Source organism: Streptomyces sp. WZ.A104 (genome assembly GCF_002382885.1).
Classification (GTDB): Bacteria; Actinomycetota; Actinomycetes; order Streptomycetales; family Streptomycetaceae; genus Streptomyces.
Genome location: NZ_NWVL01000011.1, coordinates 1 through 56582, shown reverse-complemented (window position 1 = coordinate 56582; position 56582 = coordinate 1). Strand labels below are relative to the sequence as shown.

Annotated in this window: 48 protein-coding genes, 3 tRNA genes and 2 pseudogenes (1 of these 53 running past the window's edge); 35 read left to right on the top strand and 18 right to left on the bottom strand. The window is 71.9% G+C overall.

Annotated features, from left to right (window positions below; translation table 11 throughout):
- From CIB93_RS08345 to glmS, 14 genes and pseudogenes are all read left to right on the top strand, one after another.
- A protein-coding gene (locus tag CIB93_RS08345) for a carboxyl transferase domain-containing protein (RefSeq protein ID WP_096625622.1) crosses the window boundary here: on the top strand, positions 1–1313 show its 3' portion. Its footprint begins 310 nt before the window's first position; 1313 of the gene's 1623 nt are visible here — the last part of the coding sequence; the start codon falls outside the window, past its left edge; the stop codon is at positions 1311–1313.
- Positions 1314–1320: 7 nt separating this feature from the next.
- Positions 1321–3273 carry an acetyl/propionyl/methylcrotonyl-CoA carboxylase subunit alpha gene (locus CIB93_RS08340; protein WP_096625620.1) on the top strand — a complete coding sequence of 651 codons (1953 nt, stop codon included), beginning with the start codon at positions 1321–1323 and terminating at the stop codon, positions 3271–3273.
- A gap of 20 nt (positions 3274–3293) precedes the next feature.
- Positions 3294–4259, top strand: a complete 966-nt coding sequence (locus CIB93_RS08335; RefSeq protein ID WP_373558724.1) for a hydroxymethylglutaryl-CoA lyase — start codon at positions 3294–3296, stop codon at positions 4257–4259.
- A gap of 7 nt (positions 4260–4266) precedes the next feature.
- A complete protein-coding gene (locus CIB93_RS08330) occupies positions 4267–5433 on the top strand; it encodes an acyl-CoA dehydrogenase family protein (RefSeq protein WP_096625616.1) in 1167 nt (388 codons plus the stop codon).
- 133 nt (positions 5434–5566) lie between these two features.
- Positions 5567–5884 (top strand): annotated as a pseudogene (locus CIB93_RS08325) (UTRA domain-containing protein); the annotation flags it as partial.
- Positions 5881–6219 (top strand): annotated as a pseudogene (locus tag CIB93_RS08320) (YdcF family protein); the annotation flags it as partial. The pseudogenes CIB93_RS08325 and CIB93_RS08320, both read left to right, overlap by 4 nt.
- 189 nt (positions 6220–6408) lie before the next feature.
- Entirely contained in the window at positions 6409–7269 is an 861-nt protein-coding gene (locus CIB93_RS08315; protein WP_096625734.1) for a siderophore-interacting protein, read from the top strand.
- 223 nt (positions 7270–7492) lie between these two features.
- Positions 7493–8941 (top strand): aspartate aminotransferase family protein, encoded by a 1449-nt coding sequence (locus tag CIB93_RS08310; RefSeq protein ID WP_096625612.1) that lies wholly within the window; start codon positions 7493–7495, stop codon positions 8939–8941.
- On the top strand, positions 8925–10202 hold the full coding sequence (locus CIB93_RS08305) for a lysine N(6)-hydroxylase/L-ornithine N(5)-oxygenase family protein (RefSeq protein WP_096625610.1): 1278 nt from the start codon (positions 8925–8927) through the stop codon (positions 10200–10202). Before CIB93_RS08310 ends, CIB93_RS08305 begins: the two co-directional genes overlap by 17 nt.
- Positions 10199–10783 carry a GNAT family N-acetyltransferase gene (locus CIB93_RS08300; RefSeq protein WP_096625608.1) on the top strand — a complete coding sequence of 195 codons (585 nt, stop codon included), beginning with the start codon at positions 10199–10201 and terminating at the stop codon, positions 10781–10783. The genes CIB93_RS08305 and CIB93_RS08300 overlap by 4 nt, the downstream gene beginning before the upstream one ends.
- Positions 10780–12558 carry an IucA/IucC family siderophore biosynthesis protein gene (locus tag CIB93_RS08295; RefSeq protein WP_096625606.1) on the top strand — a complete coding sequence of 593 codons (1779 nt, stop codon included), beginning with the start codon at positions 10780–10782 and terminating at the stop codon, positions 12556–12558. The genes CIB93_RS08300 and CIB93_RS08295 overlap by 4 nt, the downstream gene beginning before the upstream one ends.
- A gap of 170 nt (positions 12559–12728) precedes the next feature.
- Complete coding sequence (locus tag CIB93_RS08290; protein WP_096625604.1) at positions 12729–13598, top strand: DUF4429 domain-containing protein; 870 nt, start codon at positions 12729–12731, stop codon at positions 13596–13598.
- 86 nt (positions 13599–13684) lie between these two features.
- Positions 13685–13960 carry a hypothetical protein gene (locus CIB93_RS08285; RefSeq protein ID WP_003968990.1) on the top strand — a complete coding sequence of 92 codons (276 nt, stop codon included), beginning with the start codon at positions 13685–13687 and terminating at the stop codon, positions 13958–13960.
- An 80-nt stretch (positions 13961–14040) separates the two neighbouring features.
- Positions 14041–15870 (top strand): glutamine--fructose-6-phosphate transaminase (isomerizing), encoded by a 1830-nt coding sequence (glmS, locus tag CIB93_RS08280; protein WP_096625602.1) that lies wholly within the window; start codon positions 14041–14043, stop codon positions 15868–15870.
- 89 nt (positions 15871–15959) lie between these two features.
- Here the strand turns inward: glmS and CIB93_RS08275 are convergent, their stop codons facing one another.
- Positions 15960–16481, bottom strand: a complete 522-nt coding sequence (locus tag CIB93_RS08275; protein ID WP_096625600.1) for a universal stress protein — start codon at positions 16479–16481, stop codon at positions 15960–15962.
- 369 nt (positions 16482–16850) lie between these two features.
- Between CIB93_RS08275 and CIB93_RS08270 the strand changes: the two genes are divergently transcribed.
- From CIB93_RS08270 to CIB93_RS08255, 4 genes are all read left to right on the top strand, one after another.
- Positions 16851–17108, top strand: coding sequence for a hypothetical protein (locus tag CIB93_RS08270; RefSeq protein ID WP_373558723.1), 258 nt, complete (start codon positions 16851–16853; stop codon positions 17106–17108).
- Between the two features lie 409 nt (positions 17109–17517).
- Entirely contained in the window at positions 17518–18735 is a 1218-nt protein-coding gene (locus CIB93_RS08265; protein WP_096625598.1) for a helix-turn-helix domain-containing protein, read from the top strand.
- A gap of 10 nt (positions 18736–18745) precedes the next feature.
- On the top strand, positions 18746–19351 hold the full coding sequence (orn, locus tag CIB93_RS08260; protein ID WP_096625730.1) for an oligoribonuclease: 606 nt from the start codon (positions 18746–18748) through the stop codon (positions 19349–19351).
- 120 nt (positions 19352–19471) lie between these two features.
- Positions 19472–19544, top strand: a tRNA-His gene (locus CIB93_RS08255).
- Between the two features lie 337 nt (positions 19545–19881).
- Here the strand turns inward: CIB93_RS08255 and CIB93_RS08250 are convergent.
- The 8 genes from CIB93_RS08250 to CIB93_RS08215 all read right to left on the bottom strand — a co-directional run bounded on the left by CIB93_RS08250 (position 19882) and on the right by CIB93_RS08215 (position 30228).
- The gene (locus CIB93_RS08250) at positions 19882–20919 is read right to left on the bottom strand and encodes a LacI family DNA-binding transcriptional regulator (protein WP_096625596.1); all 1038 of its coding nucleotides are present in this window, start codon (positions 20917–20919) and stop codon (positions 19882–19884) included.
- A gap of 118 nt (positions 20920–21037) precedes the next feature.
- Positions 21038–22495 (bottom strand): GH1 family beta-glucosidase, encoded by a 1458-nt coding sequence (locus tag CIB93_RS08245; protein ID WP_096625594.1) that lies wholly within the window; start codon positions 22493–22495, stop codon positions 21038–21040.
- An 83-nt stretch (positions 22496–22578) separates the two neighbouring features.
- Positions 22579–23499, bottom strand: a complete 921-nt coding sequence (locus tag CIB93_RS08240; protein ID WP_096625592.1) for a carbohydrate ABC transporter permease — start codon at positions 23497–23499, stop codon at positions 22579–22581.
- Between the two features lie 14 nt (positions 23500–23513).
- A complete protein-coding gene (locus CIB93_RS08235) occupies positions 23514–24527 on the bottom strand; it encodes a carbohydrate ABC transporter permease (RefSeq protein ID WP_096625590.1) in 1014 nt (337 codons plus the stop codon).
- A gap of 82 nt (positions 24528–24609) precedes the next feature.
- A complete protein-coding gene (locus CIB93_RS08230; protein ID WP_096625588.1) occupies positions 24610–25932 on the bottom strand; it encodes an ABC transporter substrate-binding protein in 1323 nt (440 codons plus the stop codon).
- 352 nt (positions 25933–26284) lie between these two features.
- On the bottom strand, positions 26285–27784 hold the full coding sequence (locus tag CIB93_RS08225; protein WP_096625586.1) for a cellulose binding domain-containing protein: 1500 nt from the start codon (positions 27782–27784) through the stop codon (positions 26285–26287).
- 252 nt (positions 27785–28036) lie between these two features.
- On the bottom strand, positions 28037–29500 hold the full coding sequence (locus CIB93_RS08220) for a HAMP domain-containing sensor histidine kinase (protein ID WP_096625584.1): 1464 nt from the start codon (positions 29498–29500) through the stop codon (positions 28037–28039).
- Entirely contained in the window at positions 29497–30228 is a 732-nt protein-coding gene (locus CIB93_RS08215) for a response regulator transcription factor (protein WP_096625582.1), read from the bottom strand. The genes CIB93_RS08220 and CIB93_RS08215 overlap by 4 nt, the downstream gene beginning before the upstream one ends.
- Before the next feature lie 135 nt (positions 30229–30363).
- Between CIB93_RS08215 and CIB93_RS08210 the strand changes: the two genes are divergently transcribed.
- On the top strand, positions 30364–30909 hold the full coding sequence (locus CIB93_RS08210; protein ID WP_096625728.1) for a hypothetical protein: 546 nt from the start codon (positions 30364–30366) through the stop codon (positions 30907–30909).
- A gap of 15 nt (positions 30910–30924) precedes the next feature.
- On the opposite strand, the gene CIB93_RS08205 is transcribed toward CIB93_RS08210, so the two are convergent.
- Both CIB93_RS08205 and CIB93_RS08200 read right to left on the bottom strand, forming a co-directional pair.
- The gene (locus CIB93_RS08205; protein WP_096625580.1) at positions 30925–31836 is read right to left on the bottom strand and encodes a spermidine synthase; all 912 of its coding nucleotides are present in this window, start codon (positions 31834–31836) and stop codon (positions 30925–30927) included.
- A gap of 76 nt (positions 31837–31912) precedes the next feature.
- Positions 31913–32374 (bottom strand): hypothetical protein, encoded by a 462-nt coding sequence (locus CIB93_RS08200; RefSeq protein WP_179500027.1) that lies wholly within the window; start codon positions 32372–32374, stop codon positions 31913–31915.
- A gap of 235 nt (positions 32375–32609) precedes the next feature.
- Between CIB93_RS08200 and CIB93_RS08195 the strand changes: the two genes are divergently transcribed.
- Positions 32610–34010, top strand: coding sequence for a transcriptional regulator (locus CIB93_RS08195; RefSeq protein ID WP_096625576.1), 1401 nt, complete (start codon positions 32610–32612; stop codon positions 34008–34010).
- Positions 34011–34141: 131 nt separating this feature from the next.
- On the opposite strand, the gene CIB93_RS08190 is transcribed toward CIB93_RS08195, so the two are convergent.
- A complete protein-coding gene (locus CIB93_RS08190; RefSeq protein WP_096625574.1) occupies positions 34142–34738 on the bottom strand; it encodes a histidine phosphatase family protein in 597 nt (198 codons plus the stop codon).
- Between the two features lie 242 nt (positions 34739–34980).
- On the opposite strand from CIB93_RS08190, the gene CIB93_RS08185 reads away from it, so the two are divergent.
- From CIB93_RS08185 to CIB93_RS08155, 7 genes are all read left to right on the top strand, one after another.
- A complete protein-coding gene (locus tag CIB93_RS08185) occupies positions 34981–35982 on the top strand; it encodes a phosphatase PAP2 family protein (protein WP_096625572.1) in 1002 nt (333 codons plus the stop codon).
- Between the two features lie 106 nt (positions 35983–36088).
- Positions 36089–37096, top strand: a complete 1008-nt coding sequence (locus tag CIB93_RS08180; RefSeq protein WP_096625726.1) for a hypothetical protein — start codon at positions 36089–36091, stop codon at positions 37094–37096.
- Positions 37087–38811: a hypothetical protein gene (locus tag CIB93_RS08175; RefSeq protein ID WP_096625570.1), complete on the top strand. Its 1725-nt coding sequence runs from the start codon at positions 37087–37089 to the stop codon at positions 38809–38811. Before CIB93_RS08180 ends, CIB93_RS08175 begins: the two co-directional genes overlap by 10 nt.
- Positions 38812–38866: 55 nt before the next feature.
- Positions 38867–40201: an AAA domain-containing protein gene (locus CIB93_RS08170; protein WP_096625568.1), complete on the top strand. Its 1335-nt coding sequence runs from the start codon at positions 38867–38869 to the stop codon at positions 40199–40201.
- 118 nt (positions 40202–40319) lie between these two features.
- Entirely contained in the window at positions 40320–40661 is a 342-nt protein-coding gene (locus CIB93_RS08165) for a hypothetical protein (RefSeq protein ID WP_096625566.1), read from the top strand.
- Between the two features lie 244 nt (positions 40662–40905).
- Positions 40906–41595 carry a bifunctional DNA primase/polymerase gene (locus CIB93_RS08160; RefSeq protein WP_096625564.1) on the top strand — a complete coding sequence of 230 codons (690 nt, stop codon included), beginning with the start codon at positions 40906–40908 and terminating at the stop codon, positions 41593–41595.
- A tRNA-Lys gene (locus CIB93_RS08155) sits at positions 41586–41659 on the top strand. Before CIB93_RS08160 ends, CIB93_RS08155 begins: the two co-directional genes overlap by 10 nt.
- 65 nt (positions 41660–41724) lie before the next feature.
- On the opposite strand, the gene CIB93_RS08150 is transcribed toward CIB93_RS08155, so the two are convergent.
- Complete coding sequence (locus CIB93_RS08150) at positions 41725–42969, bottom strand: M6 family metalloprotease domain-containing protein (protein ID WP_096625562.1); 1245 nt, start codon at positions 42967–42969, stop codon at positions 41725–41727.
- Between the two features lie 397 nt (positions 42970–43366).
- Here CIB93_RS08150 and CIB93_RS08145 point away from each other — a divergent pair, with 397 nt between their 5' ends.
- Positions 43367–45301, top strand: a complete 1935-nt coding sequence (locus CIB93_RS08145; protein ID WP_096625560.1) for a bifunctional diguanylate cyclase/phosphodiesterase — start codon at positions 43367–43369, stop codon at positions 45299–45301.
- A gap of 20 nt (positions 45302–45321) precedes the next feature.
- On the opposite strand, the gene CIB93_RS08140 is transcribed toward CIB93_RS08145, so the two are convergent.
- Both CIB93_RS08140 and CIB93_RS08135 read right to left on the bottom strand, forming a co-directional pair.
- A complete protein-coding gene (locus tag CIB93_RS08140; protein ID WP_096625558.1) occupies positions 45322–46437 on the bottom strand; it encodes an LLM class flavin-dependent oxidoreductase in 1116 nt (371 codons plus the stop codon).
- Positions 46438–46541: 104 nt separating this feature from the next.
- Positions 46542–47306, bottom strand: coding sequence for a decarboxylase (locus tag CIB93_RS08135; protein ID WP_096625556.1), 765 nt, complete (start codon positions 47304–47306; stop codon positions 46542–46544).
- 260 nt (positions 47307–47566) lie between these two features.
- On the opposite strand from CIB93_RS08135, the gene CIB93_RS08130 reads away from it, so the two are divergent.
- The 7 genes from CIB93_RS08130 (at position 47567) to CIB93_RS08095 (ending at position 53012) form a co-directional block, all read left to right on the top strand.
- On the top strand, positions 47567–48643 hold the full coding sequence (locus CIB93_RS08130; protein WP_257002093.1) for a D-2-hydroxyacid dehydrogenase: 1077 nt from the start codon (positions 47567–47569) through the stop codon (positions 48641–48643).
- 147 nt (positions 48644–48790) lie between these two features.
- Positions 48791–49693 carry an ectoine/hydroxyectoine ABC transporter substrate-binding protein EhuB gene (ehuB, locus tag CIB93_RS08120; protein ID WP_096625554.1) on the top strand — a complete coding sequence of 301 codons (903 nt, stop codon included), beginning with the start codon at positions 48791–48793 and terminating at the stop codon, positions 49691–49693.
- Positions 49694–49711: 18 nt separating this feature from the next.
- A complete protein-coding gene (gene ehuC, locus CIB93_RS08115; protein WP_096625553.1) occupies positions 49712–50443 on the top strand; it encodes an ectoine/hydroxyectoine ABC transporter permease subunit EhuC in 732 nt (243 codons plus the stop codon).
- A complete protein-coding gene (gene ehuD, locus CIB93_RS08110) occupies positions 50440–51081 on the top strand; it encodes an ectoine/hydroxyectoine ABC transporter permease subunit EhuD (RefSeq protein WP_096625551.1) in 642 nt (213 codons plus the stop codon). The genes ehuC and ehuD overlap by 4 nt, the downstream gene beginning before the upstream one ends.
- Complete coding sequence (gene ehuA / locus CIB93_RS08105) at positions 51071–51928, top strand: ectoine/hydroxyectoine ABC transporter ATP-binding protein EhuA (protein WP_096625549.1); 858 nt, start codon at positions 51071–51073, stop codon at positions 51926–51928. Before ehuD ends, ehuA begins: the two co-directional genes overlap by 11 nt.
- A 167-nt stretch (positions 51929–52095) precedes the next feature.
- On the top strand, positions 52096–52854 hold the full coding sequence (locus CIB93_RS08100) for an IclR family transcriptional regulator (protein ID WP_096625547.1): 759 nt from the start codon (positions 52096–52098) through the stop codon (positions 52852–52854).
- Positions 52855–52938: 84 nt separating this feature from the next.
- A tRNA-Lys gene (locus CIB93_RS08095) sits at positions 52939–53012 on the top strand.
- A gap of 53 nt (positions 53013–53065) precedes the next feature.
- On the opposite strand, the gene CIB93_RS08090 is transcribed toward CIB93_RS08095, so the two are convergent.
- The 3 genes from CIB93_RS08090 to CIB93_RS08080 all read right to left on the bottom strand — a co-directional run.
- Positions 53066–54718, bottom strand: coding sequence for an AMP-binding protein (locus CIB93_RS08090; RefSeq protein WP_096625545.1), 1653 nt, complete (start codon positions 54716–54718; stop codon positions 53066–53068).
- A 26-nt stretch (positions 54719–54744) separates the two neighbouring features.
- Entirely contained in the window at positions 54745–55335 is a 591-nt protein-coding gene (locus CIB93_RS08085) for a lytic polysaccharide monooxygenase (protein ID WP_096625543.1), read from the bottom strand.
- A 235-nt stretch (positions 55336–55570) separates the two neighbouring features.
- The coding region (locus tag CIB93_RS08080) for an SPFH domain-containing protein (RefSeq protein ID WP_257002092.1) at positions 55571–56582 on the bottom strand (1012 nt) is incomplete at its 5' end.

The window sequence follows — 56582 nt, the reverse complement described above, 5'->3', positions numbered from 1 at the left end:
GCGAGTGCGTGATCGTCGCCAATGACGCGACCGTCAAGGGCGGCACGTACTACCCGATGACCGTGAAGAAGCACCTGCGCGCCCAGGAAGTGGCCCTGGAGAATCGTCTCCCCTGCCTCTACCTGGTCGACTCGGGCGGCGCGTTCCTCCCGATGCAGGACGAGGTCTTCCCCGACCGGGACCACTTCGGGCGGATCTTCTACAACCAGGCCCGGATGTCGGGGGCGGGCATCCCGCAGATCGCGGCGGTGCTGGGCTCCTGCACGGCGGGCGGGGCCTACGTACCGGCGATGAGCGACGAGGCCGTCATCGTCCGCAACCAGGGCACGATCTTCCTCGGCGGCCCGCCGCTGGTGAAGGCCGCGACCGGCGAGGTCGTCACGGCGGAGGAGCTGGGCGGCGGCGAGGTCCACTCCCGGATCTCCGGTGTGACCGACCACCTCGCGGAGGACGACGCGCACGCCCTGCGCATCGTCCGCAACATCGTCGCCACGCTCCCGGACCGCGCCCCGCTCCCCTGGTCGGTCGAGCCGGCCGAGGAACCGAAGGTGGACCCGGCGGGTCTGTACGGCGCGGTCCCGGTGGACTCCCGGACGCCGTACGACGTGCGCGAGGTCATCGCCCGGGTGGTGGACGGCTCGCGCTTCCAGGAGTTCAAGGCGGAGTACGGCACGACGTTGATCACCGGCTTCGCCCGCATCCACGGCCACCCCGTGGGCATCGTCGCGAACAACGGCATCCTGTTCGCCGAGTCGGCCCAGAAGGGCGCGCACTTCATCGAGCTGTGCGACCAGCGCGGCATCCCGCTCGTCTTCCTCCAGAACATCTCCGGCTTCATGGTCGGCCGCGACTACGAGGCGGGCGGCATCGCCAAGCACGGCGCGAAGATGGTCACGGCCGTCGCCTGCACCCGCGTGCCGAAGCTGACGGTCGTGGTCGGCGGTTCGTACGGGGCGGGCAACTACTCCATGTGCGGCCGGGCCTACAGCCCCCGCTTCCTGTGGATGTGGCCGAACGCCAAGATCTCGGTGATGGGCGGCGAGCAGGCCGCGTCGGTCCTGGCCACCGTCAAGCGCGACCAGTTGGGCGACGACTGGAGCGCCGAGGACGAAGAAGCGTTCAAGGCCCCGATCCGCGCCCAGTACGAGACCCAGGGCAACGCCTACTACGCCACCGCCCGGCTCTGGGACGACGGCGTGATCGACCCCGTGGACACCCGGCAGGTCCTCGGCCTCGCCCTGACCGCCTGCGCCAATGCCCCGCTGCCCCAGAAGGACCCGGCCGGGCCCGGCTTCGGCGTCTTCCGGATGTGAGGAACAGATGACGATGTTCGACACCGTGCTCGTCGCCAACCGCGGCGAGATCGCCGTCCGGGTGATCCGGACCCTGCGGGAGCTGGGGGTGCGCTCGGTCGCGGTCTTCAGCGACGCGGACGCGGACGCCCGGCATGTACGGGAGGCGGACACGGCGGTACGGATCGGCCCGCCGCCCGCGTCGGAGAGCTATCTGAACGTGACCGCGCTGCTGGAGGCCGCCCGCCGCACGGGCGCGCAGGCCGTCCACCCCGGATACGGCTTCCTCGCGGAGAACGCGGAGTTCGCGCAGGCCTGCACGGACGCGGGACTGGTCTTCATCGGCCCGCCCGCCCCCGCGATCTCGCTCATGGGCGACAAGATCCGGGCCAAGGAGACGGTCGCGGCGGCCGGAGTCCCGGTGGTCCCCGGCTCCTCCGGGAGCGGCCTGACGGACGCCGAACTGGAGGAGGCCGCAAGGGAGATCGGTACGCCGGTCCTCCTGAAGCCCTCGGCGGGCGGCGGCGGCAAGGGCATGCGCCTGGTCCGCGACGCGGCGGTGCTGGCGGAGGAGATCGCGGCGGCCAGGCGCGAGGCACGGGCCTCGTTCGGCGACGACACGCTCCTCGTCGAGCGGTGGATCGACCGCCCCCGCCACATCGAGATCCAGGTCCTGGCCGACGGCCGGGGCCACGTGATCCACCTGGGCGAGCGCGAGTGCTCCCTCCAGCGCCGCCACCAGAAGATCATCGAGGAGGCCCCCTCGGTCCTGCTGGACGGGGAGACCCGGGCCGCTATGGGCGAGGCCGCCGTGCAGGCGGCCCGCTCGTGCGGCTACGCGGGCGCGGGCACGGTGGAGTTCATCGTGCCGGGCGAGGACCCGTCCTCGTACTACTTCATGGAGATGAACACCCGCCTCCAGGTCGAGCACCCGGTCACCGAGCTGATCACGGGCCTGGACCTGGTGGAGTGGCAGCTGCGAGTGGCGGCGGGTGAGCGACTGCCGTACGCACAAGAGGACATCCGCCTGAACGGCTGGGCGATCGAGGCCCGCGTCTGCGCCGAGGACCCCTCCCGCGGCTTCCTGCCTTCCGGCGGTACGGTGCTGGCGCTGCGCGAGCCGCAGGGCGGCGGGGTCCGGACGGACTCGGGGCTCAGCGAGGGCGTGCCGGTGGGCAGCCTGTACGACCCGATGCTGTCGAAGGTCATCGCGTACGGCCCCGACCGCGCCACCGCCATCCGCAGGCTGCGGGCGGCCCTGGCGGACACGGTCATCCTGGGCGTTCCGACCAACGCGGGCTTCCTGCGCCGCCTGCTGGCCCACCCGGACGTGATCGCGGGCGACCTGGACACGGGGTTGGTGGAGCGCGAGGCGGAGGGCCTGGTGCCGGACGGAGTGCCGCACGAGGTGTACGCGGCGGCGGCCGCGGTCCGCCGGGACGCACTGGAGCCCCGGCCGGACGCGGGGGGCTGGACGGACCCGTTCTCGGTACCGAGCGGATGGCGGACGGGGGGTGTGCGGGCCCCGCTGAGGTTCCCGCTGCGCGTCTCGGGCGCGGACCCGGTGACGTACGAGGCTCCGTCGGGAGCTGTGGTGGCACCGGACCGCGTGACGGTCGAACGGGACGGCGCGGTCGTCCACTTCCACCGCTCCGGCGACTGGCTGGGCCGGGACGGCGACACCTGGCACGTCCAGGACCACGACCCGGTGGAGGCGTCCCTGAGCGGGGCGGGCCGGAGCGGGGCGGACACGCTGGCGGCGCCGATGCCGGGCACGGTCACGGTGGTGAAGGTGGCCGTCGGGGACCAGGTCGAGGCGGGACAGAGCCTCCTCGTGGTGGAGGCGATGAAGATGGAGCACGTGATCTCGGCCCCGCACGCGGGCACCGTCACCGAGCTGGACGTGACGGCGGGCGCGACGGTGGCGATGGACCAGGTCCTGGCGGTCGTGGTCCCCGCCGCCGGTCAGGAGGACGCATGACGACACAGCGAGCACTGCCCATGCAGGTCCCGGCCCCCGGCCTGCCCGCCCGGGTCCGGATCCACGAGGTGGGCGCGCGGGACGGCCTCCAGAACGAGAAGGAGACGGTCCCGACGGAGGTGAAGGCGGAGTTCATCCGCCGTCTGGCCGTGGCGGGCCTGACCACCATCGAGGCGACGAGCTTCGTGCACCCGAAGTGGGTGCCCCAACTGGCGGACGCGGAAGCCCTGTTCCCCCTCATCGGCGAGATCGCGGACGTGGGTGACGTCTCCCTCCCGGTCCTCGTGCCGAACGAACGCGGACTGGACCGGGCGCTGGCGCTCGGGGCCCGGTCGATCGCGGTGTTCGGCTCGGCGACGGAGACGTTCGCGGCCCGCAACCTGAACCGCACGGTCGACGAGTCGCTGGCGATGTTCGAGCCGGTGGTGGCCCGGGCGAAGGCGGAGAAGGCGCATGTCCGCGGATACCTCTCCATGTGCTTCGGCGACCCGTGGGAGGGCGCGGTGCCGGTGGCGCAGGTGGTCGGGGTCGCGAAGGCGCTGATGGACCTGGGCTGCGACGAGCTGTCGCTGGGCGACACGATCGGGGTGGCGACGCCGGGCCACGTGACGGCGCTGCTGACAGCGCTGAACGAGTCGGGCGTGGCGACACCTTCCATCGGCGTGCACTTCCACGACACGTACGGCCAGGCGCTGTCCAACACGCTGGCGGCGCTCCAGCACGGGGTGAGCACGGTCGACGCATCGGCGGGCGGCCTGGGCGGCTGCCCGTACGCGAAGAGCGCCACGGGCAACCTCGCCACCGAGGACCTCGTGTGGATGCTCGACGGCCTGGGCATCGAGACGGGCGTCGACTTGGACGCCTTGACCGCCACCAGCGTCTGGCTGGCCGAACACCTGGGCCGACCGAGCCCGTCCCGCACGGTCCGCGCCCTGGCCGCAAGCTCCCCAGCCCCTTCCTCTTCTCCCGCCTCCCACAAGGAGTGAGTTACCCATGTCCCTGGACCACCGGCTGACCGCCGAGCACGAGGAACTGCGCCGCACGGTCGAGGAGTTCGCGCACGACGTGGTCGCGCCGAAGATCGGCGACTTCTACGAACGCCATGAGTTCCCGTACGAGATCGTGCGCGAGATGGGCCGGATGGGCCTGTTCGGGCTGCCGTTCCCGGAGGAGTACGGCGGCATGGGCGGCGACTATCTGGCGCTCGGGATCGCCCTGGAGGAGCTGGCCCGGGTCGACTCCTCGGTGGCGATCACCCTGGAGGCCGGGGTCTCGCTGGGCGCGATGCCGCTCCACCTCTTCGGCACGGAGGAGCAGAAGCGTCGCTGGCTGCCGAAGCTCTGCGCGGGTGAGGCGCTGGGCGCGTTCGGCCTGACGGAACCGGACGGCGGCTCGGACGCGGGCGGCACGCGCACGACGGCGGTGCTGGACGAGGCGAGAGACGAGTGGGTGATCAACGGATCGAAGTGCTTCATCACCAACTCCGGTACGGACATCACCGAGTTGGTCACGGTCACCGCGGTGACGGGCCGCAAGGAGGACGGCCGCCCCCTGATCTCCGCGATCATCGTCCCCTCGGGCACCCCCGGCTTCACGGTCGCCGCCCCCTACTCCAAGGTCGGCTGGAACGCCTCGGACACCCGCGAACTGTCCTTCTCCGACGTCCGCGTCCCGGCGGCGAACCTCCTGGGCGAACCGGGCCGTGGCTACGCCCAGTTCCTGCGCATCCTGGACGAGGGCCGCATCGCGATCTCCGCCCTGGCGACGGGCCTGGCGCAGGGCTGTGTGGACGAGTCCGTGAAGTACGCGGCCGAGCGCCACGCCTTCGGCAGGCCGATCGGCTCCAACCAGGCCATCCAGTTCAAGATCGCCGACATGGAGATGCGGGCCCACATGGCCCGCATCGGCTGGCGCGACGCGGCCTCGCGCCTGGTGGCGGGCGAGCCGTTCAAGAAGGAGGCGGCGATCGCGAAGCTGTACTCCTCGACGGTCGCGGTGGACAACGCCCGCGAGGCGACGCAGATCCACGGCGGCTACGGCTTCATGAACGAGTACCCGGTGGCGCGGATGTGGCGCGACTCGAAGATTCTGGAGATCGGTGAGGGGACGAGCGAGGTGCAGCGGATGCTGATCGCACGGGAGTTGGGTCTGCCGTCCTGACGTGCCGCCCGATGGTCTGGTCGCTGCCGCCCAGGCCGCCGTGGATGTGCCCACGGCGGCCTGGGCGGCTGAGCCAGCATGGGGCTCCCCGTCGCCATCCGGCGGCACGAGGTCGGGGCACAGCGAATGCCCGCACGTCGAGGGGACACACCTCGCCGACCCGGCACCCGGCCCTGCGGGCCGTGGTGGAGGGTTCCGCGTCCTGTACGACGCCGGCTACGAGATCGACCGCACGCGCGAGGAGCTCTTCGCCCGTTCCGCGACGCCGGATGAGGTGAAACCGCTCCAATCACCGAGCGGTGAAGCCGTGGTCGAGCTCCATCGAACCGCCTTCACCGCAGGCGGAACGGCGGTCGAGTTCGCCATCGGTGTACACGCCGCATCCAGGTTCCGGTGGACATACGACTTCGCGGTACCGGACTCGGCACGGAAGCAGGGCAATGCGTCATGATCTCCACCCAGTCCTGGTCGGACGCCCGGCAGGTGTGGGACCGCCACTTGATGCGCCATGCCCCCCGCCCCTGTTCGGTCATCATCGGGCTCGGCAGCCATGACCTGGGGGTGGCCGACGTATCGGCGGGGTTCCACCTGCGCGGACTGGCCCCCGTCATCGTGTTCACCGGCGCGACCAGCCCCACAACCCGCGCCCGGATGCCGCGCGGCGAGGCCGTGCACCACCGGGAGCGGGCCCTCGAACTCGGCGTACCGGGCTCCGCCTTACTGGTCGAGCCGCAGGCGCGCAACACCGGGGAGAACATCCGCCGCTCACGGGCCGTCCTCGACGAGCCGGAAGGGGCCGGAAGGGGCCCGAAAGGCGCGAAGGGACCGTGAGGCACACCGCCGGATCACATCCCCGCCCAGACACCCCCACCATCCGGCAAGGTTAGGCTAACCTTCCTTCGGATGCCTTAGCCGGAAGCCGGGCCCGTCCGCCCGCGGCTCCGGCCCGTATCGGAGGAGCTCCCGTTGACGCTGATGACTGCCACCGCCCCCGATGTCGCCCCGTTCCGGTTCTTCGACCTGACCGTCCTGCGGACCAGGCGGCTGGGGCCCTCCATCCTCCGGATCACTCTCGGCGGCCCGGGGGCCGAGGGCTTCCGGGCCGGGGGGCGCGACCAGAGCCTGTCGCTCTTCCTGCCGCGACCCGGCCGACGCGAGGCCGTGGTCCCGGAGGGGGAGAACGGGGCCTGGTACCCGAAGTGGCGGGCCCTGCCCGAGGACGTACGCGCGGTGATGCGCTCGTACACCGTGCGGGCCCAGCGGGCGCTGCCCGACGGTTCCACCGAGGTGGACATCGACTTCGCGCTGCACGGTGAGGGCGGGCCCGCCTCCCGCTGGGCGCTGACCGCCGCGGCCGGGGACCGGCTGAAGGCACTGGGGCCCGTCGTCGCGGACAACACCTCCGTACGCTTCCGGCCGCCGGCGGGCACCGACTGGGTCCTGATCCATGCCGACGAGACCGCCCTGCCCGCTGCCGCCGCCATCCTGGAGTGGCTGCCCGCCGACATGCCCGCCCGGGTCTGGCTGGAGGTCCCGTGCACCGAGGACCGGCAGGCCCTGAACACCGCGGCGAAGGCCCGGATCACCTGGCTCGTACGGAGCGAGGAGGCCGTCTCCGGCGTGGAGGCCGTGCGCGCCGCCGAGCTGCCCGAGGGCACGCCGTACGCCTGGATCGCGGGCGAGGCCTCCGGGGTGCGGTCGCTGCGCCGCCATCTCGTCCAGGAGCGGGGCCTCGACCGCAAGCGCGTCACGTTCGTCGGCTACTGGCGGCGCGGGCTCAACGAGGAGCAGGTGCGCGACACGGAGTCGGCCACCGGGGCCGACATCTCGGAGTAGGCCCTGCGGCCATCCGCCCCGCTCACCACTTCCCCGCTCCAGCGGCCCACCGAGCCCGCCCGAAGCGGGAGTAAAGCGGACAAGCGCTACAGCCCGGAGGGGGCGAGGGGCGATCGATTCAGGCTTAGGTTAGGCTACCCTCACTTCGACGTCGCGTCTCTCGCCCCCCGTCCCCTGCCCGGAGGGCCGCGATGAAATTCCCCTCACCCGGGAGGACCCCTTCATGCGTTCGCACCTGCTCAACAACACGACTGCGGAGCACTATCGGAGCACCGTCTCCGCAGGAGTGGACCGGGTCGCGGCCGCCCTCGCCGCCACCGAGCGGCCCTTCAGCGGGGTCGGTGTCGACGAACTCGCCCCCGTCGTCGACGCGATCGACCTCGACCGGCCACTGGGCGATGCCTCCGCCGCCCTGGACGAGCTCGGCGAGGTCTACCTCCGCGACGCCGTCTACTTCCACCACCCCCGCTACCTCGGGCATCTCAACTGCCCAGTCGTCATCCCCGCCGTGCTCGGCGAGGCCGTACTCTCCGCGATCAACTCCTCCCTGGACACCTGGGACCAGAGCGCGGGCGGCACCCTCATCGAGCGTCGGCTGATCGACTGGACCACCGAGCGGATCGGGCTCGGCCCGGCCGCCGACGGGGTCTTCACCAGCGGCGGTACGCAGTCCAACCTCCAGGCCCTGCTGCTGGCGCGGGAGGAGGCGAAGGTCCGGCCGGAGCACCTCACCCGGCTGCGGATCTTCACCTCCGAGTGCAGCCACTTCAGCGTCCAGAAGTCCGCCAAACTCCTCGGCCTCGGCCCGGACGCCGTCGTCTCCGTCCCCGTCGACCGCACCAAGCGCATGCAGACCGTGGCCCTCGCCCACGCCCTGGAGCAGTGTGTCGCCGAGGGCGCCATCCCGATGGCCGTCGTCGCGACCGCCGGCACCACGGACTTCGGGTCCATCGACCCGCTGCCCGAGATCGCCGCGCTCTGCGAGAAGTTCGCCGTCTGGATGCACGTGGACGCCGCGTACGGCTGCGGACTGCTCGCCTCCCGCGAGCGGCGCGGACTGCTCGAAGGCATCGCCCACGCCGACTCGGTCACCGTGGATTACCACAAGTCCTTCTTCCAGCCCGTGAGTTCGTCGGCCCTGCTGGTCCGCGACCGGGCGACCCTGCGGCACGCCACGTACCACGCGGAGTATCTGAACCCGCGCCGGATGGCCGAGGAGCGGATACCCAACCAGGTCGACAAGTCCCTCCAGACGACCCGCCGGTTCGACGCGCTCAAGCTGTGGATGACACTGCGCGTCATGGGCGCCGACGGCATCGGCGAACTGTTCGACGAGGTCTGCGACCTGGCCGCCGAGGGCTGGAAGCTGCTCGCCGCCGACCCGCGCTTCGACGTGGTGGTCCAGCCGCAGCTCTCCACGCTCGTCTTCCGCTACATCCCGTCCGGCGTCACCTCCCCTGCCGAGATCGACCGGGCCAACCTTTACGCCCGCAAGGCGCTGTTCGCATCCGGCGAGGCGATCGTCGCGGGCACCAAGGTCGGTGACCGCCAGTACCTGAAGTTCACCCTGCTCAACCCCGAAGCGACCGCGGAGGACATCGCCGCGGTTCTCGATCTCATCTCCGGCCACGCCGAGAAGTACCTGGGAGACTCCCTTGACCGCGCTTCCTGACCCCCACGACTTCATCGGGATCGGGCTCGGCCCGTTCAATCTCGGACTGGCCTGTCTGACCGAGCCGATCGACGAGCTCAACGGTGTCTTCCTGGAGTCCAAGCCGGACTTCGAGTGGCACGCCGGGATGTTCCTCGAAGGGGCCCATCTCCAGACGCCGTTCATGTCGGACCTGGTCACCATGGCCGACCCGACCTCGCCGTACTCGTTCCTGAACTACCTCAAAGAGCGGGGCAGGCTCTACTCGTTCTACATCCGGGAGAACTTCTACCCGCTGCGGACCGAGTACAACGACTACTGCCGCTGGGCCGCCGCGAAACTGAGCAGCATCCGGTTCAACGAGACCGTCGAACTCGTGACGTACGACGAGGGCACGGCCCTCTACACCGTACGGACCGCCTCCGGCGAGGAGTTCCGCGCCCGGCATCTCGTACTCGGGACGGGCACCCCGCCGTACATTCCCGAGCCCTGCCAGGGGCTCGGTGGGGACTTCATCCACAACTCCCGCTATCTGGAGGGGAAGGCCGAGCTCCAGAAGAAGAAGTCCATCACCCTGGTCGGCAGCGGGCAGAGCGCTGCGGAGATCTACTACGACCTGCTCTCCGAGATCGACGTGCACGGCTACCGGCTCAACTGGGTGACGCGCTCGCCGCGCTTCTTCCCGCTGGAGTACACCAAGCTGACGCTGGAGATGACCTCTCCGGAGTACATCGACTACTTCCACGCGCTGCCCGAGGAGACCCGCTACCGGCTGGAGACCGGGCAGAAGGGGCTGTTCAAGGGCATCGACGGGGAGCTGATCGACGCGATCTTCGACCTGCTCTACCAGAAGCACCTGCCCGGTCCCGTGCCGACCCGGCTGATCACCAACTCCGCCCTCACCAGCGCCCGTTACGACGAGGAGGGCGGGGCGTACAGCCTGGGGCTGCGCCAGGAGGAGCAGGGCAAGGACTACTCCCTGACCACCGAGGGCCTGATCCTCGCCACCGGCTACCGCTACGAGGCCCCCGCCTTCCTCGCGCCCGTCGCCGGGCGGCTGCGCCACGACAGCCGGGGCCGTTTCGACGTGGCCCGCAACTACAGCATCGACACCACCGGGCGCGGGGTCTTCCTCCAGAACGCCTCGGTGCACACCCACTCGATCACCTCGCCCGACCTGGGCATGGGTGCCTACCGCAACGCGTACATCATCGGCGAGCTGCTCGGCCGCGAGGTCTACCCGGTCGAGAAGTCCATCGCCTTCCAGGAGTTCGCCGTATGAGCCGCACCGACACCGACCGCGCCGACACCGGCCGTGCCGAGGGAATCGGCACGTTCACCGTCCGCCCGCTCGACCCCCTCGCCGACGCCGAGCTGGTGCACGGCTGGGTGACGCACCCCAAGGCCGCCTTCTGGCTGATGGGCGACGCGAAACTCCAGGACGTGGAGCGGGAGTACATGGCGATAGCCGCCCACCCGCACCACGACGCGTTCATCGGGCTGCACGACGGCGAACCCGCCTTCCTGATAGAGCGCTACGACCCCACCGAGGTCGAGCTGAAGGGGCTGTACGAGGCGGAGCCCGGCGATGTCGGGATGCACTTCCTGGTCGCCCCGACCGACACCCCCCTCCACGGCTTCACCCGAGCCGTGATCACCGCGGTGATGGACTTCCTGTTCGCCGACCCGTCGGTGCGCCGGGTCGTCGTCGAGCCCGACGTCACCAACAGCGCCGTGCAGACCCTCAACAAGGCCGTCGGTTTCGAGGTGCTGCGGGAGATCGCCAAGCCGGAGAAGGACGCCCTGCTGAGTGCCTGCACACGGGAGCAGTTCGAAGCAGCAACCGGAGGTAACGACCGATGACGACCACCCTCGCCGACAGCGTCGCCCACCTCTCCCCGGAACGCTGGGCCACCGCAAACCGACTGCTGGTCCGTAAAGCACTGGCGGAATTCAGCCACGAACGGCTACTGGCTCCCACACCTCTGGGCGAAGACCGCTTCACCGTCCGTAGCGACGACGCCTCCACCGAGTACCGTTTCACCGCACGCCTCTTCGCCCTGGACCACTGGCAGGTCGCCGCGGACAGCATCACCCGGCACCGGAACGGCGTCGAACTCCCTCTGGACGCCGTCGAGTTCTTCATCGAGCTGCGGCACACCCTCGGGATCTCCGACGAGGTGCTGCCGGTCTACCTGGAGGAGGTCTCCTCCACCCTGGCCGGAACCGCTTACAAACTCACCAAGGAACCGGCCACCTCCGGCCGGCTCGTCGCCGCCGGCTTCCAGGCCATCGAGACCGGGATGACCGAGGGCCACCCCTGCTTCGTCGCCAACAACGGACGGCTCGGCTTCGGGGTGGACGAGTACCGTGCGTACGCCCCCGAGGCCGCGGCGGAGATCCGCCTCGTCTGGCTGGCCGCCCGCCGCTCGCGCGCCACCTTCACGTCGGGTGCCGGGATCGACTACGAGGCGCTGGTCGAGGGCGAGTTGAGCGAGGCGACCCGGGAGCGGTTCGCCGGGGCGCTGCGCGGACTCGGCCTGGACCCGGACGACTACTTCCTGCTGCCCGTCCACCCCTGGCAGTGGTGGAACAAACTGGCGGTCACCTTCGCCGGTGAGCTGGCCGAACGGCATCTGGTGGTGCTCGGGGAGGGCGAGGACTGCTATCTCGCCCAGCAGTCGATCCGCACGTTCTTCAACACCGACCACCCGGAGAAGCACTACGTCAAAACGGCGCTGTCCGTCCTCAACATGGGCTTCATGCGCGGGCTTTCGGCCGCGTACATGGAGGCCACCCCGGCGATCAACGACTGGCTGGCCGGTCTCATCGAGCGTGACGACCTGCTGCGCGGGGCCCGGTTCTCGATCATCCGGGAGCGGGCCGCGATCGGCTACCACCACCGGTCCTACGAGGCGGCGACCGCCAAGGGCTCCCCGTACCGGAAGATGCTCGCCGCCCTGTGGCGCGAGAGCCCGGTGCCGGGCCTCCAGCCGGGCGAGCGGGTGGCGACGATGGCCTCCCTGCTCCACACCGACCACGAGGGCCGCTCGGTGGCCGGGGCGCTGATCGCCGAATCCGGGCTGGACGCGCAGACGTGGCTGCGGCACTACCTGGACGCCTATCTGGTGCCGGTGCTGCACAGCTTCTACGCCTATGACCTGGTCTACATGCCGCACGGCGAGAACGTGATCCTGGTCGTGGAGGACGGGGTCGTCACCCGCACGATCTTCAAGGACATCGCCGAGGAGATCGCGGTGATGGACCCGGACGCGGTGCTGCCGCCGCAGGTCGAGCGCATCCGGGCCGAGGTCCCCGAGGACATGAAGCTGCTGTCGGTCTTCACCGACGTCTTCGACTGCTTCTTCCGCTTCCTCGCGTCCGGCCTGGCCACCGAGGGCATCCTCGACGAGGAGACCTTCTGGCGGACGGTCGCGGCCTGTGCGCGCGACTACCAGGACTCGGTGCCGTACCTCTCGGACAAGTTCAAGGAATACGACCTGTTCGAGGCGGAGTTCGCACTGTCCTGCCTCAACCGGCTCCAGCTGCGCAACAACCAGCAGATGGTCGACCTCAACGACCCGGCCGCCGCGCTCCAGTTGGTCGGCCGCCTGAAGAACCCGCTCGCCGGGTACTGAGCGAACGGCCCCACCGACCGGTGAGCGCCCGAGGACGGTCCCTCGGGCGCTCACCCCTTCCCCCCTCCGGAGCCGACCGGACACACACCGTGAGCGGAAACCGACCGGATCGCCGGGTACGAGGGACGGCCCCGGGGGTCGGCGGGGCGACGGCTGGCAGAATCGCGGCCGTGGCAGAAATCATCCAGCGCGACGGAACGTGGACGTTCGACGGGGAGACGGTACGCATCGTGCCGGGGGGAAAGGCGCATCCGCTCCGGCAGGCGCTGGGTGAGATGTCCGTGCCGATCCAGGCCGTGGCGGGCATCTCGTTCGAGCCGGACCGCAAGGGCGGGCGGCTGCGGCTGCGGCTGCGCGGCGGCGCCTGCCCGGTGCTGCGGGCCGCCGACGGCCGCCTCAAGGACGGCGCGGACCCCTATCTGCTGGCCGTGGAGAAGGACCGCACGGGCGTCGCGGAGTACTTCGTCGACGAGGTCCGCAACGCGCTGCTGATCGAGCAGGTCCCGGGCACCCCGGTGGACCGCTTCCTGCTGCCCGGCCCGGCGCTGCCGGTCTCCGGCGGGGGCGGCGACGGCACGGCGTCCTTCGACGGCGAGACCATACGGCTGACCTGGAACTGGAAGGCCGAGGAGTCCAAGACCTCGGCCGGACCCTCGTCCTTCCCGCTGACGCGGATCGCGGGGGTGCGCTGGCTGCCCGCGATCGGCCTGGAGTACGGCTACCTCCGCTTCGAGCCGACGGACAGCCCCTCCGCGGCGCCGCCGAAGCACGACCCGTACTCCCTGGAGCTGTGGGGGCTGTCGAAGAAGGAGTACACCGCGGTGGTGGTCGCGGCGGCGGTGCTGGCCCGGCTGCCCGGCGCCGACGCGGCGGTGGACGGGCCCGGGGCGGCCCCGGCCCTCACGAAGGCGGCCGCTCCCGCCGCTGACCACGACGCCCTGCTGCGGCGGCTACGGGAGCTGGGCGAGCTGCACCTGGCCGGAATCCTCACCGACGAGGAGTTCAGCACCGCGAAGCAGGCCGTTCTGCGCAGCATGTGACCCGATCCGGAGACCTTAAGTCGCCCCCCTGCCCGATTTCGGGCAGATTTCTTGCATAAGCGCGCTCCGACACGCAATATCGACGGGTGCTTGAACGCCGCTCGTCGCACGACGACCTCATCGATCACCTCGTCCGCTCCACCGCGCTCCAGCGCGGTGAGGCGGCCCGGGTGATCCTCGACGTGCTGGCGTACTTCGACGAGAGCACCGACGACTTCGTCCGGCGCCGCCACCGTGAACTGCAGTCCGGCGGCCTGGTCAACACGGAGATCTTCGAGCGGATCGCGGCCGAGCTGCCGCACCGCGCGGTGGCGCCGCCGGAGCTCTCGCTCCGCCAGCTGCGCCGCATCGTCTACGGCTGAGCGAGCCGGGCGCCCGTGCGCGGGGCGCCGAACACATGCGGGTACGGGAACGTGTACGTCGATGGAGGGGCAGAGAATCCATGTGCGGGATCGTCGGATATATCGGAAAGCGTGATGTGGCACCGCTGCTGCTGGAGGGTCTTCAGCGGCTGGAGTACCGGGGGTACGACTCCGCGGGCATCGTCATCACCGGCAAGGCCACGGCGGGCAAGCCGGGCGTACTGAAGATGGTCAAGGCCAAGGGCCGGGTCCGTGAGCTGGAGGCCAAGGTCCCCAAGCGGTTCGCGGGCACCGCCGGCATCGCGCACACCCGCTGGGCCACCCACGGCGCCCCGAGCGACGAGAACGCCCACCCGCACCTGGACGCGGAGAACAAGGTCGCCGTCGTCCACAACGGGATCATCGACAACGCCTCCGAGCTGCGCGCCAAGCTCGTCGCCGACGGGTTCGCCTTCCTCTCCGAGACCGACACCGAGGTCCTGACCCACCTCATCGCCCGGGCCCAGGCGGACACGCTGGAGGAGAAGGTCCGCGAGGCGCTGCGCTCGGTCGAGGGCACCTACGGCATCGCCGTGATGCACGCCGACTTCAACGACCGCATCGTGGTGGCCCGCAACGGCTCCCCGGTCGTCCTCGGCATCGGCGAGAAGGAGATGTTCGTCGCCTCCGACGTCGCCGCCCTGGTCGCCCACACCCGCCAGGTCGTCACCCTGGACGACGGCGAGATGGCCACCCTGAAGGCCGACGACTTCCGTACGTACACCACGGAGGGCTCGACCACGACGGCCACGCCGACGACCGTGGAGTGGGAGGCCGAGTCGTACGACATGGGCGGCCACGACACGTACATGCACAAGGAGATCTCCGAGCAGGCCGACGCCGTGGACCGCGTCCTGCGCGGCCGGATCGACGACCGGTTCTCCACCGTGCACCTGGGCGGCCTCAACCTGGACGCCCGCGAGGCGCGCGGGGTGCGCCGGATCAAGATCCTCGGCTGCGGCACCTCGTACCACGCGGGCCAGATCGGCGCCCAGCTGATCGAGGAGCTCGCCCGCATCCCCGCCGACGCCGAGCCGGCCTCCGAGTTCCGCTACCGCAACCCGGTCGTGGACCCCGACACCCTGTACATCGCGGTCTCCCAGTCGGGTGAGACGTACGACGTGCTGGCCGCCGTCCAGGAGCTGAAGCGCAAGGGCGCCCGGGTCCTCGGTGTGGTCAACGTGGTCGGCTCCGCGATCGCCCGGGAGGCCGACGGCGGTACGTACGTCCACGCGGGCCCGGAGGTCTGCGTGGTCTCCACCAAGTGCTTCACCAACACCGTGGTCGCCTTCGCGCTGCTGGCGCTGCACCTTGGCCGCATCCGGGACCTGTCGGTGGCCGACGGCAAGCGGATCATCGACGGGCTGCGGAAGCTGCCCGAGCAGATCAGCGAGATCCTCGCGAACGAGGACGAGATCAAGCGGCTGGCGGCGGAGTACGCGGACGCGAAGTCGATGATGTTCATCGGCCGGGTGCGCGGCTACCCGGTGGCCCGTGAGGCATCGCTGAAGCTGAAGGAGGTCTCGTACATCCACGCCGAGGCCTACCCGGCCTCCGAGCTGAAGCACGGCCCGCTCGCGCTGATCGAGCCCGCGATGCCGACCGTGGCGATCGTGCCGGACGACGACCTGCTGGAGAAGAACCGCGCCGCGATGGAGGAGATCAAGGCCCGCAGCGGCCGCATCCTCGCCGTCGCCCACCAGGTGCAGGAGAAGGCCGACCACACCATCGTCGTGCCGAAGAACGAGAACGAGCTGGACCCGATCCTCATGGGCATCCCGCTCCAGCTCTTCGCGTACCACACGGCGCTCGCGATGGGCCGCGACATCGACAAGCCGCGCAACCTGGCGAAGTCCGTGACGGTGGAGTAGTCGCCGGTACGTACGTGAGTGGGCCCCGCACGGTCGTGAGGACGGTGCGGGGCCCAACGCGTGCGTCGGCCAGGGCTTCTGGCTGGTGCTCAGGGAATGACGATGACGGGGCGCTGTGCGCGGCGGGCGAGGCGGCCCGCGACCGAGCCGAAGATCCGGCCGACGATGCCGTGCGTGGAGCCCACGACGATGGCGTCGGCGGCGTACTCCCGGCCGACCTCCTCCAGTTCGTGGCAGATGTCACCGCCGCGCTCGACCAGCACCCAGGGGACCTCGGAGAGGTAGTCCGCGCAGGCCAGCTCCAGGCCGAGGACCTCGGTGCGGTGGTCGGGGACGTCGACGAAGACAGGGGGCTCGCAGCCCGCCCAGACCGTCGTCGGGAGCCGGTTGGCGACATGGACGATGATCAGGCCCGAGCCCGACCGTCCGGCCATACCGATGGCGTACGCCAGGGCCCGCTCACTGGATGTGGAGCCGTCGAAGCCGACCACGACTCCGTGGCGGAAGGCGGGATCGCACGCATGGCGCGCTTCTTCGACCGGTCGCGTCTCCGACCCGGGGTCGGCTACCTGCTTGCGGTCTTTGGGTTCAGGGATTTCGTGACCGGCCATCGGTGTCTCGGCGAAGAGAGTCCTCATGAGGAGGGAGCGGTTTCGAGCGGTGCATCAGCTGGTGAGCCTGGTGGGTGAGCTCTGTCCGGGAATCATCTTCCCAATCCCCTACCCCCAAGGGTACGGCGTCACTCCTCCACTGCCCAGATGCCCGCAAAAGCGCGCGTGACGCTGGAGGGAGCATGCCCGAGGCTGTCCGGGATGGCAATGCCGGTTGTGTCGTACACGGGCCCCGGGGAGCCCGAACACCGTCGGCCGCCCCGTTTTTCCGGGCGGCTCCACAACCGCCCGGCGCACCCGACAGTGACCCCCGCACCCGGTCTCCGTTAGCCACACCGTCACCGAGTCACCACCCCAGGGAGCGATGCCGTGCCGACCCCCGTGCGACCCCCGTCCGAGCCGAGCCCTGCACCGGCGCACGACGCTGCGGGCGACGTGGTCCGCTGGGCCGTCTTCAGCTGCCTGCTCGTACCGGCGGTTCTCGTGGCCCACGGCACATCGGTCGGCAGTGCGGCGCTCTGGGCCCTCGGGCTCGCCTGCGTCACGACCGCCTGCCGAATCCTGCTGCGGAGGTCAGAGCGCACCCCGGCCCATGTGGGCGAGGGAGCGCATCGGCGCGGCCGCTAGACGGCGTTGTGCGCCGGGCGTGACCGGATCCAGCACACACAACCGATGGTTTTCAGCCAACTTCACCCAGGTGCCGAACCCTTAGCCGGATGGCCGGACAACCCACCGCCCACCAGGCAGGAAGAGACCGCGCGGTACGCTTTCACCCGACGCGGACGGGCCACGTTCGTGAGGGGCACTTCCCTGTGCGCTTCGCGAGTGAAACGCTTCGTGATCGAACGCTTCACGCCACGTTTCCTTATCGACATAGAGCTGGTGGGGGAAGGTGTCACGGCGGGACCACGCGACGCAGTAGATTCGATCTTGGAAATCGGAGACTGGGGACACGTGCAACACCGAGGGGAAACGTGCAGGAGCGACAGGCCCGTAAGGACCAGGGAGACGCGAACACCGAGGGGGGCTTAGCGTCATGAGCCAGGACTCCGCCGCCGCGACGGAGGCCGCACGCAAGCTGACCGGGCGGCGACGCCGGGAAGTCGTTGCCGTGCTGCTGTTCAGCGGCGGCCCTATCTTCGAGAGCTCCATCCCGCTCTCCGTTTTCGGAATCGACCGGCAGGACGCGGGAGTTCCCCGCTACCGCCTGCTGGTCTGCGGCGGCGAGGACGGACCGCTGCGCACAACGGGCGGACTCGAACTGACCACACCGTACGGCCTGGAGGCGATCAGCAGGGCAGGCACCGTGGTGGTGCCCGCCTGGCGGTCGATCACCTCGCCGCCGCCCGCCGAGGCACTGGACGCGCTGCGGCGCGCCCATGAGGAGGGCGCCCGCATCGTCGGTCTGTGCACGGGAGCCTTCGTGCTCGCGGCCGCCGGCCTGCTGGACGGACGGCCGGCCACCACACACTGGATGTACGCACCGACGCTGGCCAAGCGCTATCCGTCGGTGCACGTCGATCCGCGCGAACTCTTCGTGGACGACGGCGACGTACTCACCTCCGCCGGTACGGCGGCAGGTATCGATCTCTGCCTCCATATAGTCCGCACCGACCACGGCACGGAAGCTGCCGGGGCGCTCGCCCGCCGGCTCGTCGTGCCGCCGCGGCGCAGTGGCGGGCAGGAGCGCTACCTGGACAGGTCTTTACCGGAGGAGATCGGCTCCGACCCGCTCGCCGAGGTCGTGGCCTGGGCCCTGGAGCATCTGCACGAGCAGTTCGACGTGGAGACGCTCGCGGCGCGCGCCTATATGAGCAGACGGACCTTCGACCGCAGGTTCCGCTCGCTCACGGGGAGCGCACCGCTCCAGTGGCTGATCACCCAGCGGGTGCTTCAGGCACAGCGGCTGCTGGAGACCTCCGACTACTCGGTCGACGAGGTCGCGGGCCGCTGCGGCTTCCGCTCCCCGGTCGCGCTGCGCGGGCACTTCCGCCGCCAGCTCGGCTCCTCCCCCGCCGCGTACCGGGCCGCCTACCGGGCCCGTCGTCCGCAGGGGGTGGCGGAGAGTGCCGCGACGGTGGTCGAGACGATGGTGCCCAGCCAGGGGCCACCGTCCGGACGCCGGGGCGCGCCGGGGCCGTCAGCGCCCGTCGCGGTGGTGGCGGCGGTGGGCTCCGGGGAGCACTCCCTGCCGGGTCCCGACGCGTACGTTCCCGGTCGCCCGGCCCTGCCGGGACAGCGGAGTGCCCCGTAGGGTGGGGCGCATGAACGACCGCATGGTGTGGATCGACTGCGAGATGACCGGGCTCTCGTTGACGGACGACGCACTCATCGAGGTGGCCGCCCTGGTCACCGACTCGGAGCTGAACGTGCTCGGTGAAGGGGTGGACATCGTGATCCGCCCGCCGGACGCGGCCCTGGAGACCATGCCCGAGGTGGTGCGGCAGATGCACACCGCCTCGGGCCTCCTCGACGAGCTGGCCGGGGGCACCACCCTGGCCGACGCCGAGGAACAGGTCCTGGCATATGTCCGCGAGCATGTGAAGGAGCCGGGCAAGGCCCCGCTCTGCGGAAACTCGGTCGGCACCGACCGCGGTTTCCTCGCCCGGGACATGCGGGAGCTGGAGGGCTATCTCCACTACCGGATCGTGGATGTGTCCTCGGTCAAGGAGCTGGCCCGCCGCTGGTATCCCCGGGCGTATTTCAACAGCCCGGACAAGAGCGGCAACCACCGGGCACTCGCGGACATCCGTGAATCCATCGCGGAGCTCCGCTACTACCGGGAGGCGGTCTTCGTCCCGCAGCCCGGCCCGGACTCCGAGCGCGCCAAGGAGATCGCGGCGCGCCATGTGGTCCCGGCCACACCGTAGGAACGTGCTGGTCACGGGCGTAAACGCGCCCGTGGACCGGCTCCGGGAAACGGGGGCGCGAGCACCCTCCCGGACCCTGTACACTTTTTCTCGGCCGGTCGGAAACGACCGGACGACATGGTGGGTATAGCTCAGCTGGCAGAGCACCTGGTTGTGGTCCAGGATGTCGCGGGTTCAAGTCCCGTTACTCACCCTGCTGAGAGGGCCCCGGTCTTTGGACCGGGGCCCTTTCGCGTGCCGTGGAGCCGGGCCCGACGTCAGTCGGCCGCCGGTTCCCCCGTACGGGAGCGGCGGGAGCCCGGCAGCTCCAGGTGCGCGACGACCTGCGCGCGGAAGCACCCTTGACCATGTCGTGCAAGAGGCCCCCCATATGCGCCACCGCACGGAACGCACCCGGGCAGCTCGCCGCATGATGTGTGGTGCGTCACACATTCGCCGTACTCCGCGAAACACTAGCCGTCGGATCCGGGGGACGTGGAGGGCTCGTGAAATACGGAAGCCTCGCTTACCGTCACGAGCCTCGCCACTCCTCACGAGGAGTCGCGGACCACCAGCTCCGTGGGCAGTACGACCGTGGGGCGTTCGGCGCCCGGGGCGCGGCCCGCGATCTCGTCCAGGAGGAGCTGGGCCATGCGGCGGCCCATCTCCTCGATGGGCTGGCGGACGCTGGTGAGGGCCGGGTGCATATGGCGGGCGACCACCGAGTCGTCGAAGCCGATCAGGGCCACGTCCTCGGGGATGCGGCGGCCCGCCTCGCGCAGGACCTGGCGGGCCCCGGCCGCCATCACGTCGGAGGCGGCGAAGACCGCGTCGAGGGCGGGGCGGCGGGTGAGGAGTTCGCGCATCGCCCGCGCACCGCCCTCCTCCGTGAAGTCGGCGGGGGCGACCAGGTGCTCGTCGGGTGCCAGGCCGGCCTCGGAGACCGCGGCGCGGTAGCCGTCCAGGCGGCGCTGGGCCCCGTAGACCTCCAGGCGGCCGGTGATCGTGGCGACCTGGCGGCGGCCCCGGGAGACCAGGTGCTCGACGGCGGCGCGGGCACCCTCGAAGTTGTCCGAGTCGACCGAGGCGAGGGGTTCGGCGGCGTGCCGGGCGCCGCTGATCACGCACGGCATGCCCAGCTGTTCCAGCAGCTCGGGCAGGGGGTCGTCGGCGTGCACGGCGACCAGCAGGACGCCGTCGACGCGGTGGGCGGTCAGGTACTGGGCGAGGCGGCGGCGCTCGCGGTCGTTGCCGGCGAGGGTGAGGAGCAGCTGCATCTCGGTGTCGGCCAGGGCCGCTCCGACGCCCCGGACTATGGCGGAGAAGTACGGCTCCGCGAAGAACCGGGTCTCCGGCTCGGGCACCACGAGGGCGATGGCGTCGGTGCGGTTGCCCGCGAGGGCGCGGGCGGCCCGGTTGGGGACGTACCCCAGCTCGGCGACGGCCGCCTCGACCGCCTCCCGGGTCGCCTCGCTGACCCGGGGCGAGCCGTTGATGACCCGCGAGGCGGTGCCCCGGCCGACGCCGGCCCGGGCCGCCACCTCTTCGAGCGTGGGCCGCCCGCCGCTCCGTACTCGCGCTGCCGCCATGGCTGCCTCCCCGTTCCCGGTCAATTTCTCACAGCCGTAACGTCAATCCAAGTCCCGGATCGATCACCCCGGCGGGTGTGGCGGCCACGGTTTGGGAGCGCTCCCAGGCGGCTTTCGCTCACGCCTCCGGGAGCAGCGCGTGGCGGGCGATCACCTCGCTGTACCAGTGGGCGCTGGACTTGGGCGTACGGCGCTGGGTCGCGTAGTCGACGTACACCGCGCCGAAGCGCTTGGAGTAGCCGTAGCCCCATTCGAAGTTGTCCAGCAGGGACCAGAGGAAGTAGCCGCGTACGTCCGCCCCTTCGGCCACCGCCCGCCGCACCGCCGCCAGGTGGCCGTGCAGATAGGCGATCCGTTCGGGGTCGTGGACCCGGCCCTCCTCGTCCGGGTCGTCCGCGAAGGCCGCGCCGTTCTCGGTGACCATCAGCGGGAGGTCCGGGTGCTCGCGGGAGACGTCCATGAGGAGGCTGTACAGGCCGTCCGGGTCGACCGACCAGTTCATGGCGGTGCGCGGCCTGCCCTCGGCGAGATGGAAGGCGACATGCTCCGAGCCGGGCCACGGCGAGTGCTCGCTGCTTCCGTGGCCGTCGTTGCGGGTGTCCCCGGCCCCGGAGGCGGGGGTGGAGACGATGGTGGGGGTGTAGTAGTTGACGCCGAGCACGTCGAGCGGGCGGGCGATCGCGGAGAGGTCGCCCTCGTGGACCAGCTCACTCCAGTTCAGCAGGTGTTCGGTGTCGGCCAGCAGGTCGTCCGGGTACGCGCCCCTCAGCATCGGGCCGGTGAAGATCCGGTTGCCCACCGCGTCGATCCGGCGGGCCGCGTCCGCGTCCGCCTCACCGCCGGTCAGCGGGCGCACCTGGTGGAGGTTGAGGGTGACCGAGAGCTGCGCGGCAGCGGGGAGGTTCGCGCGCAGCGCCTCGGTCGCCCGGCCGTGGGCGAGGTTGAGGTGGTGGGCGGCCCGCAGCGCGGCGGCCGGTTCGGTGCGGCCCGGGGCGTGGACCCCGGAGCCGTAACCGAGGAAGGCCGAGCACCAGGGCTCGTTCAGCGTCGTCCACATCCCGACCCGGTCGCCGAGCGCCCGGGCCATGACGGCCGCGTAGTCCGCGAACCGTTCAGCCGTCGCACGCTCCGGCCAGCCGCCCGCGTCCTCCAGCTCCTGGGGCAGGTCCCAGTGGTAGAGGGTGGCGACGGGCGTGATGCCCGCCTCCAGCAGCTCGTCGACGAGCGAGCGGTAGAAGTCCAGGCCGCGTTCGACCGCCGGGCCGCGGCCGGTGGGCTGGACGCGGGACCAGGAGACGGAGAAGCGGTACGCCTTCAGCCCGAGCCGCTTCATCAGGGCGACGTCGTCGCGGTAGCGGTGGAAGTGGTCGGCGGCCACGTCTCCGGTGTCGCCGCCGAGCACCTTGCCGGGCGAGTGGCTGAAGGTGTCCCAGATGGACGGGGTGCGGCCGTTCTCGGTCACCGCCCCCTCCACCTGGTACGCGGCCGTGGCCGCGCCCCACAGGAAACCGGCCGGGAAGGGGGCCGTGGTGGCGGGGGCCTGCTGCGGGCCCGCGTCGGGTCGTACGAGTGTCATGGGGGAGCGCTCCCGGAAGGGTAGGGGGGTGAGGAGTGAGAGGTGTGGAGAGAGATGTGGAGTGAGAGGGAGGGCGGGGGGCTTCAGCCCTTGACCGCGCCTGACATGATCCCGCCGACGATCTTCTTGCCGAACACCACGAACACCACCAGCAGCGGCAGCGTGCTGATCAGCGCGCCCGCCATGACGATGGACTGGTCAGGGGTGTAGGAGGCGCTGAGCTGGCCGAGCGCCACCTGAAGGGTCGGGTTCTGCTGGTTGAGGGCGAGATAGGGCCAGAAGAAGTCGTTCCACGCCTGCACGAAGGTCAGCATCCCGAGCACCATCATCGCGGGGCGTGCCACCGGCAGCACCACGCTGCGCACGATGCGGAAGTTGTTCGCACCGTCGATCTTGGCCGCCTCGATCAGCTCATACGGCAGTGCCTCGATCAGGTACTGCCGCATGAAGAACACGCCGAACGCGCTCACCAGCGTCGGGAAGATCACCGATTCGAGCTGACCGCCCCAGCCGAGGCCCGACATCATCATGAAGAGCGGGACCACGCTGAGCTGCGGCGGGATGGTGAGGGTGGCGATCACCGCGGTCATCAGCCAGCCCCGGCCCCGGAAGCGCATCTTGGCGAACGCGTACCCGGCGAGTGTGCAGAAGAAGAGCGTGGCGGCCGTGATGGAGGCGGAGACGATGAAGCTGTTGACGATCGCCTTGCCGAGGTTCGCCTGCTCCCAGGCCGTCTGGAGGTTCTCCAGCAGCTTGCCGCCGGGCAGGAACGGCGGCGTGGAGGCGAGGACTTCGTCCTGGGTGCGGGAGGCCGCGACCAGGGTCCAGTAGAGCGGCAGCAGCGAGCCGAACCCGACGACGGCGAGCGCGAGGTAGGCGAAGGGGCCGCCCTTCAGCTGCTGGCCCGCCCCCATCCGGAAGCGGCGCGGGCGGGGCGGTCCGCCGCTCCTGGGGGCCGCCGCGAGCTGCCCGGGGGCGGTGCGTGTGGGGCTGGTCATGGTCATGGAAGCGCTCCCGGTCAGGCCGCGGAATCGGACGTGCGGACGTAGCGGCCGATGAGCCAGTTGACCGCGGCGACGAGGAGCAGGAGCGCGAGCATCGCCCAGGCCACGGCGGCCGCCGGGCCGAGATGCCCGAGGTTCCAGCCGTAGTTGTAGAGGTAGATGCTGAGCGTCTCGTACTGGTTCTCGTTGCCGCCGGTGGCGCCCAGCGCGCCGCCCTCCAGCAGCAGTGGCTCACCGAACAGCTGCATGGACCCGATGGTCGAGATGACGATGGTGAACAGGATCGTCGGCCGCAGCGAGGGAATGGTGACCTTGCGGAACTGCTGCCAGCGCGACGCGCCGTCCAACGAGGCCGCCTCGTAAAGGTCGTTGGGGACTGCTTGCATCGCGGCGAGGTAGATCAGCGCGTTGTAGCCGGTCCAGCGCCAGATCACGATGACCGCGATGGCGATCTTCGAAGTCCAGTGCCCGTTGGCCCAGTTGACCGGGTCGAAGCCGACGAGGCCGAACGCCCAGTTCAGCAGACCGCCGTCGGCCCGGAAGACCAGGGCGAAGACGAGGGCCGCCGAGGCGACGGACGTCGCGTACGGGGTGAGGATGACCGTGCGCCAGAACGTACTGGCGCGGAGGCGGTAGTTGAGCAGGTGCGCGAGGCCGAGCGCGACCAGGAGCTGCGGGACGGTGGAGATGACGCCGATCAGGAAGGTGTTGCTGACCGTGGTCCAGAACTCGGGGTCGTGCAGGATCGTGTCGAAGTTCTCCCAGCCGACCCACTCCATGGTGTCGAGGCCGGTCATCTCCACCCGGTGCAGGGCGATCCAGCCGGTGTACAGGAGCGGGTAGAGCCCGAAGGCCCCGAAGACGAGGAAGAACGGCGCGATGTACGCGTACGGGGAGGCCTTGTCGTCGAACCGCCACAGTCGGCTGCGCCACAACTGCCGCCGCTCGGGGTGAGGTTCGGGCGGTTCCTGCTGCGGGGCGCGGGGCGGCGGCACGTACGCGTCCCGGGCGGGGGTCGGGGTTGCCACGGGCGGGGGTCCTTCCCTGGAGTGACGGCGGGATGCCGGGGCGGGCGGGCCGGGGCGCGTGCCCCGGCCCGGGCGGTTCGGGTCAGCCGATGGCCTTGTCGACCGTCCGCACGGCCGCGTCCCAGGCCTTGTCCGGGCTGGTGCCGCGCTGCTCCATGTTGTTGATCTGCGTGGAGATGGAGTCCTTGATCACGCCGTCCTTCGGGCCGAGGACCGCCTCGGGGATGGACTTCGCACCGTCGGCGTAGATCTGGCCGATCGGCGCGTCGTTGAAGTACGGCAGGGTCGCGTTCTTCACGTCGGGCAGCTCGTAGGCGCCCTGGTTGGAGGGGAAGACCCCGATCGCCTTGAAGACGGCGGCCTGCTGCTCGGGGGCGGTCAGCCACTTGACGAGCTTGGCCGCCTCCTCCACGTTCTTCCCGGACTTCGGGACGGCGAGGAACGAGCCGCCCCAGTTGGCCGAGGTGGCACCGGGGGCGCTGGTGATGTCCCACGTGCCCTTGTTGGCGTCACCGGCGTACGTGGAGATCTGCCCGGCCATCCAGGCGGGGCAGACGACCGTGGCGACGGTGCCCTTGCGCAGGGCCGCCTGCCACTGGTCCTCGAACTGGGCCAGGCCCTGCGTCAGCTTCTTGGACGCGGCCTCGGCGGCGAGGTTCCAGCCCTTCCTGACGCCGGCGCTCTCCTTGTACACGGGCTCGCCGCTCGCGTCGTAGTACTGCTCGGGGCTGGAGCTGACCACGGCGTTGAACATGGCACTCGCGGAGTCCATGAAGTACGTGCCCTCGGGTGCCTTCTTCTTGTACCGCTCGCCGAGCGCGAGGAAGTCCTCCCAGCCGCCCTCGGTGAGCTTCGCGACCTCGGTGCGGTCGGTGGGCAGCCCGGCCTTCTCGAACAGATCCCGGTTGTAGCAGAGGGACATCGGACCGATGTCGGTGCCCGCGCCGATCACCGCGCCGCCGGGGGCGGTGGCCTGCTTCGCCTTCCACGACACCCACTGGCCGGTGTCGATCACCTTGGACAGGTCGGCGAAGGAGTCCGCCTTGGTGTCGACGATCTCCTTGATCCGGCCGACCTCGATGCCGTGGACGTCGGCGAGGCCGCTGCCGGAGTTCAGCTGCTGGAGGAGCTTGGGGTAGTAGTTCTTCTCCTCGGCGGTGGTGTCCTCCTTGACCGTGATCTTCGGGTTCAACTCGTGGTACTTCTCGAAGAGTCCGGCCTCCTTGTACCCGAACTGGCCGAAGTCGGCGACGGTCAGGGTGATGTTCCCGTCCGCGTCGGGCCCCTTGCCGGAGTCGGACGAGCCGCCGCATCCGGCGAGCAGGAGGGCGGTGACCGTCAGGCCAGCGGTGGCCACGATCGCGGTTCTACGGCGTCGGCCGGCGACGCTGCGGGTGATGCGCATTCCACTGCTCCTTGTTACGGGGAGTTCTGCGGGAAGTCCTGCTGGGGCTGGGAGTCCTACGGGAAGTCCTGCGGGGAGGAAGCGTGCGAGATCCTCTCCCGCTATCTGTGGGAGCGCTCCCATACATCGATGCCGGAAGGTTCCTGCCTCGAAGGGGTGGGTGTCAAGAGTTGAAGACGATTCCGTTGCCGGGGGATGTCGCGCACGCCGAAGCGCACCCCGGCCGGATGGGGGGGTGGAGTCCGGCCGGGGTGCGCGGGTGGGGGGCGTGGGTGGTCGGGGAGGTAGGGCGGGGGTGTGCGCGGGGTGGTACGGGGGTGGGCGCAGGGGGCGTACGAGGTTGGGTGCGGGGCTACTTGTACGCGGCGAACGCCTTCGTGAAGGCCAGTGGCTCCTGGTCGATCGAGCTGCACGTGGCGTCGGCGGCCGGCTTGGGGCCGCCCGGGCAGGCCTTGTCGCGGGTGCCGGACCACATCGCGAGGCGGCCGATGCCCTTCTGCTCGGCGAACTTCACCAGTTGCGTCGCGTCCTCGACGGTGAAGACCTCGGTGACGACGTCGTTCACGCCGATCATCGGGGTGACGGCGACGGCCTTCCACGCGGCGGCGTCCGAGAGCCCGAGAACTCCCCTGATCTGGGCCTGGGTGGCGGTCGCCGCCTGGATCGCGTACTCGCCCATGTCGTCGCTGTAGGCGGGCCCGTAGTCCATGGCCATGATGTTGACCGCGTCGACGCGGACACCGTTCTTCTTCGCGTCGGCGAGCAGGTCGATGCCCGGCCGGGTCAGACCCTCGGGCATCACGGGCAGCGTGAAGGCGACGTCCAGGTCGGGGTACTTCTTCTGGAGCTGGGCGATCGCCCGGGCGCGGCGGGTGTTGGCGGCCGCGTCGGGCAGGGCGGCGCCCTCGATGTCGAAGTCGACCTTGGTCAGGTCGTAGGCGTCGACGACCTTGCCGTACGCGGCGGCGAGATCGGCGGAGGAGGAGCAGTTCAGGGCCAGTTCGGCACCGGCCGCACCGCCGAAGGAGACCCGGACGTCGCCGCCCTTGCCCCTCAACGCGCCTATCTGCTTGGCCACTTGGTCGTCGCCGAGGCCGGTGACACCGCCCCACCGCGGGGCGCAGCCGCCGCCGGAGGTGATGAAGGCGAGGTGAAACTCCTGCACACCGGTCTTCGTGGCGGTGTCGAGGAGGTCGTAGGCCGGGTACAGCGAGGTGTCGATGTACGGGGCGAACCCGGCGGGGCCGGCCTCCCCACCGCCACCGGGGGTGCCGGTGGCGGTGGGGGTCGGCGTGGGGGGCGGAGTGGCCGGGGCCGTCGCGGTGGGGGACGCGGTGGGGTTGGCCGTCGGCGTGGGGGCGGTGGTCGGGGTGCTGGTCGGGCGGCCGCTGGGCGTGGGGGCCGGGCCGCCGCCCGCGGAGCAGGTGGCGCCGTTGATGAGGCAGGAGGCCGGGTCGCCCGCCGTGCCGGTGCCGGTGGCGGAGGCGACGAAGCCGACGGTGACGGTCTTGCCCGGGGCGAGCCCCTTGTCCCAGCTCGCGGGCTTCACGGTCACGTGGTCGCCCTTGACCGTGTGCTCGCCGTTCCAGAGGGAACTGATCGTCGTGCCGGCCGGGAGGTCGAACTCCAGGGTCCAGTCGGTGAGGGTCCTGTCGGTCTCGTTGGTGACCACGTACTGCCCGGTGTAGCCGCCGGTCCAGTCGCTGGTCCGGGTGTACGCGGCACCGACCGCGGCGGCCTGGGCCGTACCGGTGAGCGCGAACACCGTGCCACCGGCGATCGCCGCGGCGACGACCGCGCCGATCACCTTGGTACGGGTGCTCGCCGTGCGGCGGTGTGTACGGGAACCCATCACGTGCTGCCTGCCTCTGGTGTGCTGCGGATCGCTGAGCGGGGTTGCGGAGATGCGGGGATGTGGGGACGCGGAGCACGCTAGCGGCTGCGAAACGGGCAAAGGTGGCTTTACGGAAGGGAGTTGGCTTTCTTAGGGCGCGCTTAAGGAACGGATGGGTCCGGGTTAATACAGCGCCCGGGTCGGCGCACGGGAGGGACCGAGTCGACACACGGGAGGAGAGCGGGCGACGCAGGGGTGTGGCCGGGGGACTCAGGGCCGGGGAGCCGCGCCCGTCGTGGTCCGGAGCTCGCGCCGACGCTGGTGGCCGACCCGGCGGCCGTGGCCGCGGCGGCCGCGTTCGGGGCGGCTGCCGTGCAGAGCGATCCAGATCCGGACCTCCGTGCCGCCGAGCACGGAACGGCCGATGCGCAGGTCGCCGCCGGTGGACTCGGCGACCCGGCGCACGATGTCCAGGCCGAGCCCGGTGGAGCCGACCTCCCCGCCCTCCGTGTCGCGCCCGCTGGCGCCCCGGGCGAGGGCCGCCTCCGGGTCGGCGATGCCGGGGCCCGCGTCGGAGACGAGCACGATGACCGCGTCGCCGCTGTGGTGGACGTCGACCGCGAAGGCGGTGCCCTCGGGAGTGTGCCGGAAGACGTTGCCGAGCAACGCGTCGAGGGCGGCGGCCAGTTCGGGGCGGGCGACGGGGATGCGTACCGTACGGTCCACTCCCGCGAGGCGCACCTCGCGGCCCTCGTCCTCCGCCAGTGCCGACCAGAAGCCCATGCGTTCGCGGATCACTTCGGATGCGTCGCAGCCCGCGCCCGCGCCGGTCTGCACGCCCTGGGTCTGCGGGCGTTGCTCGCGGGCGGTGCGGATGATCGTGTCGACCTCGTGCTCCAGCTGCTGGACCGCCTCCCGGGTCTGTTCGGCCGCCGGACCCTCGCCGAGGGACGCGGCGTTCAGCCGGAGGACGGTGAGCGGGGTACGCAGCCGGTGCGAGAGGTCGGCGGCGAGCTCGCGCTCGTTGGCCAGGAGCTGGACGACCTGGTCGGCCATGGAGTTGAACGCGACGGCGGCGGAGCGAAGTTCGGCGGGGCCGTCCTCGGGGACCCGGGTGCCGAGGCGCCCCTCCCCCAGGTCGTGGGCGGCGCCCGCGAGGCGCTGGGCGGGCCGCACCATCCGTACGCCGAGCCGGTCGGCGACCGCGACCGAGCCGACGATCAGCGCGACGCCGACGCCCGCCAGTATGAGCCAGGCGGTGGCGACGCCGTTGGAGACCTCGCCCTCGGGGACGAACACCTCGACCACGGCGATGTCGCCGGTGCTCAGGGCTGTCGGCTGGAGGAGCGCGAAGCCGTCGGCGACCTCGGCGATGGAGGCCCGCCCGTCCGCCCGTACGGTCTCGATGTCCTTGGGGGCGGCGCGCCGGGTGCCGATGTCCAGGGGCCCGGCCCCGGCCCCGCCCTCGGCCCGGTCCCCGTCCGCCGCGTCGCCGGGGATATGGACGGCGAGGTGACCCCGGCCGCCGGGTTCGGTGGACAGGACGGCCCGGGTCAGCTCCTCGTGGTCGGTGGTGATGGTGAGCGTCGGAGCGATCGTGGCCGCCTGGCGTTCGGCGTCGGAGAACGCCCGGTCACTGGCCATCTCCCGGATGACGAGTCCCAGCGGTACGGCGAAGGCGATCACGACCATGGCGGTGACCGCCAGGCAGACCTTGACCAGGGCCCATCTCATGCGGGCGGCTCCGCGGCCGACGCACCGGCGTGCGTCGCGTCGGCCGGCGGCTGGAGTTTCACGCCGACGCCGCGCAGGGTGTGCAGATAGCGCGGGCGGGCTGCGGTCTCCCCGAGCTTGCGGCGCAGCCAGGACAGGTGGACGTCGATGGTCTGGTCGTCGCCGTAGGACTGCTGCCAGACCTCGGCCAGCAGCTCCTTGCGGGCGACGACCACGCCGGGCCGCCCGGCCAGGAAGGTCAGCAGGTCGAACTCTCGCCGGGTCAGGTCGAGTTCGGCCCCGTCCAGCTCGGCGCTGCGGCGCAGCGGGTCGATGGAGAGCCCGCCGACCCGGATGATCCTGGGCGGCGGCGCCTCCCCGCCCGTGGTCCGCGAGCGGCGCAGCACGGCGGCCATCCGGGCGGAGAGGTGTTCCACGGAGAACGGCTTGGTCAGGTAGTCGTCCGCGCCGTCGTTGAGCAGCCGGACGATCTCGTTCTCGTCGTCCCGCGCGGTGGCGATGATGACGGGCACGTCCGTGATGGAACGCAGCATCTTCAGCGCCTCGCGGCCGTCCAGATCGGGCAGTCCGAGGTCGAGGATGACCACGTCGAAGCGGAAGTGCGCGACCTCGCGCAGCGCTTCGAGCGCGGTGCCCACGCTCCGTACCGTGTGGGAGGCCTCACTGAGGTGCCGGATGAGGGCGGAACGTACGAACTGGTCGTCCTCGACCACGAGCACACTTGCCATGGGCGGCACCGTACGCCATGCGGACGGGCCCGGCCCCGTGGCCGCCGGAAACCTCCCCAAAGGCCCGGGAGGCCCGGAGGGAGAGGGATCGGGGGCGGGGGACAGCCCGGGTCCGGGTGGTGCAGAATGCGCCGGATGCAACGAGGACTCGTCCATACGATCGCGTGGTCGCTCGCCACCGGCGCGGCGGTCACGCTGTCGTGGTGGGGTGTGCACACGGTCATGACGGGGACGGCCTACGACCCGCCCCGGGCCGTGCCGATCTCGGTGGGTTCGGGGCCTCCGCAGCGCATCGGGCAGAGCACCGGCGAACCGCTCGTCTCCTCGACGCACCGCGCCTCGCCGTCGCCCTCCCCCTCGCCGCGCACCAGCAGCGGGAGCCCTTCGCCGTCGGCCCCGGCCCCCTCCCGTACGCCGTCGGGCACCCCGGCGAAGCCTGCCGGGCACCCGGGTTCGGGCGCGGTGAAGAGCTATCGCACCGACGGCGGCCGGGTGGTCTTCGAGCTCGGCCGCAGCTCGGCGAAGCTGGTCTCGGCGACGCCGGAGCCGGGCTGGTCGATGCGGGTGTGGACGAACGAGGCGTGGATCAGGGTCAACTTCGAGGGCGCGAACGGCGCGACGTATTCGGTGTTCTGCACCTGGAACGGGCATCCGCCGCTGGTGCAGATCGTCGACCCGTAGCGGAGTTCGCGGCGCTCAGGGGTTCTCGAAGGCCGAGGGCGGGGGTGCCGGTGACGGTTTGGCGGCCGCGTCGGTGACGACGGCCGCACCTCCGGTGAAGTCGGTGAGCGCGCGGCCGTGTTCGACGCGGCCGGGGTGCGGGTCGCTCGCCACCCGGCGGGTGAACTCGGCGACCGGGAGCGGCAGAGCCGAGGCGTACAGGACCGCGTTGCCGAAGCGGCGGCCCCGCCACACCACCGGGTCGGCGGCGAGCGCCAGTTCGGGGAAGACGGCCGCGGCGGTCGCGACCTGACCGCGCAGATGGGCGAGCGGGGGCCCGTCGGCGAGGTTGGCGGCGTAACTCCCGCCGGGCTTCACGACCCGCCGCACCTCGGTGAGGAACTCGGCGGAGGTGAGGTGGGCGGGCGTGCGGGCCCCGCCGAACACATCGGCGATGACGAGGTCGGCCCAGCCGTCCGGGAACCTGCCGAGCCCTTCGCGGGCGTCCGTCGCCCGGACCCGGACGCGGGCCTGGGCGTCCAGCGGGAGATGGTCGCGGACGAACCGCACGAGGGGTGCGTCGACCTCGACGATCTGCTGGGTGGAGCGGGGGCGGGTCGCGGCGGCGTACCGGGCGAGGGTGAACGCGCCGCCGCCCAGGTGGAGGACGTGCAGCGGCTGCTGCGGGGGCGCGGCGAGGTCGATGATGTGGCCGAGCCGCCGCTGGTAGGCGAACGACAGGTACGTGGGGTCGTCGAGGTCCACGTGGGACTGCGGGGCGCCGTCGATCAGGAGCGTGCTGCCGCGCGGCCGCTCCCGGTCGGGTATGAGCTCGGCGAGTCCGCCGTCGACCGGGCAGGAGACCTCTTCCTGCTCGGCGCGGCGCTGTCCCTTCTTCCTGCCCGCTGCTCCGCCCTTGCCCCCGGCCGGTCCTCCTCGACGTGCCACGTTCGCTGATCCTCGCTGGTGGGGGCCCGGGTCACCGGCCGCGGCGGAGTGTTCCGCCCGTGCGGCCATTATGGGCTCAGCAGCAGTTGTCGGCCGCCTCGATCAGCCGGGCCGCCTGGTCGAGGGCGGCGCGCAGTGCGGCGGGGTCGGTGACCGGGGTGCCCTTGGCGGGCGGGAGCAGCCAGCCGGTGCCGGAGACGGGCGGCTCGGCGGGGACGCGCAGCCCGCGGCCGTCCGTCCTCGTACAGGCGCTGCCCGGTACGTCCCAGGCGTCGGCGGTGCCCGGTGGGACGAGGAAGCCGAGGGTGTCGCAGGCTCCGTCGTGCAGGACCGGGCCGACGGCCTCGTGGTCGGCACCGCGGCGAAGGATGTCGACGGCTTCCAGGCCCTGCCGCGCCGGGACCGTGACGAGGTCGCAGGACTCGTGCTCCGGCACCGGGTTCCTCCCCGGGGCCACCGGGACCGCCGGGCATGTTGTCGCGGTCGTCCATGAGCCGGTCTCCCGGCCGAGATGCAACAAGGGAACCTCTCCTCTCATCGCCGAATCATCGCCGAACGGAGCCGCACTCCGTCTCCACATGGACCAACGGCACAGGTGCGTCAAGGGCTACGGGCCCACACCGCCGCAAAGGGTGGCAGTTCATGGCGGATCAAGGGAGAGATGCCCCTTTTGCGAAGAAACGCTGCGTGTGTGTCCTGTCACAGCAGGTACGTTCTTGCTCCGCCGGGACACCGGAAAACAGGAACCCGGCCGCACCAGAGAGGGGCCGGCCATGGGGTCGACAGGGGCAGTTCCCAACCTCGCCTTCCGCCGACTGCGCGGTCAGCGTTCCGCCGGGGAGTTCGCGGCGGCGGTGCGCAGAGCGGCGCGGGAGATCGGGGAGCAGGTCGCGTGCGACGCCCGCTACGTGGGGCGCGTGGAGTCCGGGGAGATCCGCTGCCCCAACTACGCCTACGAACGGGTCTTCCTGCACATGTTCCCCGGGGCGTCCCTGGCCGACCTGGGGTTCTCGGCCCGCGAGACCGTACGCGGAAGGGGGGCGCGGGTCGTGTCCGAGCCCCCGCCCGAACCTCCGCCCGCGCCCGTGTCCGTACCTGTGTCCCCACTCGCGCTTCACAGCGACATCCACGAAACCGACGAGGAGAGCGACGTGCTGCGTCGCGTATTCATGACGAGCGGCACCGCCACGGTGGCGGCCGCTTCACTGGGGCTCGGCGAGGCGCCCGCCTCCGCCGCCACCCGGGTCTCCCTGCCCGCGCAGCGCCGGGTCGGCGAGACGGAGGTGAGCGCCGTCGAGAAGGCCGTACGGCAGATCCGGCTGCTGGACGACCGGCACGGCGCGGACGGGCTGTACCGGCGGGCCGCCCAGCCGCTTCGCGCGGCCTACGAGCTGCTGGACGCCGGGACCACCGCGCGGCGCGCCACCGCGGACCGGCTGCACGCGGGAGCGGGCGAGCTGGCCATCTCGGTGGGCTGGCTGGCCCATGACTCGGGCCGCTTCGACGACGCACGCTCGCACTACGCGGAGGCACTGGCCACGGCCCGGCTGGCCGGGGACGCGGGCCTTGAGGCGCACGCGTTCTGCAACACGTCGTTCCTGGCCCGGGACGCGGGGCGGCCGCGGGAGGCGGTACGGGCGGCGGAGGCCGGACAGCGGGCCGCCCGCACGCTGGGCTCGCCCCGGCTGCTGGCACTGCTCGCGCTGCGGGAGGCGGGGGGCCGGGCGGGGCTCGGTGACCGTACGGGGTGCGACCTGGCGATCGGGCGGGCGCGGGCGGCGTTCGAGCGGGGGCCCGCGGCCGGGGACCCCGAGTGGATGAGCTTCTTCCGGGAGGCGGAGCTTGAGCTGCTGGAGGCGCAGTGCTGGTCGGCGCTGGGCGACTGGTCCCGTGCCGCGCGGCACGGACGCCGGGCCACGGCACTCCAGGACGCGCACTTCACCCGGAACCTGGCGCTGTACCGGGCCCAGCTGACGGGCGACCTGGCCCGGGCGGGGCGGGTGGACGAGGCGGCGGCGACCGGGCACCAGGTCCTGGACCTGCTGACCCGGGTCCGGTCCTCGCGGATCCGGGGGATGCTGGCGGGGGCGGCACGGGTGCTGGAATCCCGGGGCGGGCCGCCCCCGGTCACGGCGTTCCTGACCCGGCATGGGGGGTCGGCGGTGGTGCGGTGAGCGGTGAGAGCTTTCCGGCGGTGCGCGTGGTCAGCCCGTCCGGACCGGGCGGCTGCCCCCGCCGCCGTTGCGGGGCGCGTGGTCAGCCCGTCCGAGGGGCTCCGGGCAGCGGGCACCGCCGCCCCCAGCGCCTACCGCTCCAAGTGCCCCGTGTCGTTCCAGCGCTCCACGGCCGGCCGGCCGTACGCCCAGCCGAGGACCGACAGTGACGTCGGCTCCAGGCGGATGCGGGCGCCGAAGGACAGGTCCTCGCCCAGCCACCGCGCCCCCAGGGCCCGCAGAATGTGGCCGTGGGCGAAGACCAGCACGTCCCGGTCCGCCGACCGCGCCCAGGCGACGATCTCGTCCGCGCGGGCGGTGACGTCGGCGACGGACTCCCCGTCCGGGACCCCGTCACGCCAGATCAGCCAGTCGGGCCGGTCCGCCTTGATCCGGGCCGGGGTGAGGCCCTCGTACGCCCCGTAGTCCCATTCCATCAGCGCATCCCACGTCTCGGCCCGCTCCCCGAACCCGGCGAGCTCGCACGTCTCGGCGGCCCGGACGAGCGGGCTGGTGCGGACCTCGACACCGGGCAGTCCCGCCCAGGGGGCCCGGTGCAGCCGCTCGCCGAGCAGCTTGGCGCCCTCGCGGCCGGTGTCCAGGAGCGGGATGTCCGTCCTGCCGGTGTGGTTGCCCTGGACCGACCACTGGGTCTGGCCATGCCGGGCAAGCAGGATGCGCGGTGCCATAACGGCTCTCCCTGGAACGCTGGTGCTGGGGGTTCCATCATCCCGTACGGCACGCGCAGGCAACCTCCGGGACCGTACCTACGTCCCATCCTGAGCAGCCGTCCCACCGAAGCCACGGACCACGGCGGGGACCGCTGCGTACGGGACGTCCGGAAGAGGACCCCCGGGGGAATCGGCGGCACTGTGCCGCCGTACGGTTGAACGCTCGCCGTCGGCCGCATGAACATGGGGAGAGCTACCGGATGCCGCACGCCACCGCGCCGCTCGCGATTGGTCATCGGCCCCGCTGGTGGACGGAGCTGCCACTGATCGCGGTGGTGTACGCGCTGTATTCGGTGGGCCGCCTCCTGGTGCACGGCGACGTGTCGACGGCGGTCGGCAACGGACTGGCGATCCTGCGGCTCGAACAGGCACTGTTCCTGAACGCCGAGCATCCGCTGAACCGGCTCTTCACCACCACCCCGTCCATAGGCATACCCGCCGACTTCGCGTACGCCTCGCTGCACTACGTGGTCACCCCGGCCGTCCTCGTCTGGCTGTTCCGGCGCAGGCCGGCCTCCTACCGTGCGGCCCGGGTCTGGCTGATGAACTCGACGCTGCTGGGCCTGGTCGGCTTCACGCTGATGCCGACCTGCCCGCCCCGGCTGCTGGACGCGAGCCACGGCTTCGTCGACACGATGGCGCAGTACAGCAGTTACGGCTGGTGGGGCGAGGGCGCGAGCGCGCCGCGCGGGCTGAGCGGGATGACCAACCAGTACGCGGCGATGCCGAGCCTGCACGTCGGCTGGTCGATCTGGTGCGGAATCCTGCTGTGGCGGCACGGCCGCCACCCCCTCGTACGGGCGGCGGGAATCGCCTATCCGCTGCTCACCACGATCATCGTGATGGGCACCGCCAACCACTACTTCCTGGACGCTGTCGCGGGCGCCGCGGTGATGGCCGTCGGAGCCCTCCTGACCAGGCCCGTCATCCGGTTCGCCGACCGCTGCAAGGACTGGGGCAGGGCCCGGATCGCCCGTCCGGTCGCGGACCGTTTCCGGGGTGGCCGGGCCACCGCCGCCGCGGATGTTCCGGCGACCGTGTCCCCCGATGTCAGTGCCGGGTGCGAGACTTCGCCGGGTGAGCGAATCCCCGGCCAGCGGACCTCCTCCGCAGATCCCCCCGGCACGGCAGTCGGAGGCGCGGCAGCCCGAGCCGCCGCCGACGCGGCCGCGAGCGACGACGCTCCGGCAGCGGCTCGCTGAGCTGCGCGGCCCCTCCGTAGCACCGCATCCGCTCGACGCCCGCGCACTGGCCGCCCTCGCCGCGAACCCCGGCTGCAAGCGGCGTGCCCTGCTCGACGGTGCCGGGGTGGACAAGGGCGTGCTCGCCGCCGCACTCGGCTCCCCCGCCCCCTTCGGGCAGTCCCAGTTCGCCTTCATGCGGGGCAACGCGTTCGAGGCGAAGGTCAAGGCCGACGGCGGCGCCGAGCTGCTGCGCCTGTTGTACGAGCGCCTCGGCGACGGCGCTGCGGCCCCGGGTGCGGACGTGTTCGCGCCCGACCTGAGCGCCGCCGGCCCCGAGGGCCGCGCCGCGCGCACCGCCCTCGCGCTGCGGGAGGCGACGGCCGCGGGCGGCTGGGCGCTGCTGGACCACCCGATGCTGGCGCTGGAGGTGGCGGGCTCCCCCGCCTATCTGGAGCCGGACGCGGTGGTGGTGCACCCCGACGGCCGGTGGACCGTCGTCGAAATCAAGTCGTTCCCCATGATCGACGCATCCGCCGACGCCGCGAAGGTCGGTGCGGCGGCCCGGCAGTCCGCGGTGTACGTGCTGGCGCTGGAGCGGGTCGCGGCGGTGACCGAGGGCGCGGAGGTCGGCCACCGCGTGCTGCTGGTCTGCCCCAAGGACTTCTCCAACCTGCCGACGGCCTCCGTCGTCGACGTACGCAAGCAGCGGGCCGTCACCCGCCGCCAGCTGACCCGGCTCACCCGGATCGAGGACCTCGCGGACGCCCTGCCCGCGGGGACGACGTTCGATCCCGCGTGCTCGCCGCAGGAGCTGGAGACCGCCGTCTCCTCCGTCACCGCCGCCTACGCGCCCGAGTGCCTGGCCGCCTGTGAGCTTGCGTTCCACTGCCGGGCGAAGTCCCGGGCCGAGGGGTCTGTGGAGGCGCTCGGCCGGAGTGTGCGCGGTGAGCTGGGCGGGCTGACCACGGTGGCCGGGGTGCTGGCGGCCGCCGCGGGCAAGGAGGGCGACCCCGACGATCCGACGGTCGCGGCCCTGCGCCGGGCCGCCGCGCTGCGCGCCGAGGCGCTGGAGAGCGCGGCGGCGCTCCGTGGGCGGGGACAGTCCCTGGAAGGGGCGGCCGGATGTCGCTGATCACCACGCTCGCCCGGCTGGAGGCCGTCGACTCCGGCCGCGCCCAGCCGCTGGCGACGGTCCGCCACCGCCATCTCACGGACCGGCCGCTGGTGCTGGTGCCGCTGACCACCGCAGGCGAGGCCGGGGCTCCGCTCGGGGCGCTGGTCGGCACGGACCGGGAGGCGCCCAGGCTGCTGGCCGTCGCCCAGCCGCGCGACCGGGATCTGCGGTTCGCGTTCCTGGCCGAGCTGGCGGAGACCGTCCTTCCGCACATCGAGGCGTACGCGGACGTCGTCGAGCCCGCCGAGCGCAACGAGACCGATCCGGCGACCGGCAAGAAGACCAAGGTCGAGGTCGAGCTGTGCACGGACGCGGCCCAGCTGATCGTGCCGAGCCGGGCGGGCATCGAGTTCGTGCGGCTGCTGGGCCGGTCCATGCGTTTCCGCCGGACCGCCGACGACGACCCGGACACGCCCTATCCGGCCCCGGTGCGCGTCCCGCTGCTCGGCCGCTGGCTGACGCATTACGGGGAGCGGGCCCGGGTGCCCGGCTCCTCACTGCTGCTGGCCACCACGGATCTGCTGAACCGGCACTGGGCGACCGGGCAGAGCAGCCTGGAGGACCAGCACCTGGGCGCGCTGCTCTCCTGGATCGATCCGCCGGACGGCTCCTCGGGGGCCGAGGCGGCGCTCCGGGCCGAGCTGGCCCGGGACGGTGCGGGCCAGCTGCTCTGCCCGCCCGCGGGTCCGGCCACCGACCCGGACTTCGACAACCGCCTCCTCGCCCCCGCCATCGAGCGCTACGACCGGGCCCGTTCGGCGCTCGCCTCCGCCGAGGACGGGCTCGCGGCGGATGCCCGTCTCGGTGAGCTGAGCGGCGCCGAGCGGGAGATCCGCTCCCTGCTGGCGCGGGTCATGCTGCCGACCTGGGACGCGGTGTGGCGGGGTCTCGACCTGCTGCGGGAGCTGCCCGAGGGGTCCCGGGCCGAGGACCGCTGGACCCGGGACCGCTGGTCGTTCACGAGCCACCGCGACCGGGTGCGCTCGGGCGAGCCGCCGCAGCCGCGCCACGACGACGCGGTGACGGCCGCGCGGAAGCTGGCCTCCCGGGAGACCGCCCAGGCCCAGCTGGAGGCCCAGGAGGCGCTGGACGATCCGCTGGTGCTGGCGGGGCGGCGGCTGGCGGGCGAGGCGTTCCTCGCCGAGGTGGCCGGGGTGGAAATGGCGTACACCGAGTCCAAGCGCCCCTCCCCGCGCCCGCTGGTCACCGTCCGCACGGGCGAGCGCCCGCACCTGGGCGAGCGGACGAAGGTGTACCGCTCGCTGGACGGCAAGCCGCAGACGGCGGAGTTCGTACGGTACGCCTCCGAGGCCCCCGGTGACGGTCCGGAGGTGCCCGGTGGCGGTCTTGAGGCCCTCGGTGGCGGTCCGGAGGCCCTCGGTGACGTTCCTGAGGTCCCCGGTGACGGTTCCGAGAGCCCGGCCGACGACGGCGGGGTCCTGCTCGTGCTGCGGATCCTGGACCGGATGGGCCGGGGCAAGGAGCCCGCGCCCGGTTCGGTGCCGGAGCCCGGGGAGCGGATCGCCTGGACCCTGTTCGAGCACGACCAGCGCTCCGGCCCGAAGCTGCCGGACCCGGAGGACACGCCGTGGACCCACGGCGGCCCGCCGGGCGCGGACGCCGCCACGCGCGCGGAGCATCCCGACCCCGTGACCCCGGAGGACCTGCTGTGACCCCGAGCCTCATCACGGGACCTGTCGTGACGGCCGCCGTCCGGGAGGGCTCGCTGTGAACACCGTCTTCGATCCGGGCGCGGCGGCGGCGCGGGCGACCGGCGCGATCCTGGACGACACCCTGCGCGGAAGTGCGCGCGGCGTCGTCGTGGACTCGCCGCCCGGCGCCGGTAAGTCGACCCTGGTGGTCCGGGCGGCTCTGGAGCTCGCCGCCGCCGGTCGCCCGCTGATGGTGGTCGCGCAGACCAACGCCCAGGTCGACGACCTGGTGGCGCGCCTCGCGGAGAAGGAGCCGGAGCTGCCGGTGGGGCGGCTGCACAGCAACGACTCCGACCCGTACGACAAGGTGCTGGACGGCCTCGACAACGTGACGAAATCGGCGAAGGCCGCCGATCTGGCCGGACTCGACGTGGTGATCTCGACGGCCGCCAAGTGGGCGCACGTGAAGAACGTGGAGCCGTGGGGCCACGCGATCGTGGATGAGGCGTACCAGATGCGCTCGGACGCGCTGCTGGCCGTGGCCGGGCTGTTCGAGCGGGCGCTGTTCGTCGGGGACCCGGGGCAGCTGGACCCGTTCTCGATCGTCGGCGCGGACCAGTGGGCGGGGCTGAGCTACGACCCGTCGGCGAGCGCGGTGTCCACGCTGCTCGCTCACAACCCGGATCTGCCGCAGCACCGGCTGCCGGTGTCGTGGCGGCTTCCGGCGTCGGCGGCCCCGCTGGTGTCGGACGCGTTCTACCCGTACACGCCCTTCCGCAGCGGTACGGACCACGGGGACCGCACGCTCTCCTTCGGGGTGGCCTCGGACGGGTCGGGCCCGGACCGGGTGCTGGACGAGGCGGCGGAGTCCGGGTGGGGGCTGCTGGAGCTGCCCGCCCGGCACACCCCGCGTACGGACCCCGAGGCGGTGCGGGCGGTGGCGCTGGTGGTCCGGCGGCTGCTGGACCGGGGCGGCGTCGCCACCAGCGAGCGGGCGGACGGGCCGGTGCCGGTGACCGCGGACCGGGTGGCGGTCGGCACGGCCCACCGCGACCAGGCGGCGGCGGTACGGGCGGCCCTCGCCGAGCTGGGCGTCACGGGGGTGGCGGTGGACACGGCGAACCGGCTCCAGGGCCGCGAGTTCGACGTCACGGTGGTCCTGCACCCGCTGTCGGGCCGCCCCGACGCGACCGCCTTCCACCTGGAGACGGGCCGCCTGTGCGTGCTGGCCTCGCGGCACCGGCACGCGTGCATCGTGGTCTGTCGGGAGGGGGTGGCCGAGCTGCTGGACGAGCACCCTTCCACGGAGCCGGTCCAGCTGGGTGTCACGGTGAAGTTCCCCGACGGCTGGGAGGCCAACCACGCAGTGCTGGCCCACCTCGCGGAGCGGCGGGTGCGGTGGCGGCCCTGAGCACGGGCGCGCCCCCGCGCCCCCTGCGCACGCCCCGGCCCCCTTGCGTGGGGTTGGACAATGGAGGGTGGCCGTCCGGCACGTCCGGTCACCAGGTCGTCCGAGGAAGGAACACCACATGACACAGTCCGAGCGGAACGAACGGCAGCGGCTGCGCCCCGCGCCGCTGCTCTTCGAGCCGTCTCAGGCCACGGCGGACCCGGAGCACTTCTTCGACCTGGAGTCGATGGAGGACCCCCGGGAACTGCTGGCCCGCGCGACCGAGCTGACGCATGCCTTCCGCGCGGCGACGGACCGGTCGGTGGAGTTCCAGGCGATAGCGGCGGCGCAGCTCGCCGATCCGAGCCGGTTCGACCGGCTGACGGCGGCGGACGTCGCGGAGCGCGCGGAGTGGACCGAGGACTACGCGAAGAAGATGATCGAGTTCGGCCGGTCCCTGCTGGACGCCTCCAGAACCTGATCCGCGAACCTGATACGGGAACCTGATACGGACCTGATCGGGGAACCTGGTCCGGGTCCGGTCCGGACCGGGCCACGAACCTGACCCGCCCGACCCCTGCCGCCCGACGCCTGCCGTCGGCAGCAGACCGGGGTCAGGTCCCGTGGCATATTCCGGCGGGCAAGATACTCCTTCCGCTCCCGCCCTGTCCCGGTTTCCGGCAACTCTCGGAAACAGTTCCGTCACTCCCGGTAGACCTTGCTGCATGAGCGCATGGCTGAAAGACGAAACGACCCTTCAGGCCGGTGCCGCCGTCGCGCACCACGGCGTCGACATCTTCGCCCTGCTGCGGGACCAGACCGGAGCACAGGCCGCCCAGGTCACCGCCGCCGGTGCCGCCTGGCTCGCCGGGGCCTCGGCCCATCCGCGCAGCACGCTCGCCCAGTGGGAGGAGCGCCCCGGTGCGCCCGGGGTGCTGCCCTGCGGTTCCGCTTTCGATGTCGTCAACGTGCCCGCGCTGTTCGGGCGCCGGATGCTGGAGCAGCTCTGGTCCGAGGGCCCCGGCTCCGGCCCTGTCGCCTCGCACCGGGGCCGGATGCTGCTGTTCGCGGCCCCCGGGACGGCCCAGCGACTGCCGTCGCTGCTCGCCTGGGAGGAGTGGGGGGCCGGCGGCCGCGCGGGCTCCGGCGAGCAGCGGGGCACGGTACCGCCGCTGCTCTGCCACGGCACCGGGGACGCCGTGACCGTACCGCCGCTGACCTGCGCGTCGTCCGACGGCGGGCCGCGCTGGCTGGTGGCGCCGGACACACGTAACCCATGGCTGCCGGGCCCCGACGTGCTGCTCTGGGCGTGCGTACGGGTGAGCAGGTCGGCGACCTCCCGGGGCACCGCGTATTCGATTTTTCCTCGGGCGGATCAGGATGCTAATGTCTACGACGTCAGCAGGCGCCGTTAGCTCAGTTGGTTAGAGCAGCTGACTCTTAATCAGCGGGTCCGGGGTTCGAGTCCCTGACGGCGCACCGACGGAAGAAGCCCCTCGCGAAAGCGGGGGGCTTCTTCGTGTGCGCTCCCCCGGATTCCGGTTTCAGACGCCGGTGGTGATCCGGACCGTCCAGGAGCCGGCCGGGGTACGGTCAGCGACCTCGATGCGGGTGCGGTCGCCGGGGACGGTGAAGGTCTCCCCGACCCCGAGCGGGGCGTCGGCGAGCGGCGGGTAGACCGAGCGGTCCCAGCAGGCCCCGGTCTCCGGGTGGGTGTCCACCACCTCGACGGGCCCGCCGCCGGAAGCCGTCCCGCTGCGGATGCGGTAGATCAGGATGCCCTCGGTGCAGGTGCTCCGGTCGTTGCCGGTGGCACTGCGGGCCTCGATGGCCAGGGCGCTGTCGAGGCCGGTGCGGACGACGGCGAGCCGGGTCCCGATCGACCCGCCGGGCACCGGGGCGGCGGAGACCGGCTCCAGGGTGAGGTCGGCCGAGCCCTGGACGCAGACGACCTGCCGCCCGCCCAGCCAGCCGAGCTTCCACTTGTGCCAGCCGAACAGATCCGGGGCGAGGCCGAACTGGCTGCCCATGACGTCCCAGTCGCCGACGTACGTGTCCCAGTCGCCCTTGCCGTCGACGGGCCGGTGGTAGAGGTCGGCGAGGTCGAAGACGTGCCCGGTCTCGTGGGCGAGGACGTTGCGGTCCGGGGGGTGCTGCTCGAAGAGCGTCACCACGCGCCGGATGTCGGTGCCGTCGGCGCGCAGCGGCCGGTCGAAGTTGACCACCTTGGTGGCGTCGGAGTCGACGCCGGGGGCGTCGGGGTCGGCGACCAGGTAGACGATGTCGTAGGCGGAGAAGTCGACGTCAGGGTCGGCGGCGGCGATGGCGTCCCGCAGATAGGCGGTGCGCCGCTCGGCTTTCCAGTCGCGCTCCACGGCGTACCAGGTCGAGTCGCGCGGCATCTGCGTCCAGCCGCGCCGCGGGTGGGGGCGCAGGGTGAATCCGCCGTAGCTGGCGCGCTCGAAGAAGCTGCTGGTGGAGGGGAAGTGATCGGCAGTCAGCACCTCGGGGGTGAGGGTGGGCTCGGAGTCCGGGAAGGACAGGAAGATCATGACCGCGTCGAGGCTCCGGTCGGGGCGCGGGTAGGCCGTGTTCCAGGTGTCCAGGCCGAGCGAGTGGTGCGCCGATGTCCGGGTCAGGGCGCACGGAGCGGCGTCGCCCCGCGCGGCGGCCGCGGCGGGGCCCGCGACGAGCGACATGGCGGCGAGCGCCAGGAGGGAGGTCACGGAGGCCGCCACACTGCGCAGCGTCGGCCGTTCCGCTCCCCTGGGTCCGCGACGGCACGGCACATCGACCTCCGGGTGGGGAAACGCGGTCCATCTCGTCCACCCTGTGCCGGTTCACGGTGGCACGTCCTGTTGTGCTGCCCCACTCGGGTAAGCGGTCAATACCACCACCCACGCCTTCACGGAACGTCACTATCGGTCAGTTAAATCGGCCATTGCAACAGATCCGCACAGAAATGATCAGGATCGGGCAAACCGGAACGCGCCCTCCCGCCCGCTGACACTCCCCGCACGGCCCCCGGCGGAGCCCCGCACCGGACGGCGAGCTGGAACGGCCGACGCGGCACCCTCTATGCTTCACCACGCTTTCCCGCGTGGAACGGGCCCCTTGACGGGGCCGCCACCCGGTGACCTGTCCGACCCCACCTGTTCACGACAATCTTCACAGCGGGAGCGAGCGGTGAGCGGAACCTCCGAAGGGCCGAGGGCCCCGGCAGGCACGGCCCCCGGCACACCCCCCGCGCCGGTCACGGAGCGTCACACGACGGCCCCGCATCCGGCCCCCGATCCGCCCGCCGCCCAGCACCCCGACGCGGCCCCCGCCCCGCCGGCCGCCGTCGCCGATGACGGCCCCTCCGCGTCCGAGCTGCGCGACTACCGCGCCGCCTTCAACGCCGCCACGCTCCCCATGGCCGTCGTCGACGGCCGCGGCCAGGTCCTGCGGGCCAACGAGGCGCTCGGCGGGCTGCTGGGCGCGGCGGCGACCACCCTCGCCCGGCAGCAGGCGTGCGAGCTGTTCGACCTCGCCTCCGACGACCGCACCTGGCTCGCCTACCGCGAGGTGCTCCAGGGCCGCCGCTCCCGGTTCCGCTGCACCCGCCGCCTCAAGCACCCCGACGGGCGCTTCCTGTGGGCCGAGGTCACCGTCGTACCGATGACCGGCACCTCGGCGGCGGAGCCGGCCCGGGTCCTGCTGACCGTCGCGGACATCAGCGACCGCCGGGAGCTCCAGGAGCGGCTGCGCCATCTCCAGATGCACGACCCGGTGACCCGGCTGCCCAACCGGACGCTGTTCTTCGAGCGCCTCGCCTCGGCCCTGGAAACCCCGCCGTACCAGGACGACTCGATGCCGCCCCGGCAGCACGCCCGGATCGGGCTCTGCTACCTGGACCTGGACGGCTTCAAGGCGATCAACGACACCCTGGGCCACCGCACCGGGGACCGGCTGCTGGCCGCCGTCGCCGGGCGGCTCACCGACTGCGCCGAGAACGACGCGTCCCGCACCCCCGGCGGCAGTCGGCTGGTGGCACGGCTGGGCGGCGACGAGTTCGCGATCCTGGTCGAGGACTCGGCCGGGACCCAGGAGCTCACCGACCTGGCCCGCTCGGTCCTCGCCGCGCTCCAGCAGCCGTTCGACCTGGCCGGGCAGCGGTTCTCGGTCTCCGCGTCGATCGGGGTGGTGGAGCGGGCCGCGGCGGGCACCTCGCCCACCGGTCTGATGCAGGCCGCCGACACCACGCTGTACTGGGCGAAGGCCGACGGCAAGGGGCGCTGGACCCTGTTCGACCCCGAGCGCAACGCCCATCGCATGACCCGGCAGTCGCTGTCCTCCACGCTCCGGCCCGCCGTGGAGCGCGGGGAGTTCACGCTGGAGTACCAGCCGCTGGTCGGGATGGCGGACGGGGTGCTGCGCGGGGTCGAGGCGCTGGTGCGCTGGAACCACCCGCAGTTCGGGGTGCTGTCGCCGAATCGGTTCGTCGGCATCGCCGAGGAGGACGGTTCGATCGTGCAGCTCGGCCGGTGGGTGCTGCGCACCGCGTGCCGGCAGGCCCGGCGCTGGCAACTGGACCACCCGGCCGAGCCGCCGCTGTTCATCAGCGTCAACGTCGCCGTACGCCAGGTCTGGGACTCCGACCTGGTCGCCGACGTGGCCGAGATCCTGGCCGAGACGGAGCTCGCTCCCGGGCTTCTCCAGCTGGAGCTGACCGAGTCCGCGGTGATGGGCTCGGGCGGCCGCCCGCTGCGGGCACTCCAGGCGCTGAGCGACATGGGCGTACGGATCGCCATCGACGACTTCGGGACCGGGTATTCGAACCTCGCCTATCTGAGCAGGCTGCCCGTCTCCGTTCTGAAACTGGACGGCGCGTTCGTGAAGGGCTTCCGGTACGAGGACGGTACGCACCCGAGCCCGGCCGACGAGACGATCGTGGAGGCCATGGTGCAGCTGGCGCACCGCCTGGGCCTGACCGTCACCGCGGAGTGCGTGGAGACGGCCGGACAGGCGGAGCGGCTGCGGCGGATCGGCTGCGACACGGGGCAGGGCTGGCTGTACTCGCGGGCCGTGGCGCCGGAGCGGATCGCCGGGCTGATCGGGTCCCGGCCGCTGGAGGGCTGACCGGGACCACGGGACAGCGGTCAGGAGGCCGCGGGCAGTCCGTACGCGTCCGCGATCAGGTCGTAGCTCCGCAGTCGGGCGTCCCCGCCGTGCGCGTTCGCGGTGATCATCAGCTCGTCCGCGCCCGTGCGCTTGGCCAGGTCGTCCAGGCCGGTGCGGACCTCGTCGGCGGTGCCGTGGACGACGTTGGCGAGCCAGCCGTCGACGAACTCCCGTTCCATCGGGGAGAAGGCGTACGCCTCCGCCTCCGCCGGGCTCGGGATCAGCCCCGGCCGTCCGGTGCGCAGCCGGACCATCGACAGAGCGCCGGTCAGCACCTGGCGGCGGGCCTCGCGCTCGTCGTCGGCGGCCAGCGCCGAGACCCCGATCAGGGCGTACGGGGCGTCCAGCACCGCGGAGGGCCGGAAGGACTCGCGGTACAGGTCGAGCGCCGGGATGGTGTTCTGTGCCGAGAAGTGGTGCGCGAAGGCGAACGGCAGCCCGAGCGTCCCGGCCAGCCGCGCGCTGAAGCCGGACGAGCCCAGCAGCCAGACGGGCGGCCGGTGCGCGGACTGCACCCCGCCGGGGGCGGTCGCCTGGACCGGGCCCGGTACGGCGTGGATGCGGCTGTACGGATGCCCGTCGGGGAAGTCGTCGTCCAGGAACCGGATCAGCTCGCTGAGCTGCTGCGGAAAGTCATCGGCCCCTTCGTTGAGCCGGTCGCTGCGGCGCAGGGCGGCCGCCGTCGCACCGTCGGTGCCGGGGGCCCGGCCGAGGCCCAGGTCGATCCGGCCGGGGGCCATCGCCTCCAGGGTGCCGAACTGCTCGGCGATCACGAGCGGGGCGTGGTTGGGCAGCATGACCCCGCCGGAGCCGAGCCGGATGCGCTCGGTGTGGGCGGCGATGTGCGCGAGGATCACGGCCGGGGAGGACGAGGCGACCCCAGGCATGGAGTGGTGCTCGGCGACCCAGTAGCGGTGGAAGCCGCGGCTCTCGGTGAGCCTGGCGATCTCCACGCCGGTGCGCAGGGCCTGGGTCGCGGTGCGGCCCTGCCCCACGGTGACCAGGTCGAGGACGGACAGCGGAACGGGGGCCGTGCCGACCGCCGCACCTCGGATTCCGTCGCCGCCCGTCTCGTCGCCTCGGATCTCGTCCACGTGTCGGCCCTCTCCCGGTGGTACTCGTCGTACGTATCGGAGGGGTGCAACAGGAGGATGACTCCGTTTATTCCGCCGGGCCGCCTTCTACCGGGGACGGCCCCCTACTCCCGTACCTCGATGCCCTTCGGCTCCAGCGACCCGGGCACCGGCGCACGGGTGGAGAACAGCGTGCCGAGCGTGGGGGCCCAGATCCTGCGGTCGGTGAGGCGCAGCCCCTCCCACACTGTGACCTGGTTCGCCGTGAGGACCGGCTTGCCGAGCGCCTCCTCCAGCTCGGGGATGTACGCGGCTGTGTGCAGGGACGTGCCCGGGATCAGCACCGCCTCGGCGTCCGGGTCGTCGGCCTCCAGCGCCAGCCGCTTCACCCGCTCCGGCCCCCAGGACCCGGCCTCGGCCGAGGAGGCGGCCCCACCGGACGCGGCCGCGACGGCCTCGACGCCCGCCGACGCCAGGAACTGGGCGAGGAGCCCGGTGACGTCCTCGGAGTAGGGGGCCGCGACGGCGACGCGGCGCGCGCCCAGCTCCCGTACCGCGTGGGCGAAGCCGATCGAGGTGCTGGAGGCGGGCAGCCCCGCCGTCCTGGCGAGCGTGGCGACCTGCTCGTGGGCGCCCTCCCAGCCGTACCCGAAGCTGCCTCCGGTGGACGCCCAGACCAGCGCCTCGGCGCCCGCGAGGCGCAGCTCCTCGATGCCCTCGGCGATCCGGCCGGGCGCGCCCCGCTCGCGCAGTGCGCCGGGGTGGCAGGCGTCCTCGCCGGGGTCGGTGGCGAACAGGGGCAGCCGGATGTCGGTGTCGAGCAGGATCTCGATCCGTGGGAAGTCGTCCTCGGCGGCGTGACCCGGGTAGAGAAGTCCTACGGTCGTCATGTCCACCCTTCCTGTACGTCGACGGCCTGCCGCGCGGCACCGCCCCCGTCGCGGGTGCGGCGGCCCGCCGGACCTGCCGGGCGGGCCGTGACCGCGCGACCGGTCACTATTGCCCCGACTTGTTCCCAGTATTCCTCCGGTGGGCCCGTGGTGTCGGGCGCGCGGCCCGGCATCGTTGACGGCGGGGGGCCCTGCTGCGAGCGTGGGCGCGTCCGACCGCCGTTCCCGCGTCCGTACCGCTGCCGGAGGGCCGACCCGCGATGCCGAACCCCGTGCTGCTCGTCCTCGACGCCGATCCGCCCCAGCCCCCGCGCCTGGGCCGGCTGACCGGCCGGGTGGACGTGCGGTACGCGGACGCCTCCTCGCTCGCCGGGAAGCTCCCGTACGCCGACGTCCTGCTGGTGTGGGACTTCACCTCCGACGCGGTACGGGAGGCCTGGCCGGGTCCGGGGGCGCGGCCGCGGTGGGTGCACACGGCGAGCGCGGGCGTGGACCGGCTGCTCTGCCCGGAGCTGGTCGCCTCCGACACCGTTCTCACCAACGCGCGGGGAGTCTTCGAGCGGCCGATCGCGGAGTACGTGGCGGGGCTGGTACTGGCGTTGGCCAAGGACCTTCCCGGCACCCTGGAGCTCCAGCGGGAGCGGCACTGGCGCCACCGCGAGGGGCAGCAGGTCGCCGGTACGCGGGCGGTGGTGGTCGGGGCGGGGCCGATCGGCCGGGAGATCACCCGGCTGCTGCACGGCCTGGGGGTCACGGTGGCCCTGGTGGGGCGGACCGCCCGGCGCACCATCCACGGGGTGGCGGATCTGGACCGGCTGGCGGCCCGGGCGGACTGGGTGATCGCCGCGGCCCCGCTGACCGACGCGACGCGCGGGATGTTCGACTCCCGTTTCTTCGGTCTGCTCCAGCCGTCGGCGCGGTTCATCAACGTGGGGCGGGGGGCCGCCGTGGTGGAGGCCGACCTCGTGGACGCGCTGAACCGCCGCTGGCTCGCGGGCGCGGCGCTCGACGTGTTCGAGGACGAACCGCTGGGCCCGGACAGCCCGTTGTGGGATGTTCCGGGCCTGTTGGTCTCGCCGCACCTGAGCGGGGACACGGTGGGGTGGCGCGACCGGCTGGGCGAGCAGTTCGTGGCGATGTACGAACGGTGGGCGCGGGGCGAGCCGTTGCCGAACGTGGTGGACAAGGAACGCGGTTACGTCCCGTCCCCGGACACGGGCACGGGCACGGGCACGGGCACGGGCACGGGCACGGGCACGGGCACGGAGGCGGGTGCAGGCACGGACACGGACACCGAGACCGGCACGGAGACCGAGACCCGCACCGGCACCGGCTGATCCCTCGCCCTCCGCCCGCCCCAGGGCACGGGAACGTCACCTTCCGGCCACTGTTCGGTTACAGGCCCCGGCTTCCTGCATAGACGTACGGGACGGGGCAGGCGCTCACCCTGTCCGGACTGTTCGACCTCCAGGAGATTGCGAACCATGGCTGAATTCCCGAACCTGTCCCGCCGGGGTTTTCTCAACGGAACGGCGGCCGTGGGCGGCCTCCTCGTCGTTCCCGGCCTGCTCACCGCGTGCAGCAAGACCGACTCCGGCGCCGCGACCGGTGAGGGCGCCCTCGACAAGCTCCGCAAGCAGGGCTTCGTGCGCGTGGCGTACGCCAACGAGGCGCCGTACGGCTACCTGGAGGGCAAGGAACTGAAGGGCGAGGCCCCGACCCTGCACCGGGAGATCTTCAAGGCGCTGGGCGTGGATGAGCTGAAGCCGACGCTCTCCGAGTGGGACGGGCTGATCCCGGGCCTCCAGGCCGGGAAGTACGACGTGGTCAGCGCGGGCATGGCCATCACCCCGGAGCGCTGCGGCAACGCGATCTTCTCCGAGCCGGAGTTCATCTCGCCGACCGCGCTGATGGTGAAGAAGGGCAACCCGAAGAACATCACCGACCTGGCCTCCGCCAAGGAGGCCGGGATCACCGTCGGCGTGATGTCCGGTGCGGTGGAGGGCAGTTACGCCGAGGGAGCGGGCATCCCCGAGGACAGGATCAAGACGTTGCAGAAGCCGCAGGACGGGGCCGACGCCGTCAAGGGCGGCCGGATCGACGCGTTCCTGCTCACCGGGATCTCGCTGCGCTGGCTGGCGAAGACCAACCCGGACACCGAGGTCACCGAGGCGTTCCTGCCGAAGCTCGACGGCAAGGAGCAGTTCTCGCCGGGGGGCGCGGTCTTCCGCAAGGGCAACGAGGACCTGCGGGACTCCTTCAACCGGGAGCTCAAGAAGATCGTCTCGGACCGCTCGCGCTATGTGCAGCTGCTGGAGCCGTACGGGTTCGGGGAGACGGAGATCCCGCCCGCCGACCTGAAGACCGCGGATCTGTGCAAGGGCTGACGGGGCGGACGCACACGCATGAGTGACTTCTTCTCCCTCCTCGTCGAGGAGTTCCCCCAGGTCCGTTCGGGCCTGTGGGTGACGCTGGAGGCCACGGTCCTGGGCGCGCTGCTGGCCGGGGCGCTGGCCTTCGCGCTCGGGCTGATGGCGGGCAGCAAGCTGCTCCTGGCGCGCGGGTTCTCCCGGGTGGTCGTGGAGTTCTTCCGGGGGACCTCCCTCTACATCCAGCTGTTCTGGCTCTACTACGCGATGCCGCTGCTGACCGGCTACGAACTGACCCCGCTGATCTGCGGGGTCGTCGCGTTCGGCCTCAACTACGGTGCGTACGGTGCCGAAGTGGTGCGCGGTGCCATCAACTCCGTACCGCGCGGGCAGTACGAGGCGGCGATCGCACTCAACCTCAGCCCGGCCAGGCGGCTGTGGAAGGTGATCCTGCCGCAGGCCTGGGTGCAGATGATCCCGAGCTTCACCAATCTGCTGATCCAGCTGCTGAAGTGCACCCCGCTGCTGTGGCTGATCTCGGCCGCCGATCTGATGACGGTGATCCAGCAGCTGCGCGACCGTACCGGTGAGACCCTGACCGCCTATCTGACCCTGCTGGCCGCCTACTTCGTCCTGGCCTACGCGCTGACCCTGCTGATGAGCCTGCTGGAGCGCGGCGCCAAGCGGCGGCTCGGCCTGGACACCGGCGCCAAGGGCCTGCTCAAGAGCCGTAGCACGACCGCGACCGCCGTGGGAGGTACCCGGTGAACGGCTTCGACTGGAACGCCGTCGGGGAGTCCCTGCCCCTGCTGCTGGAAGGGTTCCGGGTCACCCTGCTCGCCACCGTGCTCGGCACTCTGGTTGCGGCCGTGCTGGGGCTTGCCGTCGCGGTGGCCGGGCGCGCCCCCAGCAAGTTCGTCACGGTCCCGGTGCGGGCCGTCACGGAGTTCGTGCGCTCCACCCCGCTGCTCGTCCAACTGGTGGGGGCCGCAGCGCTGTTCAGCTCGGTGGAGCCGCTGTACATCGGGATCGCGGTGCTGGGCGTCCACTACGCCGCGTACACCTCGGAGGTCTACCGGGCCGGGATCGACGGCGTACCGAAGGGGCAGTGGGAGGCGTGCCGCGCGCTGTCGCTGTCGCCCCGGCGCACCTGGCAGGCCGTGATCCTGCCGCAGGCGGTGCGCAATGTGCTGCCCGCCCTCGGGAACTACGCGATCTCGATGTTCAAGGAGACCCCGTTCCTGGCCGTGATCACGGTGCAGGAGATGGTCTTCGAGGCCCGGAAGTACGGGGCCGACCACTTCGCGTACACCGAGGTGTTCACCCTCGCCGGCCTGATCTTCCTGGTCGCGAGCTACCCCACGTCGCTGCTGATGAGAAAGCTGGAGAAGCGCCTTGGCCACTGACCCCTCCCTCCTCAAGAAGACGGCGGCCCCGGCCTCCCAGGGCACTCCCGAGGACGCGGCCTCGGCGGCCGGGCGCACGGGCGAGCCGCTGGTGCGCTTCGACAAGGTGGTGAAGCGCTACGGCGACCATGTGGTCCTGGACGAGCTGGACTTCACCGTCGACCGCGGCGAGCACGTCACCCTGATCGGGCCCAGCGGCTCGGGCAAGACCACGATCCTGCGGCTGCTGATGACGCTGGAGAAGGTCAGCGACGGGGTGATCTGGGTGGACGGCTCCCCGCTGTCGCACGTACGGGCCCCGGACGGCTCCCTGAAGCCCGCGGGTGAGAAGCAGCTGCGGGAGTCCCGGAAGAAGATCGGGATGGTCTTCCAGCAGTTCAACCTCTTCCCGAACATGAAGGTGCTCCAGAACATCACCGAGGCCCCGGTCAGCGTGCTGGGCAAGAGCCGAGAGGAGGCCGAGACCCGGGCCCGGGAGCTGCTGGACCTGGTGGGGCTCTCGGCGAAGGTCGACGCCCACCCCTCGCAGCTCTCCGGGGGCCAGCAGCAGCGGGTCGCCATCGCCCGCGCCCTGGCCATGGAACCGGAGATCCTGCTCCTGGACGAGGTGACGTCCGCGCTCGATCCGGAGCTGGTGGCCGGGGTGCTGGAGCTGCTGGAGGACATCGCCAGGAACACCGACATCACCATGGTCTGCGTGACCCACGAGATGAACTTCGCCCGGGACGTCTCGGAGAAGGTGCTGATGTTCGACGCGGGCCGGGTCGTGGAGTCCGGACCGCCGGAAAAAATCTTCTCCGATCCGTCGCACGAACGTACGCGCGAGTTCCTCAACGCAGTGCTGTGACCTCGCCGTTAGCCCCCTGCTCATGACGTTGGCATATGCCAGACGGGTGCGCCCCAGTTGACAGCCCTGGGGCGCGCCCACTGACTCGCCAACTGCCGCCCCGCGGGTGGGTTTCGGCCGCTATCGTGGGGCGAAAGCTTGCGGTCACAACCTGGTAGGGGGACACCGTGGCATTGAAGCCCGAGCCGACCGCGCCGTTCCACTCGGTGCAGTACGCCCTGCGCGTGCTCGAAACGGTCTCCAAGCACGGCAACGGTGTGACCGATGCCCAGATCTCCCGCGAGACGGGCCTGCCGACCGGCCACCTCGCCCCGCTCCTGCTCACACTGCGCCGCGAGGGCTATGTGGAGCAGGTCAGTGACGGCGCGTACGTCATCGGCGCCTCGCTGCTCCTGCTCGGCTCCGGGGCGGCCCGCCGCCAGGCCCTGGAGGTCCGGCTCCAGCACACCCTGACCCAGCTGCGCGACGCCGTCGGCGCGGCGGTCTACCTCAGCCGGTATGTGGACGGCGAGATCAGCGTGACGCAGGTGGCGGACGGGCCGCTCACCCCGGCGGTGAACGAGTGGGTGGACTTCCGCTCCTCCGCGCACGCCAGCGCGGTCGGCAAGTGTCTGCTGGGCCAGCTCGACCACGACGGGCGGCGCGATCACCTCTCCCGGCACAAGACGGCCCGGCTCACCTCGCGGACGATCACCAACGAGAAGATCCTCTTCTCCCAGCTCGACGCCCAGTCGGCCACGGTCCCGGTGCTGGACCTCCAGGAGTACGCGGTGGGCACCGTCTGCGCGGCCGTGCCCCTGACGGCCGGGGCCTCGGCGGGCTGCCTCGCCCTGTCCCTGCCGATCGAGGACGCGCACCGGCTGCGGGCGGCGGCCGACATCCTGGGCCGGCAGGCCGCTCCGGTGCTGCTGTCGCTGGCGCTGTAGCCACCGGGGCCGGGCTCTCGGGGCCTCAAGGAGGCGGGTGTCATCAGCACCCCTCGGGACCAGGTATTATTTTCGAGTCAGCAGGCGCCGTTAGCTCAGTTGGTTAGAGCAGCTGACTCTTAATCAGCGGGTCCGGGGTTCGAGTCCCTGACGGCGCACGACACGCAGTGGGCGGTCTCCTTCGCGGAGGCCGCCCACTGTGCTTTCCCCCTCACAGAGCCCTTCCCCGTTCCTCGTACTGTGCGAGCAGAGCGGCAAGGCTCCCGTCGTCCAGTGGTGCGTACGTACCGTCGCCGTGCCGGTCCCACCACACCGGATCCGCACAGCGGAAGCCGGCCCTGCGCAGCGCCACCCGGTGGACCTTGTTCGTCGCGGTGACCGGCATCCGCTCGACGATCCGGACGAACCGCGGCGCCATCTTCGTCCCCAGGTCCGGCTGGGCGCGCAGGAACGCGGTGAAGGCCGCCGGGTCGAAGGCCGCGCCCGGCCGGAGGGTCAGGGCGGCCATCACCCGGTCGCCGGTGACCGGGTCCGGGACGGCGTAGACCGCGGCTGCGGCCGCCTCCTCCCAGCGGGCCAGGATGTGCTCGATCATCGCGGCGGCCAGGTTCTCGCTGTCGACCCGGAGCCGGTCGTCGGTGCGGCCCGCGAAGTAGAGGTAGCCGTCGGCGTCCCGGTAGAAGAGGTCGCCGGTCCAGTACCAGCCGCGCCGGGCCCGTTCCGCGTCCGCCTCCGGGTTGCGCCAGTAGCCCTCGAAGGGTGTCGGCCCCCGGTTGACCAGCTCACCGATGGCCTCGTCCCCGTTGAGCAGCTTGCCGCCCGCGTCGAAGCGGGCCGGTGCGCGCTCCGCACCGGTCTCCTGGTCGACGACGGCCAGGTCGTCACCCGGAGCGGCCCGGCCGATCGCGCCCGTCGGGGTGCCGGGGCTCCGCTGGATCGCCGCGCCGCCCTCGGAGGAGCCGTACCCCTCGACCAGCTCCACACCGAAACGCTCCCGGAACCGGGCCGCGTCCACCGCGCCCGCCTCGGTGCCGAAGCCCAGGCGCAACGGATGCTCCCGGTCGTCGGGGCGCTCGGGGGTGGCCAGCAGATACTGCACGGCCCGCCCGACGTAGGTGAAGTACGTCGCCCCGTAGGCGCGTACGTCGTCGAGGAAGGCGGAGGCGGAGAAGCGGGGGCGCAGGGCTATGGCGGCCCCGGCGGCGAGCGCGGGGGCCCAGCCGGCGAGCACCGCGTTGCCGTGGAACATCGGCATGCAGATGTAGTGGACGTCGGCGGGCCGGACGCCGAAGTGTCCCGCGAGGGAATGCCCGGCCCCGGCCAGACGGCCCTGGGTGCAGATCGCCGCCTTGGGCGCGCCGGTGGAGCCGGAGGTGAAGTAGAGGAGCATGCGGCTGCCGGGGCCGACCGGGGAGAGGCGGGCGTCGCCGGGGCGTGCGCCCGCGTAGGGGGCGAGCAGGGCGGCGTACGCCTCGGTATCGGTGACCAGGACCCGCACCCCCGGCAGCTCCAGGTCCGCGAGGAGCGGCAGGTGGGCGCGCGCGGTGATCAGGAGCGGGGCTTCGGTGTGCAGGATGTCGCGGGCCAGCTCGGGGCCGCGCCGGGTGGGGTTGATCCCCGCGACGGCGGCCCCGGCCAGGGCCGCCGCGCTGAGCCACATCGGGAACTCAGGGGTGTTGTCGAGCAGTACGCCGAGGTGCGGTTCGCTGCGGCTCGGCAGCAGATCCGCCAGGAGCGCCGCCCGGGCGGCGGCGCCCTCGACCACCTGGTGATGACTGAGCACGGTGGGGCCGTGCTTCAGGGCGGGCCGGTGGTCACCCCATTGACGTCGTACGAGTTCCGCGACGGTGCCGGTACGCCTCATGGCGCCGCACGATAACTGATGGAGCGTCAGAACTTAACGTCCGAGCACGCGTAGAAGGCGTTGGCGGTGTCCGCCACGTTCCACACGGCGAGGATGATGTGCTTGCCGCTCTTCTGGGTGGGGATCGTGCCCTGGTGGGTCAGGGTGGCCGGCGGCTGCTGGTTCCCGTAGGGCACGGTCATGAAGGGCTGCGATTCGAGTGCGGCCCGGGTGAGCGGCTTGGTGGAGTCCCAGCCGTTCTTGGTGATGTAGTAGCGGAAGTCGCTGGTGGAGTGGCGGGCGGTGAACCGCCAGCGGAAGCTGTAGCCCTGCCCGCCGGTGACCTGGGTGGCGGGCCAGTTGCCGCCACGCGGGTCGTCGAGCTGAGCGAACCGTCCGTTGCCGCCGGAGCAGATCCTGCCGTCCGCCGGCCCTGCCGCCGGGAAGCCCTTGGGCCCCTCGACGCTCTGCGGCTCCCACTGGATGCTGCCGCAGTTGGCGACCGTGCCGTTGGCGCAGAGTTTCTGACGGCTGATGGGGGAGTCCGTGTAGCCGTGGCTGCCGGCGGTGTTGGTCGCGAGCACCGAGACGCCCGCTATCGCCAGGCCGATCACGGCCGCGCTTGCTCTTTTCCGCATTTGCTGTCGCTCCTCTAGAACGTGGGGGAGGTTCCATGAGCCTTGCTCGACATGCTGCGCGCGCTTGGTGCGTGTGATGGGCACGTGCCGGTTGACGGATTCGGCGGTTGCACGTGCCAGGTGACGCATGGTGCATCCTGCGGTCTAGACCAAGTATCAGATTATTGACACGTCATGAACATGTCCAGACCAATGGGCGTCGTATTCCATCGGCGCGCCCCGGCTCCCCCGCGCCTCAGGCCCCGTCCCCTCCCCCACTGCGGCCCGTGTAGAACGCGACGGTCAAGTCCTTGACGAGGGCCTTGCGTTCGTAGTCGTCGAGCTCGACGATGCCGCGAGTGGTCAGCCGGTTGACCGTGTCGTCGACCGCGTCCACCACGGAGGTGAGCACGCTGTCGCGGTGCTTGGCGTCGATCGCGGCGATCCGCCGCCGCTGCATCGCCGCCGCGACCTCCGGGGCGTACTCGATGCCGGTCGGCTGCGCCGAGTACACCTCCACACCCACGGGTTCGCAGTCCGCCTTCAGCATCCGGGTCAGAGCGTCGCCGACCGCCTCCGCGTCGCGCAGGGTCGGGGCGTCCTCGTGGAACGCGTCGGCGGGCAACTGGGACAGGACCCGGGCCATGGCAGCCTCGACCTGGGCGCTGAGATATGCCTCGTGGTCCTCGATACCGAGGGCGGCCCGCACGGTGTCCTCGACCCGCCAGACGACGAGGACCACCGCGCGCAGTGCGGTGCCGTTGGCGTCGACGGCGGGCAGCGGTTCGCTGCGCCAGTGCCGCAGCCGTACGTCGACACGGCGGCGCAGCAGCAGGGGCGAGACCCAGACGAGGCCGGTGCGGCGGACGCTGCCCCGGTAGTCGCCGAAGAGCGTCAGCACCCACGCGTACCCGACCCGCCCGCGGCCCAGGCCGCCGAGCGCGAGGAGCACCACGGTGGCCAGGAGGGCGAGCAGCGCCCAGCCGCCCGCCCCGACGCCCACGTCGGTACGGGGGCCGATCCCGACGGCGGTCTGCCAGGCGGCGGGCAGCGCCCCCCGCCACCACAGGACAGCCAGCCCACCGGCGATTCCGGCCGCGCCGGTGAGCAGGGCGACGTACCCGGGCAGCGCGGGCCCGGGCCGCTCAGCGAGCCGGGGGTCGGCGACAGGAGCGGGCCGGGTGGAGGGCTGCACCCGCGTCTGCGGCGTACGCGGCACGGGCGGCCGCCGGGTCGCGGGCGCACGCTCCCCGCCGGCCGCGCGCCCG

Excerpts from the sequence above, each read along its gene's own strand:
- glmS (WP_096625602.1), top strand. The coding sequence starts at position 14,041 with ATGTGCGGGATCGTCGGATATATCGGAAAGCGTGATGTGGCACCGCTG.
- CIB93_RS08340 (WP_096625620.1), top strand. The coding sequence starts at position 1,321 with ATGACGATGTTCGACACCGTGCTCGTCGCCAACCGCGGCGAGATCGCC.
- CIB93_RS08165 (WP_096625566.1), top strand. The coding sequence starts at position 40,320 with ATGACACAGTCCGAGCGGAACGAACGGCAGCGGCTGCGCCCCGCGCCG.
- ehuC (WP_096625553.1), top strand. The coding sequence starts at position 49,712 with ATGAGTGACTTCTTCTCCCTCCTCGTCGAGGAGTTCCCCCAGGTCCGT.
- CIB93_RS08315 (WP_096625734.1), top strand. The coding sequence starts at position 6,409 with ATGACTGCCACCGCCCCCGATGTCGCCCCGTTCCGGTTCTTCGACCTG.
- CIB93_RS08135 (WP_096625556.1), bottom strand. The coding sequence starts at position 47,306 with ATGACGACCGTAGGACTTCTCTACCCGGGTCACGCCGCCGAGGACGAC.
- CIB93_RS08265 (WP_096625598.1), top strand. The coding sequence starts at position 17,518 with ATGAGCCAGGACTCCGCCGCCGCGACGGAGGCCGCACGCAAGCTGACC.
- CIB93_RS08250 (WP_096625596.1), bottom strand. The coding sequence starts at position 20,919 with ATGGCGGCAGCGCGAGTACGGAGCGGCGGGCGGCCCACGCTCGAAGAG.
- CIB93_RS08190 (WP_096625574.1), bottom strand. The coding sequence starts at position 34,738 with ATGGCACCGCGCATCCTGCTTGCCCGGCATGGCCAGACCCAGTGGTCG.
- CIB93_RS08225 (WP_096625586.1), bottom strand. The coding sequence starts at position 27,784 with ATGGGTTCCCGTACACACCGCCGCACGGCGAGCACCCGTACCAAGGTG.
- CIB93_RS08175 (WP_096625570.1), top strand. The coding sequence starts at position 37,087 with ATGTCGCTGATCACCACGCTCGCCCGGCTGGAGGCCGTCGACTCCGGC.
- CIB93_RS08245 (WP_096625594.1), bottom strand. The coding sequence starts at position 22,495 with ATGACACTCGTACGACCCGACGCGGGCCCGCAGCAGGCCCCCGCCACC.
- CIB93_RS08200 (WP_179500027.1), bottom strand. The coding sequence starts at position 32,374 with ATGAGAGGAGAGGTTCCCTTGTTGCATCTCGGCCGGGAGACCGGCTCA.
- CIB93_RS08215 (WP_096625582.1), bottom strand. The coding sequence starts at position 30,228 with ATGGCAAGTGTGCTCGTGGTCGAGGACGACCAGTTCGTACGTTCCGCC.
- CIB93_RS08310 (WP_096625612.1), top strand. The coding sequence starts at position 7,493 with ATGCGTTCGCACCTGCTCAACAACACGACTGCGGAGCACTATCGGAGC.
- CIB93_RS08240 (WP_096625592.1), bottom strand. The coding sequence starts at position 23,499 with ATGACCATGACCAGCCCCACACGCACCGCCCCCGGGCAGCTCGCGGCG.
- orn (WP_096625730.1), top strand. The coding sequence starts at position 18,746 with ATGAACGACCGCATGGTGTGGATCGACTGCGAGATGACCGGGCTCTCG.
- CIB93_RS08335 (WP_373558724.1), top strand. The coding sequence starts at position 3,294 with ATGCAGGTCCCGGCCCCCGGCCTGCCCGCCCGGGTCCGGATCCACGAG.
- CIB93_RS08220 (WP_096625584.1), bottom strand. The coding sequence starts at position 29,500 with ATGAGATGGGCCCTGGTCAAGGTCTGCCTGGCGGTCACCGCCATGGTC.
- CIB93_RS08160 (WP_096625564.1), top strand. The coding sequence starts at position 40,906 with ATGAGCGCATGGCTGAAAGACGAAACGACCCTTCAGGCCGGTGCCGCC.
- CIB93_RS08210 (WP_096625728.1), top strand. The coding sequence starts at position 30,364 with ATGCAACGAGGACTCGTCCATACGATCGCGTGGTCGCTCGCCACCGGC.
- CIB93_RS08330 (WP_096625616.1), top strand. The coding sequence starts at position 4,267 with ATGTCCCTGGACCACCGGCTGACCGCCGAGCACGAGGAACTGCGCCGC.
- CIB93_RS08085 (WP_096625543.1), bottom strand. The coding sequence starts at position 55,335 with ATGCGGAAAAGAGCAAGCGCGGCCGTGATCGGCCTGGCGATAGCGGGC.
- ehuB (WP_096625554.1), top strand. The coding sequence starts at position 48,791 with ATGGCTGAATTCCCGAACCTGTCCCGCCGGGGTTTTCTCAACGGAACG.
- CIB93_RS08295 (WP_096625606.1), top strand. The coding sequence starts at position 10,780 with ATGACGACCACCCTCGCCGACAGCGTCGCCCACCTCTCCCCGGAACGC.
- CIB93_RS08275 (WP_096625600.1), bottom strand. The coding sequence starts at position 16,481 with ATGGCCGGTCACGAAATCCCTGAACCCAAAGACCGCAAGCAGGTAGCC.
- CIB93_RS08195 (WP_096625576.1), top strand. The coding sequence starts at position 32,610 with ATGGGGTCGACAGGGGCAGTTCCCAACCTCGCCTTCCGCCGACTGCGC.
- CIB93_RS08230 (WP_096625588.1), bottom strand. The coding sequence starts at position 25,932 with ATGCGCATCACCCGCAGCGTCGCCGGCCGACGCCGTAGAACCGCGATC.
- CIB93_RS08185 (WP_096625572.1), top strand. The coding sequence starts at position 34,981 with ATGCCGCACGCCACCGCGCCGCTCGCGATTGGTCATCGGCCCCGCTGG.
- CIB93_RS08090 (WP_096625545.1), bottom strand. The coding sequence starts at position 54,718 with ATGAGGCGTACCGGCACCGTCGCGGAACTCGTACGACGTCAATGGGGT.
- CIB93_RS08300 (WP_096625608.1), top strand. The coding sequence starts at position 10,199 with ATGAGCCGCACCGACACCGACCGCGCCGACACCGGCCGTGCCGAGGGA.
- CIB93_RS08130 (WP_257002093.1), top strand. The coding sequence starts at position 47,567 with ATGCCGAACCCCGTGCTGCTCGTCCTCGACGCCGATCCGCCCCAGCCC.